The 57,671-nt window shown below is 71.3% G+C and carries 42 protein-coding genes, 1 other RNA gene and 1 pseudogene (1 of these 44 running past the window's edge); 21 read left to right on the top strand and 23 right to left on the bottom strand.

The genetic code is table 11. The annotated features are described in order from the left end of the window. Positions 1 to 171 precede the first annotated feature (171 nt). From IF78_RS0102175 to IF78_RS0102190, 4 genes are all read right to left on the bottom strand, one after another. A complete protein-coding gene (locus IF78_RS0102175) occupies positions 172 to 1,833 on the bottom strand; it encodes a glycosyltransferase family 2 protein (RefSeq protein ID WP_031478194.1) in 1,662 nt (553 codons plus the stop codon). Then, entirely contained in the window at positions 1,830 to 4,052 is a 2,223-nt protein-coding gene (locus tag IF78_RS0102180) for a CDP-glycerol glycerophosphotransferase family protein (protein WP_031478196.1), read from the bottom strand. Before IF78_RS0102180 ends, IF78_RS0102175 begins: the two co-directional genes overlap by 4 nt. A 198-nt stretch (positions 4,053 to 4,250) precedes the next feature. Then, a complete protein-coding gene (locus IF78_RS0102185; RefSeq protein WP_031478197.1) occupies positions 4,251 to 5,096 on the bottom strand; it encodes an ABC transporter ATP-binding protein in 846 nt (281 codons plus the stop codon). Continuing rightward, positions 5,089 to 6,006: an ABC transporter permease gene (locus IF78_RS0102190; RefSeq protein WP_031478199.1), complete on the bottom strand. Its 918-nt coding sequence runs from the start codon at positions 6,004 to 6,006 to the stop codon at positions 5,089 to 5,091. The genes IF78_RS0102185 and IF78_RS0102190 overlap by 8 nt, the downstream gene beginning before the upstream one ends. Positions 6,007 to 6,326: 320 nt before the next feature. Between IF78_RS0102190 and IF78_RS0102195 the strand changes: the two genes are divergently transcribed. Further along, positions 6,327 to 6,965, top strand: coding sequence for a TetR/AcrR family transcriptional regulator (locus IF78_RS0102195; protein WP_031478200.1), 639 nt, complete (start codon positions 6,327 to 6,329; stop codon positions 6,963 to 6,965). Positions 6,966 to 7,045: 80 nt separating this feature from the next. Here the strand turns inward: IF78_RS0102195 and IF78_RS0102200 are convergent, their stop codons facing one another. Further along, on the bottom strand, positions 7,046 to 7,999 hold the full coding sequence (locus tag IF78_RS0102200) for an ADP-ribosylglycohydrolase family protein (RefSeq protein WP_051827459.1): 954 nt from the start codon (positions 7,997 to 7,999) through the stop codon (positions 7,046 to 7,048). Between the two features lie 151 nt (positions 8,000 to 8,150). Between IF78_RS0102200 and IF78_RS0102205 the strand changes: the two genes are divergently transcribed. Further along, positions 8,151 to 8,471 (top strand): hypothetical protein, encoded by a 321-nt coding sequence (locus IF78_RS0102205; protein WP_031478204.1) that lies wholly within the window; start codon positions 8,151 to 8,153, stop codon positions 8,469 to 8,471. 19 nt (positions 8,472 to 8,490) lie between these two features. Here the strand turns inward: IF78_RS0102205 and galE are convergent, their stop codons facing one another. Continuing rightward, positions 8,491 to 9,471, bottom strand: a complete 981-nt coding sequence (gene galE, locus IF78_RS0102210; protein WP_031478206.1) for a UDP-glucose 4-epimerase GalE — start codon at positions 9,469 to 9,471, stop codon at positions 8,491 to 8,493. A gap of 228 nt (positions 9,472 to 9,699) precedes the next feature. After that, positions 9,700 to 11,004, bottom strand: coding sequence for a glycosyltransferase 87 family protein (locus IF78_RS0102215; RefSeq protein WP_051827460.1), 1,305 nt, complete (start codon positions 11,002 to 11,004; stop codon positions 9,700 to 9,702). Between the two features lie 170 nt (positions 11,005 to 11,174). Here IF78_RS0102215 and IF78_RS0102220 point away from each other — a divergent pair, with 170 nt between their 5' ends. Continuing rightward, positions 11,175 to 12,719, top strand: a complete 1,545-nt coding sequence (locus tag IF78_RS0102220; RefSeq protein WP_037639549.1) for a glycosyltransferase family 39 protein — start codon at positions 11,175 to 11,177, stop codon at positions 12,717 to 12,719. Here the strand turns inward: IF78_RS0102220 and IF78_RS0102225 are convergent. Further along, positions 12,646 to 13,140: a MarR family winged helix-turn-helix transcriptional regulator gene (locus IF78_RS0102225; protein WP_031478210.1), complete on the bottom strand. Its 495-nt coding sequence runs from the start codon at positions 13,138 to 13,140 to the stop codon at positions 12,646 to 12,648. The genes IF78_RS0102220 and IF78_RS0102225 overlap by 74 nt on opposite strands. Positions 13,141 to 13,262: 122 nt before the next feature. Between IF78_RS0102225 and IF78_RS0102230 the strand changes: the two genes are divergently transcribed. Further along, positions 13,263 to 13,676: an organic hydroperoxide resistance protein gene (locus tag IF78_RS0102230; protein ID WP_031478212.1), complete on the top strand. Its 414-nt coding sequence runs from the start codon at positions 13,263 to 13,265 to the stop codon at positions 13,674 to 13,676. Positions 13,677 to 13,693: 17 nt separating this feature from the next. On the opposite strand, the gene IF78_RS0102235 is transcribed toward IF78_RS0102230, so the two are convergent. The 8 genes from IF78_RS0102235 to IF78_RS0102270 all read right to left on the bottom strand — a co-directional run bounded on the left by IF78_RS0102235 (position 13,694) and on the right by IF78_RS0102270 (position 30,051). After that, positions 13,694 to 15,313, bottom strand: coding sequence for a hypothetical protein (locus IF78_RS0102235; RefSeq protein ID WP_051827461.1), 1,620 nt, complete (start codon positions 15,311 to 15,313; stop codon positions 13,694 to 13,696). Positions 15,314 to 15,358: 45 nt separating this feature from the next. Beyond that, positions 15,359 to 17,644, bottom strand: a complete 2,286-nt coding sequence (locus tag IF78_RS0102240) for a bifunctional glycosyltransferase/CDP-glycerol:glycerophosphate glycerophosphotransferase (RefSeq protein WP_031478216.1) — start codon at positions 17,642 to 17,644, stop codon at positions 15,359 to 15,361. Between the two features lies 1 nt (position 17,645). After that, a complete protein-coding gene (locus tag IF78_RS0102245; protein ID WP_031478217.1) occupies positions 17,646 to 19,844 on the bottom strand; it encodes a CDP-glycerol glycerophosphotransferase family protein in 2,199 nt (732 codons plus the stop codon). Positions 19,845 to 19,900: 56 nt separating this feature from the next. Continuing rightward, a complete protein-coding gene (locus IF78_RS0102250; protein WP_031478219.1) occupies positions 19,901 to 22,129 on the bottom strand; it encodes a bifunctional glycosyltransferase/CDP-glycerol:glycerophosphate glycerophosphotransferase in 2,229 nt (742 codons plus the stop codon). Positions 22,130 to 22,291: 162 nt separating this feature from the next. Continuing rightward, entirely contained in the window at positions 22,292 to 23,206 is a 915-nt protein-coding gene (locus tag IF78_RS0102255) for a carbohydrate ABC transporter permease (protein ID WP_031478220.1), read from the bottom strand. Between the two features lie 178 nt (positions 23,207 to 23,384). Next, positions 23,385 to 24,740, bottom strand: coding sequence for a carbohydrate ABC transporter permease (locus tag IF78_RS0102260; protein ID WP_234439749.1), 1,356 nt, complete (start codon positions 24,738 to 24,740; stop codon positions 23,385 to 23,387). A gap of 4 nt (positions 24,741 to 24,744) precedes the next feature. Then, complete coding sequence (locus IF78_RS0102265; RefSeq protein WP_031478224.1) at positions 24,745 to 26,127, bottom strand: ABC transporter substrate-binding protein; 1,383 nt, start codon at positions 26,125 to 26,127, stop codon at positions 24,745 to 24,747. A gap of 183 nt (positions 26,128 to 26,310) precedes the next feature. Next, positions 26,311 to 30,051 (bottom strand): FHA domain-containing protein, encoded by a 3,741-nt coding sequence (locus IF78_RS0102270; RefSeq protein WP_031478225.1) that lies wholly within the window; start codon positions 30,049 to 30,051, stop codon positions 26,311 to 26,313. 344 nt (positions 30,052 to 30,395) lie between these two features. Here IF78_RS0102270 and IF78_RS0102275 point away from each other — a divergent pair, with 344 nt between their 5' ends. The 4 genes from IF78_RS0102275 to IF78_RS0102290 all read left to right on the top strand — a co-directional run bounded on the left by IF78_RS0102275 (position 30,396) and on the right by IF78_RS0102290 (position 35,670). After that, on the top strand, positions 30,396 to 32,090 hold the full coding sequence (locus tag IF78_RS0102275) for a serine/threonine-protein kinase (RefSeq protein WP_031478227.1): 1,695 nt from the start codon (positions 30,396 to 30,398) through the stop codon (positions 32,088 to 32,090). 219 nt (positions 32,091 to 32,309) lie between these two features. After that, positions 32,310 to 33,551 carry a serine/threonine-protein kinase gene (locus tag IF78_RS0102280; protein ID WP_031478229.1) on the top strand — a complete coding sequence of 414 codons (1,242 nt, stop codon included), beginning with the start codon at positions 32,310 to 32,312 and terminating at the stop codon, positions 33,549 to 33,551. A gap of 96 nt (positions 33,552 to 33,647) precedes the next feature. Further along, positions 33,648 to 34,754, top strand: coding sequence for a peptide chain release factor 2 (prfB, locus tag IF78_RS0102285; RefSeq protein ID WP_031478230.1), 1,107 nt, complete (start codon positions 33,648 to 33,650; stop codon positions 34,752 to 34,754). Between the two features lie 292 nt (positions 34,755 to 35,046). Continuing rightward, positions 35,047 to 35,670: an LPXTG cell wall anchor domain-containing protein gene (locus IF78_RS0102290; protein ID WP_031478232.1), complete on the top strand. Its 624-nt coding sequence runs from the start codon at positions 35,047 to 35,049 to the stop codon at positions 35,668 to 35,670. A gap of 108 nt (positions 35,671 to 35,778) precedes the next feature. Here IF78_RS0102290 and IF78_RS0102295 read toward each other — a convergent pair whose 3' ends face one another. After that, positions 35,779 to 35,970: a hypothetical protein gene (locus tag IF78_RS0102295; protein ID WP_031478234.1), complete on the bottom strand. Its 192-nt coding sequence runs from the start codon at positions 35,968 to 35,970 to the stop codon at positions 35,779 to 35,781. 349 nt (positions 35,971 to 36,319) lie between these two features. On the opposite strand from IF78_RS0102295, the gene ftsE reads away from it, so the two are divergent. The 7 genes from ftsE (at position 36,320) to IF78_RS0102325 (ending at position 42,559) form a co-directional block, all read left to right on the top strand. Then, positions 36,320 to 37,009, top strand: a complete 690-nt coding sequence (gene ftsE / locus IF78_RS0102300) for a cell division ATP-binding protein FtsE (RefSeq protein WP_031478235.1) — start codon at positions 36,320 to 36,322, stop codon at positions 37,007 to 37,009. 34 nt (positions 37,010 to 37,043) lie between these two features. Next, positions 37,044 to 37,961, top strand: coding sequence for a permease-like cell division protein FtsX (gene ftsX, locus IF78_RS0102305; RefSeq protein ID WP_031478236.1), 918 nt, complete (start codon positions 37,044 to 37,046; stop codon positions 37,959 to 37,961). 67 nt (positions 37,962 to 38,028) lie between these two features. Further along, the gene (locus IF78_RS0102310; protein WP_031498005.1) at positions 38,029 to 39,195 is read left to right on the top strand and encodes a S41 family peptidase; all 1,167 of its coding nucleotides are present in this window, start codon (positions 38,029 to 38,031) and stop codon (positions 39,193 to 39,195) included. A gap of 59 nt (positions 39,196 to 39,254) precedes the next feature. After that, a complete protein-coding gene (smpB, locus tag IF78_RS0102315) occupies positions 39,255 to 39,794 on the top strand; it encodes an SsrA-binding protein SmpB (protein WP_031478240.1) in 540 nt (179 codons plus the stop codon). 92 nt (positions 39,795 to 39,886) lie between these two features. Next, positions 39,887 to 40,255, top strand: a transfer-messenger RNA (tmRNA) gene (gene ssrA / locus IF78_RS45370). A gap of 156 nt (positions 40,256 to 40,411) precedes the next feature. Further along, positions 40,412 to 41,446, top strand: a complete 1,035-nt coding sequence (locus IF78_RS0102320; RefSeq protein ID WP_031478242.1) for a DUF4232 domain-containing protein — start codon at positions 40,412 to 40,414, stop codon at positions 41,444 to 41,446. 105 nt (positions 41,447 to 41,551) lie between these two features. Then, complete coding sequence (locus tag IF78_RS0102325) at positions 41,552 to 42,559, top strand: extracellular catalytic domain type 1 short-chain-length polyhydroxyalkanoate depolymerase (protein WP_031478243.1); 1,008 nt, start codon at positions 41,552 to 41,554, stop codon at positions 42,557 to 42,559. A 214-nt stretch (positions 42,560 to 42,773) separates the two neighbouring features. Here IF78_RS0102325 and IF78_RS0102330 read toward each other — a convergent pair whose 3' ends face one another. The 3 genes from IF78_RS0102330 to yicI are packed head-to-tail and all read right to left on the bottom strand — an operon-like array spanning position 42,774 to position 46,396. Beyond that, complete coding sequence (locus IF78_RS0102330; RefSeq protein WP_031498007.1) at positions 42,774 to 43,082, bottom strand: hypothetical protein; 309 nt, start codon at positions 43,080 to 43,082, stop codon at positions 42,774 to 42,776. 51 nt (positions 43,083 to 43,133) lie between these two features. Beyond that, the gene (locus IF78_RS0102335) at positions 43,134 to 44,144 is read right to left on the bottom strand and encodes a LacI family DNA-binding transcriptional regulator (RefSeq protein ID WP_031478245.1); all 1,011 of its coding nucleotides are present in this window, start codon (positions 44,142 to 44,144) and stop codon (positions 43,134 to 43,136) included. Beyond that, positions 44,144 to 46,396: an alpha-xylosidase gene (gene yicI, locus IF78_RS0102340; RefSeq protein ID WP_031478247.1), complete on the bottom strand. Its 2,253-nt coding sequence runs from the start codon at positions 46,394 to 46,396 to the stop codon at positions 44,144 to 44,146. Before yicI ends, IF78_RS0102335 begins: the two co-directional genes overlap by 1 nt. A gap of 155 nt (positions 46,397 to 46,551) precedes the next feature. Here yicI and IF78_RS45615 point away from each other — a divergent pair. Next, positions 46,552 to 47,482: pseudogene (locus tag IF78_RS45615) on the top strand (cytochrome P450); the annotation flags it as partial. A gap of 121 nt (positions 47,483 to 47,603) precedes the next feature. Here the strand turns inward: IF78_RS45615 and IF78_RS0102350 are convergent. Then, positions 47,604 to 48,905: an MFS transporter gene (locus tag IF78_RS0102350; RefSeq protein WP_031478249.1), complete on the bottom strand. Its 1,302-nt coding sequence runs from the start codon at positions 48,903 to 48,905 to the stop codon at positions 47,604 to 47,606. Between the two features lie 83 nt (positions 48,906 to 48,988). Here IF78_RS0102350 and IF78_RS0102355 point away from each other — a divergent pair, with 83 nt between their 5' ends. The 4 genes from IF78_RS0102355 (at position 48,989) to IF78_RS0102370 (ending at position 55,139) form a co-directional block, all read left to right on the top strand. After that, complete coding sequence (locus tag IF78_RS0102355; RefSeq protein ID WP_031478251.1) at positions 48,989 to 49,963, top strand: LysR family transcriptional regulator; 975 nt, start codon at positions 48,989 to 48,991, stop codon at positions 49,961 to 49,963. A 299-nt stretch (positions 49,964 to 50,262) separates the two neighbouring features. Continuing rightward, positions 50,263 to 52,512 (top strand): transglycosylase domain-containing protein, encoded by a 2,250-nt coding sequence (locus tag IF78_RS0102360; RefSeq protein ID WP_199921363.1) that lies wholly within the window; start codon positions 50,263 to 50,265, stop codon positions 52,510 to 52,512. Positions 52,513 to 52,560: 48 nt separating this feature from the next. Beyond that, a complete protein-coding gene (locus IF78_RS0102365; protein WP_031478254.1) occupies positions 52,561 to 53,844 on the top strand; it encodes a polysaccharide deacetylase family protein in 1,284 nt (427 codons plus the stop codon). A gap of 116 nt (positions 53,845 to 53,960) precedes the next feature. Further along, positions 53,961 to 55,139, top strand: a complete 1,179-nt coding sequence (locus IF78_RS0102370; RefSeq protein WP_234439750.1) for an amidase domain-containing protein — start codon at positions 53,961 to 53,963, stop codon at positions 55,137 to 55,139. 62 nt (positions 55,140 to 55,201) lie between these two features. Here IF78_RS0102370 and IF78_RS50605 read toward each other — a convergent pair whose 3' ends face one another. Both IF78_RS50605 and IF78_RS49085 read right to left on the bottom strand, forming a co-directional pair. After that, entirely contained in the window at positions 55,202 to 56,017 is an 816-nt protein-coding gene (locus IF78_RS50605) for an FG-GAP repeat domain-containing protein (protein WP_199921364.1), read from the bottom strand. A gap of 385 nt (positions 56,018 to 56,402) precedes the next feature. Further along, positions 56,403 to 56,729, bottom strand: coding sequence for a hypothetical protein (locus IF78_RS49085; RefSeq protein WP_199921365.1), 327 nt, complete (start codon positions 56,727 to 56,729; stop codon positions 56,403 to 56,405). Between the two features lie 811 nt (positions 56,730 to 57,540). Here IF78_RS49085 and IF78_RS49405 point away from each other — a divergent pair. Continuing rightward, positions 57,541 to 57,671 carry the 5' portion of a hypothetical protein gene (locus tag IF78_RS49405; protein WP_234439751.1) on the top strand. It continues 106 nt past the right edge of the window, so 131 of the gene's 237 nt are visible here — the first part of the coding sequence; its start codon is at positions 57,541 to 57,543; the stop codon falls past the right edge of the window.

The following is a 57,671-nucleotide window of genomic DNA, read 5'->3' on the forward strand; positions in this document are numbered from 1 at the left end:
GTGCGGGATTCGGGGTTGCGCGTGGTGACTTGGGGGCCGGGTGGGCAGGTGCTGTACGAGGTGGTGCGGTGAGTCTGCGACGGTGCCTCGGGAGGGTTACTCCCCCAGAGGGGGCACCCCCAGACGGGCTGAGTGCAGGCCGGCGTTCCAGGAGTCCCGTGAAGTGAAGCCTCAGCGCAGCGCGCTCCGCACCAACCGCGCCGCTCTGCGCACCCTCGGCCCCGCCACTCGCCGTACCACCGGTCGTACCAGCCTCGCCGTCACGCCCACCGGCTCCCATCGCAGCTGGAGGCGGCCGGGGCCTCGGCCCTCGGGTTCGACGGTTACGCGGTGTGGGGCTGTGGCGGAGTGGTAGTCGATGCGGGTCGTCAGGGTGGGGAAGGTCAGGGGGGCCAGGAGTACGGCCGTGTGGCGCAGGCCCTGGTGTTCGAGGCGGAGGAGGGGGTGGCGGATGCCGGCAAAGCCGTGGTGGGGGATGGGAGCCGTGGTCAGGTCCAGGTGGACGTGGCCCTCGAAGACGCCGGGGTGGACGGGGGTCAGGCGGAACGGGGTGGTGAGGCGGCGTCGGCCGGGGGTGAGGAGGAGGCTTGCGCGCTGGGGGCCCACCGGGAGGCGCAGGCCGGGGTCGTAGGTCCGGATCGTCAGGTCGATCGAGGCGCCGGGGCCCCGTGTGAGTTCCGTGATCTCGTGGCGGAACTGGGCGCTTGGGAACGGGCGGGTGTCCAACTCCAGGTCGGCGACGTCCAGTTCGCGGCGGGACCAGGCGGTCGTCGGAACGCTGTCGCCCCAGTACGGGTTGCCCTCCGCGTCCCGGCTCACCCGCCTCGGTGCCACGGCACGGCCCAAGCCCCTCGCCGCCACTCGGGCCTCGGTGAAGCGGCGTTCGCGGATCAGTTGGAGGACCACCCGTTCCGTGCGGGGGAGGCGGGCGTAGGCATGGTGAGACAGGGCCTCCAGGTAGGGGATCATGATGTCCGCGAAGGAGTTCAGCCACTGCTCGTCGCGGTACGGCAGGTCCCCGGCGTACATCCGGAAGTCGTGCTTGAGGAACTTGTAGTCCTTGTCCTCGCGCAGCGCCCCGTGCCCGCTCTCGGCGAGGAAGCCGTCGATCAGGCGCTGGACCCGGACGCGGTCGCGGACGTTGCCGAGTCTGTCGCGCTGGTTGGAGATCGATGCCCCGCCCCCGGTCGCGTACGGCGCGATGTGCCAGCGGTACACCGGCTCCGGGATGATCGTGAACTCCTTGGCCAGACAGTACGCCTGCGCCGTGAACAGCTGGTCCTCGTAGTGGACGCCCTCGGGGAAGCGGAGGTCGTGGCGGTCCAGGAAGGCACGGGCGTACATCTTGCTCGTCGACAGGTGCTCGAAGAGCAGCCGGGGCTCGGACTCGATGCCGGCCACCGTGCGCCGCTCGGCGACCAGGTGCGGCATCCACCTCGTCCGGCGTCCGCCGTCCTCCCGGATCCGCACGACCGCACCCATCGCGAAGTCGATCTCCCGCTCCCGGTGGGCCGACAGGAGCAACTCCACCGCGTTGTCGGTGAGTTCGTCGTCGCTGTCCAGGAACATCACGTACGGGGCTCGGGCGATCTCCAGGGCGCGGTTGCGCGGGGCGCTGCAGCCGCCGCTGTTCTCCGGGAGGCGGAGGTTGAGGATGCGGGGGTCCTCGGACGCCAGTCTCCCCGCCACCTGCGGGGTCTCGTCCGTGGAGTGGTCGTCGCTGATGATGATCTCGATATTGCGGTGGGTCTGGCGGCGCACCGACTCCACGGCCCTGGGCAGCCGTGCCGCGTCGTTGTGGACGATGACCGTCACCGTCACGTCCGGCGTCATACCGCCTCCCGGGGGCTCGGCGCCGGCGTGCGTTCCTCCAGCGGGATCACCGGCGGCAGCGCGTCCTCGCCCTCGCCCAGGAACACGCGGCGTACGACCCGTTCGGCGGCGCGTCCGTCGTCGTACTCGCAAAAGCGCCGGCGGAAGGCGGCCCGCGCCTTCGTGGCGCCCTCGTCGTGCCAGGCCTCGGTGGTGAGGATCTCGGTCAGTTCCCGCTGGGTGCGGGCCACCTGGCCCGGCGGCTCGGACATCAGGTCGAAGTAGACGCCGCGGGTGGTGCGGTACGTCTCCCAGTCGTCGGCGTGGATGACGATCGGCCGGTCGAGGTTGGCGTAGTCGAACATGATGGACGAGTAGTCCGTGAGCAGCGCGTCCGCGGCCAGGGCGAGGTCCTCGACGGGGTCGTAGGACGAGACGTCGATGATCCGGCCCGTGCGGCGCAGCGCGGTCAGGGGGGACGGCGTGCCGTCGTAGAAGTAGTGGCCGCGGACGAGGAGGACCGTGTCCTCGCCCAGGTGCTCGGCGAGCGTGGCGAGGTCGAGGCGGGGGGTCCAGCCGGCCTCGTAGTCGCGGTGGGTGGGGGCGTAGAGGATCGCTCGGTGGGTCGGGGGGATGCCCAGGCGGTCGCGGATCGCGCGGATGTCGGCCGCCGTGGCCGAGTAGTAGACGTCGTTGCGCGGATAGCCGTAGTCGAGGGAGACGAAGCGGGACGGGTACGCGCGCTCCCACATCCGGGTGGAGTGGCTGTTCGCCGAGATGCTGTAGTCCCATTTGTCGGCACGGGCCAGCAGGGCCTGGAAGTCGAGGCTCTTGGCCGCCGCCGGGAACTCCATCTGGTCCACGCCCATGCGCTTCAGCGGAGTGCCGTGGTGGGTCTGGAGGTGGACCGCCTCCGGGCGCTTCACGACGGCGTTGGGGAAGTTGACGTTGTTGACCAGGTACTTCGCCGTGGCCAGCACCTCACGGTAGCGGCGGGTGCCGGGGAGTACATGGTCCGTGTGGGGCGGCAGGAGCGGGGCGTTGTCGGGGGTCACCACCCACACCGGGTGGATCTGGGGGGCCAGTTCGGTGAGCTTGGCCGCGATCGCCGCCGGGTTGCAGGCGACACCGCGGTTCCAGTACGCCGCGAAGACGGCCAGGTCGGGGTCTACCGGGCGGGACAGGGCCTTGCGGTAGTGGTGGTCACCGAGGGCGGCGGTGATGCGGCGCCCTCGGGTTCGTACGGCCGACTTGGTCGCGCGGCGGGCCCGGTTGACCGCCTGGAACGCGCGGTACCTGGTGTAGGCATTCTCTTCGAGGAGGGCTTGGCGGATGGCCTCGGCGTCGGTGGGGGGACGGTGCTCGGGCGGGCGGTGACGGACGGCCGCTGCGCCGGCTCGGCGGAAGAACTCCCTGGCGACCGGGTCCGGCATGGGTGCGCGGGCGAAGGTGCGCAGGCAGTCCTGGACCATCACGTCGTACAGGACGGAGTGAGTTGCGTGGCGGAGTGCGGGAGGCGCCGTGCCGCGGTTCTCGGTGATGAGGGTGAAGAGCGTCTCGTAGCGGTCGACCAGGGTGTAGTTGTCCTCGGGGGTGACCGGCGGGAGGCTCTCGGGGCGCAGCTCGTGGTGTTCGTACGCCACTTGGTTCAGGGCGGCGACGCGGTCGGCGAGGAGGAGGGCGGCGTAGGCCGCGAACGGCTCGTCCGGGGTGGTGAGCCGGCGTTCGTGCGCCTGCCAGAAGGGGGTGCGCAGCGCGCGGTTGCCCAGGAGGGGCGTGATGCGCAGGGCGGTGCGGGCGATGTCGTCGAGCAGGTGGGCGGCGCGGCCCGCGCGGGCCAGGAGGGGGCCGTCCTCGGCGGGGAGGCCGGAGGTGTCCCAGGTGGAGCGGACGTGGTCGAAGAGGAGGACGTCCACGTCGTCCGGCAGCTCCGCGGCACGCTCGGCCACCATGCGCGGGGCGCCGGCGGGCAGACCGTCCTTGGCGTGCACGAAGTGCAGCCAGCGGCCGGAGGCCCGGGCCGCCCCCGCCGACCGGGCGGCGGCGTCGTCCGTGCCGTCCGGCAGGGGCAGCACCAGTATCTCCGGGGCGTACGCCCGGGCCGTCTCCTGCGCCCAGGCGCCGACCGCGGCCACGATCACCTCGACGTCGGGGTGGGGGTGCGCGGCCAGGGAGGCGAGGAGTCCGGTCAGGCGGTCCTGGGTGTTCGGCCCGTGGACGATGACGCTGAGTTCGGGCATCGCGGGGACACTCCTTCACCTTCGTCATCGCTGTCGCTACGGGGCACCCTGCTCGGCCATAGTGGCACTAATGGGGCGAAAGGGTGACCCGGGAATGCGCCTCACGAGGGATGGGCGGAAGGGGCGTATGCGTCTCACGAGGACGGGCGGAACAGGCGTACCTGTCTCAGGAGGACGGGCAGAACAGGCGTATGCGTCTCACGAGGGAACCGGGGCGGGCGCGGGCTTCGGCTTGGGCTTCGGGGCCGGCTTGGCCGCCTTGTCGCCCGTGAACGCCTCGTACTCCTTCAGCACCTCGTCCGTCGGCCCGTCCATGCGCAGCTCGCCGCGCTCCAGCCACAGCACGCGGTCGCAGGTGTCGCGGATCGACTTGTTGTTGTGGCTGACCAGGAACACCGTGCCCGCGTGCTTGCGCAGCTCGCGGATCCGGGCCTCGGAACGCTTCTGGAAGGAACGGTCACCGGTCGCCAGCGCCTCGTCGATCAGCAGGACGTCGTGGTCCTTGGCGGCGGCGATGGAGAAGCGCAGGCGGGCCGCCATGCCGGAGGAGTACGTGCGCATGGGAAGGGTGATGAAGTCGCCCTTCTCGTTGATGCCGGAGAAGTCGACGATCTCCTGGTAGCGCTGCTTGACCTGCTCGCGGGACATGCCCATGGCGAGGCCGCCGAGGAAGACGTTGCGCTCGCCGGTGAGGTCGTTCATCAGCGCCGCGTTGACGCCGAGCAGGGAGGGCTGGCCGTCGGTGTAGATGTGGCCGTTCTCCACCGGGAGCAGGCCCGCGACCGCCTTGAGCAGCGTCGACTTGCCGGAGCCGTTGGTGCCGATGAGGCCGATCGCCTCACCCCGGTACGCCACGAAGGACACGTTCTTGACGGCGTGCACCTTGCGTACGCCCGCCGCCTTCTCGGCCTGCTTGCGGCGCAGGATGCGGTTGAGGGCGGCGGTCGCGGAGCCGCGGCCGGCGCCCGTGCCGTTGACGCGGTAGACGATGTCGACGCCGTCGGCGATGACGGTGGGGATGGTGTCGTTCGGGTTCTCAGCCACGGCCGTACGTCTCCTCAGCCTTCCAGAAGTAGATGAAGCCGCCGACGCCGGCCAGCAGGGCCCAGCCCGTCGCGATGGCCCACACGTGCGGCGGGAGCTGGCTCGCGTGGAAGCTGTCGATGAGGGCGAAGCGCATCAGGTCGATGTAGACGGCGGCCGGGTTGGCCTGCAGGGCCGCGGTCACCCAGCTCGGCAGGTCCTTGCCGCTCGTGATGTGGCTGATGCTGAACATCACGCCCGACGCGTACATCCAGGTCCGCAGCACGAACGGCATCAGCTGGGCGATGTCCGGCGTCTTCGCGCCCATGCGCGCCATGACCATCGCCACGCCCGCGTTGAACGTGAACTGCAGCACCAGCGCCGGGATCGCCAGCACCCAGGACGCGGCCACCGGGATGCCGAAGCAGAGCAGGATGACGACCAGGGCGGCCATCGAGAACAGCAGCTGCTGGAGCTGCTGCAGGGCGAAGGAGATCGGCAGCGCGGCCCGGGGGAAGTGCAGTGCCCGCACGAGGCCCAGGTTCCCGGAGATCGCGCGGGTGCCGGCCATGATCGAGCTCTGCGTGAACGTCCAGACGAACACGCCCGTCACCAGGAACGGGATGTAGTCCTGCACGCCATGGCTCGTCCCGAGCAGCAGGCCGAAGATGAAGTAGTACACCGCCGCGTTCAGCAACGGCGTCATCACCTGCCACACCTGGCCGAGCTTGGCCTGGCTGTACTGCGCCGTGAGCTTGGCCGTGGCGAACGCGGTGATGAAGTGGCGGCGGGCCCACAGCTGGCGGATGTACTCGGGCAGGGAGGGGCGTGCACCACTGACCGCGAGACCGTGACGGGCGGCGAGGGCCGCGAGGTCATGGGTTTCGGGTGGGGTCGGGGTGGTGGGCGGTGTGTGGAGGGCCTGGGTCACATCCGCTGCTTTCGTTCGGGGGCGGGGTGGGGGGCGGGGGTGAGGGAGGCGTTGGGTGGTTCCTTACGCTTCTCTTCACCTTTCCTTACGTCGGGACGGGACCGTATCGTCGCAACGTGAGCGTAGGTCGAATGGACGTCGGAACGCAACCGTTTCGTCGTGACGTGATCGATATAACGGTGGTGTGCGGACGAGGTCGTATCGTCGTGACGTCGGCGACGCGGCGACGGCCCCGGTGACGGAGGCGTGGCGCCGGGGGCATGACCGCAGGTAGGCGGGGGCGGCAACGTAGGGACGGGACCGTATCGTCGTAACGCCCTATGCTGGTTCGCATGACGACCAACGCCGACCAGCCCCGGACGAGTCCGCGCCGCCGGACCCCCGCCGGTGCGGCCGTACTGCGCGAGGACGTGACGGAGGCCATTCGGGCGGCCGTCTTCGAGGAACTGGCGGCCGTCGGCTACGCGCGGATGTCGATAGAGGGCATCGCGCGCCGCGCGGGCGTCGGCAAGACGGCGGTGTACCGGCGCTGGCGTTCCAAGCTGCACCTGGTGCTGGACGTGGTGTCGGCGGTCGCCGTGATGGGGCTGCCCGTCCCCGACGCCGGCTCGTTGGAAGGGGACCTGCGTCAGCTGTACCAGGTGACCGCGCGTGCCCTGCGTCACCCCTTGGCCTCGCAGATCCTCCCCGACCTCCAGGCCGAGGCGGCCCGCAGTCCCGAGATCGCCGAGGCCGTGCAGAAGGCGCTGCGGGACGGGCAGGCGAGCGTTGCCAGCGGGATCGTGATGGCCGCGGAGAAGCGCGGCGAGGTGCGTCCGGGCATCGACGAGGAGCTGGCCCTCGACCTGATCTCGGGCCCCCTGTACTGGCGCTCCGTGGTGATCCGCAGCGCCAAGCTGCCCAAGGGCTATCTGGACGCGTTGGCCCGTGCCACCGCCCATGCCCTCAAGGCGTTGTGAGTGGCTCTGTCGCCGCAGAGCGACAGCGGGCACCGCAGGGTCCTGGCCGTGCCGGCGTATCTGAACGACGCGCGGCGCGGCTAGCCGCTCAGCCGCCGCGCGAGTTCCGCCAACTCCCCCACGCGCAGCACCCGTTCACCGAACCCCGGCAACGGCACATGCAGGGCCGCCGTCCACCGTTCCGGCACGGCGGCGATGCCGTACACCGCGCCGGCCAGTCCGCCGGTCACGGCGGCGACCGTGTCCGTGTCGCCGCCGAGGTCGATCGCGGCGCGTACGGCGTCCTCGTAGGAGGATGTGCCGCGCAGGGCCCAGACGGCGGAGCCGAGGCAGGGCCATACGGCTCCATTGAACTCGGTGGCCTGGTCAGGGTGCCAGTTCGGGGCGAGGACGACGGCGTAGCGGTCGCGGTGGTCGGGGTGGACGGCCGTGAGAGTGTCCGGGACGGCGGCGAGCGGGTCGGCTCCGGACAGGGCGACCCGCACCAGCTCGTGGAAGACGGCGGTGCCTTCCCATGCGGCCCGGTCCCCGTGGGTGAGGGCGGCGAGCCGGCGGGCCGCGTCCATGGTGACCTCGCGGCCGTAGCGGGCGAAGTGGACGGCGGAGGTGGCCGCCCGCATCAACGCGCCGTTCCCCGCCGCCCGTTGGCTCACCTGGAAGTGCAGCGCGGCGGCAGTATCCCAGGGATCGCCGCTGCTCAGTACGGCTTCCGTCTGCAAGCCGATGTCCTTCGGCCCGGCCGCCGCCCATCGCTGGAACCGCCGGAAGACGTCCGGGAGTTCGAGCCCGTCGCACTCGACCAGTGACTCGCCGACGAGTACGGCCATCTGCGTGTCGTCAGTCGCCTCACCCGGCTCCCAGCCACCGCCTCCGCACATCCCTCCCTGTCCCGGCTCCGCAAAGCGCGCCGAGAAGGCGTTCTCGGGGCCGAACTCGAAGGGCGCGCCCAGGGCGTCCCCCACGGCGGAGCCGATGACGGCGCCGAGGGCGCGCTCGTTGCCGAGGTGACGCTCGGTGCGGAGGGGCTCGGTCATCCCGCGAGGCTACGTCACCACCCCGCCGCCCAAGCACCAACAGCTGCCATCCGAACCGCGCAGGCACCCCCGCCCGCGCCGCGGCGTTCCGCCGGCAAGCCATCGCGGGAAGCGGACCGCGAGCGCTCGGCGTTCGAGGTGACCCGTGCCGATGCGCGGCGCTTCGCGGATGCCGTCGTCGGCCGGAACAGCGGCCCGCCGCACGGGCGGCAGGACATCCAGCGGGCCTTGGTACTCGGTCGCCGGCGGGAAGGACGCCCTGCTGTGCGCGGTGCGCGCCAGCGAGGGGCGGACGTTCGCCGTGGTGCGGTTCTCCCGTACCTTTCGGCGCTCGCTGAGCATCCTGAGATCGGACCAGGCCATGGTGGGCCGCTGCTTCACGGTGGTGTTCGAGGGGACGGCGGCCGCCCAGGCCGAGGCGGAGGTCATCGCGCACGACGCCGACGAAGGCTGCTCGGCAGTGGCCCGGTGAGCGATGTGCGACGGAGAGCTCAGTTCCGCGCCGCCTTGGGGTGCGACCGCACCCACCCCGCCCACGCCGACGTGATCATGTCCTGTACGTCGTGCTTGGCCTTCCAGCCCAGTTCGGCGGCGATGCGGTCGGCGGAGGCGACGACGCGGGCCGGGTCGCCGGGGCGGCGGGGCGTCACGGTCGGGGGGCGGTCGTAGCCGGTGATGGCGTTGATCATGTCGATCATCTCGCGGACCGAAACGCCCTCTCCGCGGCCGATGTTGAACGTGAGGTCGCGGCCCGGCGAGGCCTGGAGCGCGCGGGCCGCGGCCACGTGGGCCTCGGCCAGGTCGACGACGTGGATGTAGTCGCGGACGCAGGTGCCGTCGGGGGTCGGGTAGTCGTCGCCGAAGATGCGCGGGGGCGCGTTCTCCGTGAGCTTCTCGAAGACCATGGGGATGAGGTTGAAGATCCCGGCGTCGGCGAGTTCGGGTGCGGCCGCGCCCGCCACGTTGAAGTAGCGCAGCGACGCCGTGGACAGGCCCGTCGCGCGGCCCGTCGCCCGGACCAGCCACTCGCCGGCCAGCTTCGTCTCGCCGTACGGCGACATCGGCACGCACGGCGTCTCCTCCACGACCAGATCCACGTCCGGCATGCCGTACACCGCCGCCGAGGAGGAGAAGACGAAGGACCGTACGCGTGCCGCGGTCACCGCTTCCAGGAGGACGCGCAGGCCCTCGACGTTCTCCCGGTAGTAGTGCAGGGGAAGGTCGACCGACTCGCCGACCTGCTTCTTCGCCGCGAGATGGATGACACCGGTGATGCGGTGCGCCAACAGCGCGCGGGCGACGCGCTCGCTGTCCAGGGTCGAGCCGACCACCAGCGGCACGCCGTCGGGCACGCGCTCGAGGATGCCGGTGGACAGGTCGTCGTACACCACGGCGTGCTCACCCGCCTGGGCCATCGCCCGTACGACGTGCGCTCCGATGTAACCGGCGCCGCCGGTGATCAGCCAGGTCATGTGCGGGCGTCTCCTCGTCAGTGGGCCTGTGGTGGTCCGTAGTGGGCCTGTGGTGGTCCGTGGTGGGTGTCGGTGACGTCGTCGGTGTCGGTGACCGTGGTCGGTGTCAGTGACAGTGAAGCAGGCGGTGAAGTCTTGCGCGGACTACTGACGTAACGCCGCGTAAACCGGAGGCCACGCGTTGTGCCGGTGCGTCGTCGCTGTCCGGAATGGTCGGTCAATCGCCCGTCAAGCGGGACTTGGGGCCCGTGCCGGGAGGCGGCGGGAGTCGAGGTCCGGTTCACTCGCGGGCTGCGGCACTTCGGGGCCGGGCGAGTCGGTCGAGCGCCACAGGCGGGTGAAGGCGAGGGCGGCGGCCGCGGCCAGGAGTCCGTTGCGCAGGAGCATCAGGGCGCAGCCGGTCCGGCTGCTCGCCATGACCTCGTGGTAGAGGACGGGATAGACGACGGCGCTGACCGCGGTCGCCGCGACGATCAGCGCGGCCACCGGGCGCTGGACGGTCCGCCGGGAGGTCAGGCACACGGCGGCCAGGCCCAGCAGCCAGATCATGTACTGCGGGCTGATCACCCTGCTCGTGACGGTGAAGAGCAGCACGGCGGCCAGCGCGGCGTCGTACGGGGTCGCCTCGGTCCAGCGCCCTGTCCTGGCCCGGAACCGCCACAGCAGCAGGGCCGCGAAGGCGAGGGCCGTGAGGGCGAGGGAGACCTGGGCGACGGCGGCCACGTACGGGCCGGTGAACTCCATCGCGCCGTACTGGTAGCGCACCGTGCCCGGCCACCCGGCATGGGTCGCCAGGCCGAGCACCGTGCCGCCGAGGGACTCGATCTGGACGCCTCGGCCGCCCTGTTGGGTCAGGAAGGCGAGGGAATCGTCGAACGACATCCCGAGCAGCAGCAGGGCCGCCGCTCCCGACACGGCGCCCCAGATCCAGGTGGAGCGCGACGCACTCCCCTTCGGCGTCCCGATGAGTACCAGCGCCGGCCACACCTTCACCAGCGCGCCCAACGCCGCGAGCGCACCGCACGCACGCGTGGAGCGCTGCAACGTCAACAGGGCGATGACGGCGAAGGCCGTGACCTGGATGTCGTAGCGGGCGAACGGGATGTGCAGCAGGAGCGGCAGGCCGCCTGTCCAGAGCGCGGCGCCGCGCAGGGTGCGGCCGGGCCGCGTGCCCGCGCGTGTGAGCGCGACGGTGATGGCCGCGTCCGTGAGCACGGTGAGGGCGACGAACGCCTGGAAGTACGTCAACCCGGGCAGCAGCGAGGGGGACAGCAGCACCGGTCCGGCGCCGGGAGGGTACTGCCACAGCGGGTCGTGCGCCGGGAAGGCGCCCTGGGAGAGGGTGCCGTACCAGTGTCCGTACAGGCCCCACACCTCGCGCGCCACCCCGCCGGCGCCCAGCAGGGGGAGGGAGTTGTGGGCGAGCAGCCACAGCATGGCGGCGCGGCTGAGCAGCCAGACGGCCGCCAGCGCGCGGACCGGGCGGATGTGGCGGATGGGGCTGATAAGGCCAATGAGGCGTGAGTGGTTCATCACGGCGGATCGTAAGCCGGATGAATGCGATATCGAAGGTGATACGCCGTCAATGAGTAGTAAGGGTCTGTTAATAGCACAAAATCGGTCCCGTGATGTGCGCCGAACAGGAACAGAGGAGGGGCAGCCGCGCGCCAGGCGCGGCCACCGTCATCGCCGTCTGTGTCCCCATGATCGTCATGCTCGGGATCGGGCTGTGGGGGGTCGACCGGGCGGGCATGTGGCGGGACGAGGGGGTGACGTTCCAAGTCGCCCGGCGGTCGGTGCCGGAGATCTGGCGGCTGCTACGGAGCGCGGACGCCGTGCACGGGCTGTACTACCTGCTCATGCACGCGGTGCTCGACGTACACACGGACCAGCCCGGCGAGGTCGTCCTCCGGCTGCCCTCGGTACTCGGCGCGACCGCGGCCGCGGGGCTGGTCGCGGCGCTGGGAGCGCGGCTGGTGCGGCCCAGGGTGGGGCTGTGGGCCGGATCGCTGTTCGCGGTGACGCCGATGGTCGGGCACTACGCACAGGAGGGGCGGTCGTACGCACTGGTGGCGGCCGGGGTGGCGGGGGCGACGTTGCTGCTGGTGCGGCGGGTGTGGTGGGCGTACGGCCTCGTCCTCGGGGCCGCCTGTCTGCTGCACGAGCTGGCCGTGCTGGTGGTGTGTGCGCACGCCGTGACCCTGGCGGCGGGCCGGGCGTCGAGGCGGGTGTGGTTCGGGTGGGCGCGCGCGGTCGTCGGTGCGGGGATCGTCCTGCTGCCGCTGGTGGCCGTGTCGTGGGTGCAGGCCGGGCAGGTGGAGTGGCTGCCGGTGCCGGGGTGGGGGGCCGGCGAACGCCTCCTGCGGGGGTTCGTCGCCGGGCCGTCGGGGGTGGTGTTCGGGGCGTGCGTGCTGCTGATGGCGGTGGGGCTGGGGACGGGGCGCGTCGCGGTGGTCGCCCTGCCGCTGCTGGTGGTTCCGCCGGGGCTGCTCATCGCCGTGTCGCAGGTGCGGCCCATCTACGACGACCGGTATGTGCTGTACGCGCTCGCGGGGGCGCCGTTGCTCGTGGCGGCGGGGGCGGACCGGGTGGCCGCGCTCCTGGCACGCGAGCACCTGGACGCCGCCCTTCGTGCCCGCAACCCCGCCCGCCCACTGCGCCGTCCTCTGATCCCCCTGATCCCCCTGGCCGGCACCCTCGCCATCGCCCTCGCCTTCCTCCACCACCTCCCCCTCCACCGCCAGGACCGTTCCCCGACGCACCGCCCCGACAACCTCGCCGCCACCTCCGCGTTCGCCGCCCGGCACCTGCGTCCCGGCGACCTGGTGCTGTACCTGCCGTCGATCGGGCGGCGCTCGGCGCTCGCGTATCCGGAGGGGTTCCGGCGGGCCCGGGACATCGCGTTGCGGCAGTCCGGGCCGAGGTCGGGGACGCTGTACGGCCGTGAGGTGGGCGCCGAGGAACTGCGGCGCAGGCTCGACTCGGTCGACCGGGTCTGGGTCGTCGCCGAGCCGTACGCCCTGAACTCCCCCTGGTATCCGCGCAACCCCACCGAGCGCGCCAAGCTCGACATCGTGGCCGAGGAGTTCCGGCCCCTGCCCACCGGGCGGCACGACGCTCCGCTACGGCTGTACGTCCGCCGCCACCCCACGCACCACGCCGCGGGCGCTCCGCCTACGCCCCCTGCTCCGCCGACTCCTCCAGCGCAGCCGTCTCCTCCAGCGCAGCCGCGTCCAGAGCAGCCGTGAGCTGGTCCAGCCGTGCGCGCAGCTCGCGGATCTCGTCCACGTCGAAGCCCGTCGCACCGGCGATCCGGCGCGGCACCTGCAGGGCCCGCTCGCGCAGGGCGGCGCCCTCCTCGGTCAGCCGCACCTCCACCGAGCGCTCGTCGCGCGCGCTGCGCTCCCGGCGTACCAGACCCGCCGCCTCCAGCCGCTTGAGCAGCGGTGACAGCGTGCCGGAGTCCAGGCGCAGGTGTTCGCCCAGCTTCTTCACGGGCAGGTCGCCGTGCTCCCACAGCACCAGCATCACCAGGTACTGCGGGTAGGTGAGCCCCAGGTCCTTCAGGACCACGCGGTAGACGCCGCCGAAGGCGCGCGACGCGGCGTTCAGGGAGAAGCAGATCTGCTGGTCGAGGCGGAGCCAGTCGGCCGTGGGCGTGGTCGTCATGCCTCAAGGGTAACTCGTGCCCATCATTTAGTTGTGTGCAATTGAATTGTGTGCTCTACTGGTCTTCGTGCGGCGGCCGCCAACGGAGCCGTCGCAACGGGACTTGAGAGGGATGGTTTTCCATGGACGCGCTCTACACCGCTGTCGCCACCGCCACCCACGGCCGCGAGGGCCGCGCCGTCACCAACGACGGCAAGATCGACCTCGCGCTGGCCATGCCGGTGGAGCTGGGCGGCAACGGCCAGGGCACGAACCCGGAGCAGCTGTTCGCCGCCGGTTACGCCGCCTGCTTCGGCAGCGCCCTCGGCCTCGTCGGCCGCCAGGCCAAGGTCGACGTCTCCGACGCCGCCGTCACCGCCGAGGTCGGCATAGGCAAGCAGGGCGAGGGCTTCGGCCTAAAGGTGACGCTGCGCGTCGAGCTGCCCGACACCCTCGACGAAGCGACCGGCCGCAAGCTGGTCGAGCAGGCCCACCAGGTCTGCCCCTACTCCAACGCCACCCGCGGCAACATCGACGTCGACCTCGTCATCGAGTAACCCACCCGAACCGTCGGTCACCCGATCCGCGCCAGCACCTCCCCCGTCGCCCGGCTCCAGGCCACCACCACCGCCTCCTCCGGCACCCGCTTCCACCGCGTCAGCAGCAGCCAGCGCGCGTGGTGGCGCCGGGCGACGGCCGTGCGCTCCGCCCGGTTCGACGTGGGGGAGAGGTAGGCGCGGACATCGGCGAGCCGGCGTTCCCGTTCCCGCTCGTCCAGGGCGGGGTCGGGCCAGATCGGCGCGGCGAGGTTCGGCCCGTACCCGGGCAGGGAGCGAGGGGCGAAGTGCCCGTCGGCGATGACCACTTCGCCCTTCCCGACATGCCGCGCCACCCAGGCGTACGACGGCCACAGCGACGGCTGCTCCAGCCCGAACGGATCCAGCGCACGCGGCACCACCGCCCCGCCCTGCACGGTCAGGAACCCGACACAGGCCCCGGTGGCCGCGGCCCCGCCCAGTACCCGGCGTGCCCTGCCCCACGGCCGGGGCGCCGCCAGCTCCACGGCCAGCGCGAACTGCGGCGGCACGAGGGTGAGCCCGAGAATCCTGCCGTAGGTGTAGTGGCCGCTGACCCAGCCGTACGACACGAGCAGGCAGTCGAGGGCGAACAGCAGCACCAGCGGATCCCGCCAGGAGCCCCGCCGCCACCGCAGCCACAGCGCCGGCAGCCCCAGCAGTGCCAGCCAGAACTGGCCGAAGAGCTGCTCGTACAGCCGCCGGTGCATCCGGTCCACGCTGTCGTTCCCGGCCAGCGCGAACACATCGAAGTACGGCCAGCACCCGGCGACCAGCACCGCCGCCCCCGCCGTCACCCCCCACCGCACGGCCACGGCGCCCGTCCGCCGACGCCACCCCCGCTGCCACCCGGCCACGAACGCCACCGCCCCCAGCAGCGCGGCCGCCGCCGTGATCGGATGGATCAGCAGGATCAGCCCGTACAGCGCCCCGAGCCCCGCATACCCGGCGACCGCCGGCAGCCCGCTCGGCCCGACGTACCGAACCTGCCCCTGCGTCCGCGCCGGTCCCTCCCCCCGGGCCCGCGCCCCCGTCAGCGCCCACGCCCAGAACGTCAGCCCGATGGCGAACGCCGAGGGATAGCCCAGGTTGCCCGTCATCGACAGCAGGCTCAGATACCCGCTCCACCAGGCCCGCTCGGTGCCCCACAGCAGTGTCATCGCCGCCAGCGCGAGCACCGGCGCCCACGGCCGTGGCGTGAGCACCCGCACGAAGCGGCCGACGCCGGTCAGCAGCACCAGCAGGTTCACCGGCCCGGCCAGCCGTACCACCTCCCAGCCGCCCATCCCGGTCAGCCGGGCGAAGACACCCTGCGCGACGGCGTACGGCGAGTAGTACGGGCTGCCCACGCCCGGCAGGTCCGCCATCGGATGGCGCGGGTGGAGGAGGTCCGCCTCGAGGCGTTCGACGACCGCCGCGTGCTGGCCCGCGTCGCAGCACAGCGGCACGGCCCAGTACGCCAGTGACATCACCAGGAAGAACACGAACCCGAAGACCTGGTACGGCGTGGGACGCCAGAGGCGGCCGCCGCGCAGCGCTGTGGAACCACGCACCGCCCTTCGGCCGAGAGTGCTGACGGCCGCCTTTCCGACATGGGAGGTCGAGTGGGTTCGGGGCATTTGCCGTATGTTCCCGATGTCCCCGGCCGGGTCAACGGCATTGCCTCACATCACCACATCGAGTGAGCCCGGCTGAGCCCGCCACCGCGGGGACCGGCGAGCGTCCGTCAGCGACCTCTCGCCCGCCGGAGCGGGCACCCTCGCCACGCCGACCGGCCCCTCCGGCATCCGCTCACCCAGCATCACCATGCGCACGACCCGCTCGGCGGCGTGTCCGTCGTCGAACTCGCAGAACCGCTCCCGGAATCCGGCCCGCGCCCGCGCCGACTCCCCGTCCCGCCACGTCCCGGACGCGAACAGCCACGCCAACTCCCGGTAGGAGCCCGACACATGGCCCGGCGCGTCGGCCGTGATGTCGAAGTAGGCGCCCCGGCTCGCCGCGTACGCCCCCCAGTCGTCGGCGTGGATCACGATCGGCCGGTCCAGGTTGGCGTAGTCGAACATCAGGGCCGAGTAGTCGGTGACCAGGACGTCGGCGGCGAGCATCACATCCTCGACGTGCGGCTCGTCCGTCGCGTCGATCAGTACGCCCCGCCGGTGCAGATCCGCCAGGCCCATCCCGCGTGCCGTGCCCTTCGCCAGCGACGGGTGCAGCCGTACGACGAGCGTGTGGCCGGTGCCCAGATCCTCGGCGAACCGGGCGAGATCGATCCGGTCGACATGGCCGTCCCGGCGGTAGTCGCGACGGGTCGGCGCGTACAGCACGACGGTGTTCCCGGCGGGGACACCGAGCCGGGCACGGGCCGCCTCACCGGCCCCGGGACCGGCGTTGACCAGCACGTCGTTGCGCGGGCTCCCGGTCCTGAGCGACGTGAAGTGACAGGGACAGGCCCGCTCCCACACCAGCTCCGAGTGCCGGTTGGCCACCAGGCTGTAGTCCCAGCGGTCGGCCCGCCACAGCATCTTCGGCACGTCGAAACCGTGCCGGGCGCCGGGCTTGGCCAGCAGGTCGGCCGCCATGTACTTGAGCGGGGTGCCCAGGTGGGTGTGGAGGTGGATGCTGCCGGGGCGCTTGGCCAGGGTGCCGGGCCAGTTGACGTTGTTCACCCAGTACGTGGCCCGCGCCATGACCTCGTGATAGCGCCGGGAGCCCGGCGTCACGAAGTCGATGCCGGGCGGCAGCGCCTCCACCGCGTCCTCCTGGACGACCCACACACCCCTGATGTGCGGGGCGATCTCGCGGGCCTTGGCGTGGATCGCCGCCGGATCGCCGAGCACTCCCCGGTGCGTGAACGCCGAGTAGACGGCCAGGTGCGGATCGAGCGGCAGCCTGGAGTGCGCCGTGTACCAGGTCCTCCGGGCCCGCTCCGAGGCCGCCTGTGTCACCCGCCGCTTGCCGTTCCCCGCCCTCCTGCGCAGGTCACGCAGACCGCGAGCCACGGCATACGACGCATACGGCGCCGACGCCGGCAGCCGCATCTCCTTGCCGCGCCAGCCGTCCGGCGGCGTGAAGCCCTCCGGGACGTGCCGGGCGTGGAAGGAGCGGATCTCACGGTAGAAGTCCCCGCGGTCCCTCGGCATCACCCGGTCGTCGCGCGCGAGCACGAACAGCATGTGATCCAGGGCCCGTTCGAACAGCAGCGGGCGCGCCCACGCCAGGTCCGGGCGCTCCTCGAGGAACGCGAACAGGCCCTCGTACTGCGCGAAGATGTCGAAGTGCCGCCGCCCCGGCGTCTTGGTGATCGCGCCCTGCCGGCGCTGCCGGTACTCGACCCCGATCCGCTCCAGGCAGGCGATGCGGTCGGCCAGCACCATCGAGCGGTAGGTGACGGGCGCGTCCTCGTACAGGCCCGGGGCGTAGCTCAGCTCGTGCTTCAGGAAGAAGTCGCGGCGGTACGCCTTGTTCCAGGCGACCAGGAACAGGTGGAGGTACTCGGGGCGCTCGCGGATGCTGAAGGTGCCGGTACCGGCCGCGGCCAGCAGGTCCGCCGCCGTGCTGCGGCCGCCGCGGCCCCACCAGTGGGTGCGTACATGGTCGAAGACCAGGATGTCCGGGTCCCGGTTCGCCTCCAGGCGTGCCGCCACGGCGGCCAGCAGGCCCGGGGTGTAGGAGTCGTCGCTGTCGAGGAAGAGGACGTAGTCGCCGCTCGCCTCCTCCAGACCGGCGTTGCGGGCCCGGCCGAGGCCGACGTTCTCCGGCAGGTGCAGCACGCGCACGCGTGCGTCGCGGTCGGCGTAGGCGTCCAGGATGGCGGGGCAGCCGTCGGGGGAGCGGTCGTCGACGGCGATCACCTCGAGGTCCGTGAACGACTGCCCGAGCACCGAGTCCAGGCACTCCCGCAGGAACCCCTGCACCTTGAAGACGGGGACGATGATGCTGAAGCGGGGCACGTCAGTTCCTCACGAGGGTCGTCGCGGCGGGGGCGGGGATGCGCTCGGCGAGCGGGATCACCGGCGGGATCGCCTCGGGCGGCTCGCCCAGCAGCACCCGGCGTACGACGCGTTCGGCGGCGCGTCCGTCGTCGAACTGGCAGAACCGCTCCCGGAAGGCGGCCCGCAGCGCCTTGGCCTCCGCGTCCGCGTAACTGCCGTCCCGGAAGACGGCCGCGAGCTCGCCCGGCGTCCGCGCCACCCGCCCCGGCGGCGACTCCATCAGGTCGAAGTAGACGCCCCGCAGCTCCCGGTAGACGTCCCAGTCGTCGGCGTACACGACGATCGGCCGGTCCAGGTTGGCGTAGTCGAACATGATCGACGAGTAGTCGGTGATCAGCGCGTCGGCGGCCAGACACACGTCCTCGGAGGAGTGGTGCGCCGTGACGTCGATGATCCGGCCGGTGCCGCGCGCGGTGCCCTGGTCGTAGAAGTAGTGGGCGCGCAGCAGCACGACGTACTCGTCCCCGATCTCCTCGCACAACTCCTCCAGATCGAGGCTCGTCTCGAAGCCGGTGGCGTGGTCGCGGTGCGTGGGCGCGTAGAGCAGGGCCTTCTTGCCCTCGGGGACGCCGAGTTCGCGCCGGACGCGGGCGACGTCGGCGGCGGTCGCCGTGTAGTAGACGTCGTTGCGCGGATAGCCGTACTCCAGCACCTCGTGCGCGCACGGGTACGCGCTCTCCCACATCTGAGTGGAGTGCCGGTTGGAGGTGACGTTGTAGTCCCAGCGGTCGACTCGGGCCAGCAGCTTGGCGATGCTGCCGGTCGCCGCGGCCACCACGGGGTACGTCGACTGGTCGGCGCCCATCTTCTTCAGCGGGGTGCCGTGCTGGGTCGACAGATGGACGCTGCCCCTGCGCTTGACCACCGCGTCCGCGAAGTTGGCGTTGTTGATCAGGTACTTGGCGCGGGCGAGCACGTCCCAGTACTTGCGGCTGCCGATGACCGCGTACTCCACGTCCTTCGGCAGCGTGTGCGCCTGGTCCGCCTCGACCAGGAACACCGAGCGCAGGTGCGGGGCCAGTTCGCGCGCCTTGGCGTGGATCGCGGCCGGGTTGCAGAGGTAGCCGCGGCCCCAGTACGCGCAGTACACGGCGAGGTTCTTGTCCAGGCGCCGGTGCAGCTGGAGCCGGTAGCGCAGCCGCGTGCCCAGCCCGCGCGGACGCGGCACCCCGGCCGCCGCCCGCGCCGCCTGGTTGGCCCAGCGCAGCGCCCGGAACGCCCCGTACGCCCCCGCCGCCAGCAGCCGGTGCTGCACACCCAGGCTGCCGCCAGGCACCCGGAACCCGGCGGGGCGGTGCCGCCGGTAGAGCCCGCTCGCCCGGCGGAAGAAGGCACGCCGCCCGCGCGGCAGCCGTCGCGGATGCGCGGCCGTCTTCAGTACGGCGTCGAAGAGCTGCTCGAACAGCGCCGCGAACCGCTCCCCGGACAGCCCCTGCCCGGCCGCCCGCGTCAGCACCAGCTCGGCCTGGTCCAGCAGCTCGAGGTGGTGCTCGCCCGGCAGGCCCAGCCGGCTGCCCTGCCGCCGCAGCAGATGCCGTACGACGACCTGGCGCAGCACCGCGACGCGCTCTGCGCTCAACGCGACCAGGCCGCCGAAGCCGACATCGGTGAAGTGGCCGTCAGGGAAGGCGAGTTGCTGCTCGGTGAGGAAGGCCCGGCGGTAGGCCGCGCTCCAGGCCGGCAGCTGGACGCCCGTCAGCTGCGGCGCCCGCTCCGGCGGGAAGACCCCGTCCGGAGCCCGGGCCAGCAGTGGCGCGGCCGGGTTGGTCGGCTCGCCCACCCACCACGGGGTCCGCTCGTGCTCGAAGTGCAGGACGTCCACGTCACCGGGCTCGCCCAGCCGCGCGGCCAGCGCCGCCAGCGCGCCCGGCACCAGCACGTCGTCACCGTCCAGGAACAGCAGCCACGCACCGATCGCCGCCCGCATCCCGGCGTTGCGCGCCCCGGCCCGCCCGGCCGCCGGCGGCGAGTGCACGGGCGCCACCCGGCAGTCGCGCCGGGCGTACTCGGCCGCGACGTCCGACGCCGGGCAGTCGGGGCCGTCGCAGACCGGGACCAGCTCGAAGTCGCCGAAGGACTGGGCGAGGACCGAGTCCAGCGCCAGGGACAGCCGGCCCGCGACCCCATGGGACGGAACGATGATGCTGAAGCGGGGCATACTGCTCTCTCCGTCGTGGTTCAGGCGGCCGGGTTCCTGAGGAGGCCGAGCCGGCCTCAGATGCGAACTCCTCTTCCGTGAGAACGGCGTTCAGCGGCTCTCGGGGACGGAATCGGGTGGCGATGGCCCAGTGGCACCCCGGGCGGGGCGCCGGTCTCGCCCAGCACCACATGGCGTACGACCCGCTCGGCGGCGCGTCCGTCGTCGTACGGGCAGAAGCGCGTCCGGAACGCCGCCCGCAGCTGGGCGGAGCGCGAGCCGCACCAGTGGCCGGTGGCGAAGATGTCGATCAGCTCGTCCTCAGTGCGCGACACCGCGCCCGGCGGGAAGGACCGCACGTCGAAGTAGGTGCCGCGGGCCGCCTCGTAGACCTCCTGGTCATCGGCGTGGATCACGATCGGCCGGTCCAGGCCGGCGTAGTCGAACATGATCGCCGAATAGTCGGTGACCAGGGCGTCCGAGGCGAGGCACAGCGACTCGACGCTCGGGTGGTCGGTGACGTCGATGACCTGGTCGCTGGTCGCGGTGAGCGGGCCGGCGTGGCGGGGGTGGGCGCGGGCCAGGATGATGTGGCGCGGGCCCAGGCGGCGGGTGACGCGGTGCAGGTCGAGGGGGCTGCGCTGGGTGCGGCGGTAGTCGCGGTGGGTGGGGGCGTAGAGGATCACGACGGCGCCCTCGGGGATGCCGAGGCACTCGCGGATCCGGGTCACGTCCGCCGAGGTCGCCTGCTGGAAGACGTCGTTGCGGGGACTGCCGTACTCCAGGGTCGTGTAGCCGCCCGGGTACACGCGCTCCCAGGTCAGGGTGGAGTGGCGGTTGGCGGACAGGACGTAGTCCCACTTGTCGACGTCGTCGACCAGCTCGTCGAAGTCCGTGTCACCCGAGGCCGCCGGGCGTTCGCGCAGATCCAGGCCCATGTGCTTGAGGGGGGTGCCCTGCCGGGTCTGCACGACGATCTGGCCCGGGCGCTTGACCAGGCGTCGGTCCAGCTCGGCGTTGTGGACGAGGTACTTGGAGCGGGCGAGGGCCGTCCAGTAGGCGGCCGTGCCGGGGCGCAGCCGGCGGGTGCCGGTCGGCACTACGGCGTGCTGCTCGGCCTCGGAGATCCAGGCCGTGCGGACACCCGGGGCGTGCGTGCGGAACGCCTGCTCCAGGGCGCCCGGGTTGCAGCCGTGGCCGCGGACGCCCTCGGCCGCGAAGACGGCGCGGTCGGCGCGCACGGGGAGGCAGCGCTGGACGCGGTAGTGCAGCCGCAGAAGGGCGGAACGCAGGCCCTTCAGCAGGCGGTTGGTGAGCTTGGCGGCACGGCGGGCCAGGGCCGCCGCCAGCTGCAGGGCGTGGTAGGTGCGGTGCAGGCCCAGCCGGACGAGGGCGTAGTGGACGCGGGTGCGCGCCGGGACGGGGGCGCCGGGGGCATGGTAACGGCGGTAGTACGTGCGGGCCTTGCGCAGGAAGGCGGCGCGGCTGCGGCGTGGGAGGCGGTCGCGGCGGGCGAACACCACGATCAGGTGGTCGACCATCCGACGGAACAACAGCGGGCGCCAGCGCGCCAGTTCGGGGTTCTGGTCGACGTACGCGAAGACCCGGTCGTACTGCTCGAAGATGTCGAAGTGCCGCGGGCTGACCGTGCCGAGGATGCCGCCCCGGCGGCGCTGCCGGTAGTGCACGCACACCCGGTCCAGCGTCGCGATCGACTCCGCCGTCATCAGGACCGGGTACGTCCACGGCGTGTCCTCGTAGTAGCCGGACGGGAAGGCGAAGCCCTCCTCCTCGACGAACTCCCGCCGGTACGCCTTGTTCCACGCGACCATCAGCAGCCGCAGCAGTCCCGGACGGTCCGCCAGCCGGAAGGGCGCGGGGCCGTCCTCGCTGAGCCGGTCGGCGGCCTGGTTGCGGATCGTCTCGCCGGTCCAGAAGGTGCGCGCGTAGTCGTAGACCAGGACGTCCGGGTCGCCGGTCTCCTTCAGCCGGTCGGCGACGGCGTGCAGGGCGTCGGGGGTGAGGGTGTCGTCGCTGTCCAGGAAGACCAGGTAGTCGCCGGTGGCCTCGGCCATACCGGCGTTGCGGGCGGGCCCCAGGCCCCGGTTCTCGGCGAGGTGCACGGGGCGTACGCGCGGGTCGCGGGCCGCGAACTCGTCGATGATGCCGCCGCACGCGTCCGGCGAGCAGTCGTCGACGGCGATCAGTTCGAGATCGGGATACGACTGCGAGAGCACCGATTCCAGGCACTCGTGCAGGTACGCCTGAACCTTGTACGCGGGGACAATGACACTGAACCTGGGCAAGGGACATCCACTGGGTCGGCCGGGGCGATGGGCGCTGTCGCCTTGCCGGGAACGGCCAATGGAGTGACTTGGTTACGCCTCCTGAGGCATACGGGGGACTTCGGATGAACGACAGGGGGCGGACCGGTGCCGGCCCGCCCCCCAAGCGTGTCGTGTGCGTGGCTACTTGACCGCGCCCGCCATCACGCCGGACACGAACTGCCGCTGGAACGCGAAGAACACGACCAGCGGGATCACCATGGAGATGAACGCGCCGGGTGCCAGGACGTCGATGTTGTTGCCGAACTGCCTTACCTGTGTCTGCAGCGCGACCGTGATCGGCTGACTCCCGGAGTCCGTGAAGATCAGCGCGACCAGCATGTCGTTCCACACCCACAGGAACTGGAAGATGCCGAGCGCGGCGATCGCCGGACCGCCGAGCGGCATCACGACCCGGAAGAACAGGCGCAGTTCACCGGCGCCGTCCAGCCGGGCCGCCTCCAGCAGCTCTCTCGGGATCTCCGCGAAGAAGTTCCGCAGCAGGAACACCGCGAACGGCAGGCCGAAGCCGACGTGGAAGAGGATCACGCCGATCAGCGAGCCGAAGATGCCGATGTTGCCGAACAGTTCGGCGATCGGGATCAGCGCCACCTGCACCGGCACCACCAACAGGCCGACCACGCCCAGGAACCACCAGTCGCGGCCCGGGAACTCCATCCACGCGAACGCGTATCCGGCGAGCGAGCCGATGATGACGACGAGGACCGTCGCCGGGACCGTGATCAGCACGGTGTTGAGGATCGAGTCGGTGATGTCGCTGTTGCTCAGGAGCTTGTCGTAGCTGTCGAAGGTGAGTTGGGAGGGCTTGCTGAAGACCTCCCACCAGCCGCTCGCGGTCATCTCCTCCGGCGGCCGCAGCGACGACAGCAGCAGCCCGATCGTCGGGACCAGCCAGAACAGCCCGACGACGATGAGGAACACCCGCACCAGCCCGCCGCTGACGAAGGAGGCGAGCCGGGCGCCGAGGGACTGCTCGTTCTTTACGACGGTGAGCGGCTCGGGTGCCGCCTTGGTGAGCCTGCCGGCGTCCGCACTCATCGCCGCCCCTCCCGCCGCAGCCTGCGAATGTTACTGCTCATTTCCGGGGGATAACCCCCGGACCCCCAGCAGAAATGCAGGTCGGCCACGACGACCGGCGCGGGCATCGCGGGGAAAGCCCGATGTGTGGCCACCGCCGCGCGGCCCCCGGCCCCCCAGTAGACGACCAGGTCCACGTTCATCGCCTGCCCTCCCGCCTGAGCCGACGGATGTTGAACCACATCACGGGAATCACCAAGAGCAGCAGGAACACGGAGATCGCGCTCGCGATGCCCGGCTGGTCCTCGGAGAAGCCCTTGCGGTACAGCTCCAGCGCGAGGACGTTCGCGTCGTCCTGGGAGGAGCCCGGGGCGATGATGAAGACCAGGTCGAAGATCTTCAGCACGTTGATCATCAGGGTGACGGTGACGACCGCGAGGACGGGTGCGAGGAGCGGCACCGTGACCTTGCGGAACACCTGCCACTCGTTGGCGCCGTCGACCCGCGCCGCCTCCAGCAGGTCGCGGGGGATGCCCGCGAGCCCGGCCGCGATCAGCACCATCGCGAAACCGGCCCACATCCAGATGTACGAGCCGATGATGGCCGGCGTGACCAGGGACGGGCCGAGCCAGTCCAGGCCGTTGTACGGCTCCTTGAAGTTGTCCGCGGGGAGCTTGAGACGGGCACCGTCCGCGGCGGCCGGCAGGGTGAACGTGCCGTCGTCGGCAGCCTTGGTGGAGGCCACCACCCTGCCGTCCTTGACGGCCTCGATCTTCATCCCGGCGTACCCCAGCTCGGACGCGTCGACGCCGCCGAGCGTGCCGACGCCCTTGCCGCGCGTGAAGTCCTGCCAGGTGGTGCCGGTGACCTTCCCCGGCTCCGCCTTCGCCTGTACGGCCTTCTCGGCGTCGTCCGGCATCTGGTCGGGGGCGACACCGACCAGGGGCAGGACGACCGGGGTGCCGGCGCTGACGGTGGCCTTGGTGACGAAACCGCCGCCCGGCGCCGCTTCGAGGGGCGACTCGCGCCCCGGGTGCGCCTTGGGGAACGCGGACGCCTGCGCGAAGGTGTCGTGGACGCCGACCCACACCGCGTTGGCGACGCCCTTGTCCGGGTCCTGGTCGTACACGAGCCGGAAGATGATGCCCGCCGCCAGCATCGAGATCGCCATCGGCATGAAGACGACCAGCTTGAACGCCGTGCCCCAGCGCACCCGCTCGGTCAGCACCGCGAAGATCAGACCGAGCGCGGTGGCGACCGTCGGGGCGAACACCACCCAGATGATGTTGTTCTTGAGGGCGGTGCGGATGCCGTCGTCCGTGAAGAGGGCCTCGTAGTTGTCGAGTCCGGCGAAGCCGTCGCCGGACTGGTCGTAGAAACTGCGGACGACCGAGTACCCGATCGGGTAGACCACGAGCGCGCCGAGCAGCACGAGGGCGGGCAGCAGGAAGAGCGCCGCCATGGCCTTGCGCGTGCCGGTCACACTCTTGCGCGACCTGGGTGCGGCAGGGGTCGGATTCTTCGGGCCGACCCCTGCCGCTTCCGCCGACGCCATGGCGTCAGTTTCCGTACGCCGCGGCGGCGTCGGCTTCCAGCTTGCGCTGCGTTCCCGCGATGTCCGACGGGTTCTTCAGGAAGTCCTGCAGCGCCTTCCACTCGCCCTTGCCGGGCGTGCCGCCGAAGGCCTGCGGGGCCTGGTCGGACATGTCGAAGCGGAAGTCGTCGCCGGAGTCGATCAGCGCCTTGGCGATCTTCCGCTGGACATCGTTCGGGTACGCCGAGTTGTCGACGTTCTTGTTCGGCGAGAGGTAGCCGCCCAGCTTGGCCTGGATGGTCGCCGCGTCCGGGGAGGCCAGGAAGGTGGCCAGGGCCTGCGCCGCCTTGGAGTCCTGCAGGATCACGGCCGCGTCACCGCCGGAGACGACCGGCGCGGCGTCACCCACGGCCGGGAACGGGAACACCTTCGCGTCGGTGCCCACCTCAGCCTTGGCCTGGACGATGTTGACCTGCGCGAAGTCGCCCTCGTAGACCATGCCGGCCTTCGGCTGGTCGCCGCCGGTGAAGGTCTGGGTGACGGAGGCCGGGAAGTCCGTCTGCAGCGCGCCGCTCGCACCGCCCGCCACATAGTCCTTCTTGCCCCACACCTGGGCGAGCGTGGTGAGCGCGTCCTTCACGGACGCGTCGGTCCACTTGATCTCGTGCCGCGCCAGCTGGTCGTACTTCTCGGGGCCCGCCTGGGAGAGGTAGATGTTCTCGAACCAGTCGGTGAGGGTCCAGCCCTCCGCGCCGCCGACGGAGAACGGGGTGACGCCGGAGTCGTACACGGTCTGCGCGGTGGTGAGAAGCTCGTCCCACGTCTTGGGCTCGGTGGCCCCCGCGTTCTCGAAGACCTTGGCGTTGTACCAGATCAGCGACTTGTTGGCGGCCTTGTAGTAGACGCCGTACTGCTTGTTGTCGACCTTGCCGATGTCCTGCCAGCCCTGCGAGTAGTTCTCCTGAAGCTCGTTGACCGCGTCCGCGCCCAGGGGCTTGGCCCACTTCTTCTCGACGGCCTGCTTGATGGCGCCCGGCTGCGGAAGCATCGCGATGTCCGGCGGCTGGCCGCCCGCGACCTTCGAGCCGAGGAAGTTGATGATCGGGTCCTGGGCGGGCACGAAGGTCACCTTGGCGCCCGTGCGCTTCTCGAACTCCGCGAGGACCTTCTTGAAGTTCTCCTGCTCGGCACCGGTCCATACGGCGGCGACCTCGAGGGATTCGCCGTTCAGCTTGGGAAGGGTGACGGTGTCGGCGGTCTCCTTACCCCCGGAACCGCCCTGTTCGCCGCCGCCGTTGTCGTCATCGCCGCCGCATGCCGTGAGCGAGAGCGCGAGGGTTCCCGCGAGTACGGCTGCCGCGGCCCTGGCGGCCCTGTTCGTCCGGTTCTTGCTGCTCGTGCTGCGCATCACTGCCCCGTTCTTCGTGCCTCGTCGAACGTTCGAGCGCTGTCCCGTGCGATCTGGTCTACGCCTTGGTATGGGGGGCGGCAAGACCGCCTCCGCTGTCAACCCGGGGATCGTGACGACCTCGTGACCAGGGACCGCGCACTCCTGCTATCGGCGTGAACGGCCTCGTCCTGAAGGCAACCGCTACAGCAGAGACGGAACCTCCACCGCGGATACCTCCCGCGCCGCCCTTTCCAACGCACTGGCCAGCAACGCCAGATCCGTGGGCCCGTTCCCCAACTCCCGCACCGGGCGCCGGGTCGGCGGGTCGCCCATCCGGTGCCACTCCAACGGCACGACCGTCGGCCGCAGCGTCGCCGTCCGTGGAATACGCCCCGTGACCCGCCCGCCCTGGAACGGCACCACTCTGCCGTCCGCCCAGGCCAACCACCCACGGCCCGGCGCCGGTTCGTCAGGACCTGCCGCGACCGCGTCCAGTGTCACCCGCAACGTCGCCAGGCGCGCCGGCTCCGACTCCGCCGTACGGCCTCCGATCCCCGCGGCCGCCACCAGATGCACCCCGAGCCGCGCGCCCTCGCGCGCCACGGCCTCCAGCGCCCGTATCACCGAGCCCGCCGCGGGCCGGCCCGGCGACCCGAGCGCGGGCGAGACCAGCGCGTCCAGGTCGTCCACGACCACCACGAGCCGAGGCAACGGCGGCACGGCCTCGGCCTGCCGACGCGCCGCCCCCGGCCGCAGCCGCAGCGTGGAGCTGGGCGGTGTGTCCAGGTCCCCGTTGAGGTCACCGCCCCCGCTGCCGGCCACCGCCCCCGCCCCACGGTGCGCGACCATCCGGCTCGACAGCTCACGGCCCGTGTGCCACTCGGTGAAGTCGGACCGCCCGAGGAGCTCCGCGCGGCGCTTCAGCTCGGCGCTGAGCGACTGGGCGAACTCCCGCATACGGACCGGATCGTTGGCGGTGAGGTGGGTGGTGACATGCGGGACGTCCGTACAGACCCGCAGCCCCTCGCCGTGCGCGCCGCCCGCGCTCACCGTGTCCCGGCCGTCCATCAGCACCACGCTCAACCGGTCCGGCCGCTCGGCCGCCGCGAGCGAGGCGACGACCGCCCGCAGCAGCTCCGTACGCCCGCTGCCGGGTGGCCCCTCGATCAGCAGGTGCGGGCCGTCGGCGCCGAGGTCCGCGCTGACCGGCCCGCGCGGCCCGGCCCCCAGCACGGCGCAGGCCCGCCCGCCGAGGGCCTCCGCGTCATCACCGGCGTCGGCCCACCGCGCCATGAGCGACGCCGGGGTGGCCCTGGCCAGCCCCAACTCGTCCAGCAGCCGCGCCGCCTGAGGCAACGGCACGGACACGCGCGCCTGCCGCTCCCCGACGGCGCCCTCGGTCCGCAACGGCGCCAGAGCCCGCGCGAACCGCTCCGCCCAGGCGAGCGAGACGGCGTCCACGGCGGCCACGGTGCCGTGCCCGACGGGACCGTGGGCGGGGATGTCGCTGGTTGGGCCGTGTGCATCTGGGCTGTGGCCGGCAACGCCGCCTTGGTCGGCAACTCCGCCTTGGCCGGCGGCACCCGTCCTGGCCGCGTCCGCCGCGCGCGGGGAAACCTCCGCCGAGCGGGGCAAGCCCTCCGCCTCGTGCCCGGCAGCCCCGGGCCTGCTTCCGTTCCCGCTTCCGTTCCCGCTTCCGTTCCCGTTCCCGGCACCGCCCCGCGCCACCCGCATCAGCCGCAGCGCCGTCGCCACATCGCCGCTGAGCAGCGCGACCGCACCGCACTCCCGGAACACCGGCGACACCGTGCAGGCCGCCTCGTAGGTCTCCGTCACCGGCGAAGCGGGCGACGCCGAAGCCGTCTCGGCCAGGCACACGACGTGGATCCCGGCCCGCGGCCCCTCCAGCGCCAGCCGTGCCACGGCCTCGCGCAGGTCGGCACCGCCGGGATCGCCGTCCACGACGACCACGCTGTACGGCCCCGCGAATCCGTCCGCCCCGTCGGCACGGTCGTCCTCCCGCGCCCACGAGGGCCGCCGAACGGCACGCTGAGCAGGCAACCGCGCACCCGCCCCACGAGCCGCCGAGCCACTCACCGCACCGGCAGACCCCGCACCGCCGGACCCCGCGCCGTCGTACCCGGCCCCGCCGGCCGTCTCCGCCGTCATGTCCCGCAGCCGCCGCAGCAACTCCTCCGTGCGAGCAGTCGCCTGTTCGCGGTCGTACGCCAGCAGCAGGCGGCAGTCCTGGCCGTGTCCGGGGCGGACCTGCGGGAGCCAGCCCAGCCAGGACCACTCGGCGGTGCGCTCCTCCAGGGGGCGGGAGCGGTCCGCGCTGATCAGCACCAGTTCCAGGGCGTCCGGCGAGTGCAGCGCGGCGAGTTGGGCGATCACCGCGCGGGCCAGCCCGGCGAGCCGCTCGCGAGGACCGGCCAGACCCAGCGCGCCGACCTCGCGCAGATCGGTGGTCACCGGTACCGCGGGAAGCAGCCCCGAGCCGTCGGGCGCCGCCCGGTCCGCCGTGCCGAGCCGTACCGTGAGCGCCTCCGGGTGGCCCGGTGCGCGCTCCCACAGCCGGGGCCCGGGACCCAGGGCCGTCAGCAGCAGGGACGCGGGGTCCGGCCAGGTCTCCGGCAGCCGGGGACCGCCGCTTACCGGGGAGGGGAGCTCGGTCGCCTCGGCTCGCTCGTCGTCGTGCGTCCCACGCCGTGCCGCCTCCGGCTCCCCGCGCCCGCCGGCCAGCCGCCGCGCCCACGCCGAGAGCCCGCCGCGCCTGCGCACGCCCGGCGGCACGTCGGTGCCCCGGAGCGGGGTGCCCTTACGGCTGCCGCTGCGGGCCGGGGTGCCGTCGCGGCTGCCGTCGCTCGCGGTGCCGGCGATGCCGTGAGCCGCGGTGTCCCCGCCGTGCGCCGGGATGCCGTCGCGGCCGTGGCCGCTCGCCGTGCCGTCGGCGCCGTGCCCACCGGCGTCCCCACCGAACTCGCCAGCGCCGAAGCCCGCGCCGTGCGTGTCGCCGCCGCGCGGTGCCGTGGGCGGCCGCCCGGCCCCGCCCTGCCGTTCGATCCGAGGTGCCCCGCCCTGGGGCGGCACGATGGGCGGCTCCACCGGACCGTGCTCCTGAGCCGCCGACCGGCCTGCCGAGGAACCGGACGCGTCGCCGCCGTCCGCCACGCGTGCGTGCGGCACCGCCGGGGCACCCGGCGCGGGCGCCGCCCGTCCGTCGCTCCCCGGGCGAGGGCCGACCGGGTCGTCCCCGGCGGGGACCCGCACATGCCCCTCCCCGTCCGGCTCCGTCCGCACCCGCGCCCCCGGCCCGCCGGCCGGGGTGAGCCGCAGGGCCGACTCGCCGATCCGCAGCAGAGCGCCCGGCGCGAAGCGCACCGGGCGGGTGGTCAGGCGGGCGCCGTCCAGCGTCGTGCCGTTCGTGGAGCCGAGGTCGGCGACCGAGACGCGGCCGTCGGCGGCGACCGTGACCGCGCAGTGCAGCCGGGAGACGTCCGGGTCGTCGAGCGGGACGTCGGCGTCGGCGGAGCGGCCGATGCGGATCTCGCCGCCGTGCAGCAGGTGGACCCCGCCCGCGTCCGGGCCGGCCACGACATGGAGCTGGGTCGGGGCGTCGTCCAGCTCGGGGTGGGGTTCGGGTGCCGCCGGGGCGCCCAGGGACAGCACCGCGCCGTCTATCAGCGGGGGTTCGCCGAGCGTGCTGCGCCGGTCGTCGAGCCGCTCCGCGCCCGCGTACAGCACGACGGGGCCTCCACTGCGCTCGGCTTCGCTAGCGCGGGAGGTGCCCCCGTCGCCGGACACCGCCGAGGCGAGCGCCGACGCCACCGTGGCCAGGGCCGTGCCCGCGGGGGCCGTGACCAGCACGTCGCAGCTCGCGGCGCGGCTCCGCGCCGGGGAGGGCGGAGCCAGCGGGTCTACGACGGTCAGCCGGATCTGCATCGGCGTCAGCGGTCCCTTCTGTGCGGGCGCGGACCCCCCACACGAGCACATCGGCCAGTACTCCACGCATCCTCGCACCTGCCACTGACAACGCGCCCCCCGCTCGAAGGCAAGTGATCTTGATTGGTCGGCTCTGCCCGCAAAAGTGCCTGACAAGTGCACTGCCGACGATCAGTTGAGATCGCTCACGTCTGGTTGCGGCAACCACGAGACAGAGCCGAGCGTCTTTCCTTCGAACATGTACGGGAAGCCATACGTAAGACGCACAGAATGACGACAAGCCGGTGCCCCGGGGGACGGCACTACAGTGGGTCGGAACGTAGGCAAGCAGCAGGGAGCGCGACGTGCGGCCGGTAGGCAGCAAGTACTTCCTCGAGGAGCCGCTCGGTCGCGGCGCCACGGGGACCGTCTGGCGAGCCCGCCAGCGGGAGACCGCGGGCGCCGAGGCAGCCGTGCAGGGGCAGCCCGGTGAGACCGTCGCGATCAAGGTCCTCAAGGAGGAGCTCGCCAGCGACGCGGACATCGTCATGCGGTTCCTGCGGGAGCGGTCCGTCCTGCTCCGGCTGACCCACCCCAACATCGTCCGGGTCCGTGACCTGGTCGTCGAGGGCGAGCTGCTGGCCCTCGTCATGGACCTCATCGACGGCCCGGACCTGCACCGCTACCTGCGCGAGAACGGCCCCTTCACTCCGGTCGCCGCGTCCCTGCTCACCGCGCAGATCGCCGACGCGCTGGCCGCCAGCCACGCCGACGGCGTCGTCCACCGCGACCTCAAGCCCGCCAACGTCCTGCTCCAGCAGAACGGCGGCCGGATGCACCCGCTGCTGACCGACTTCGGCATCGCCCGCCTCGCCGACTCCCCGGGCCTGACCCGCACCCACGAGTTCGTCGGCACGCCCGCGTACATCGCGCCCGAGTCCGCCGAGGGCCGCCCGCAGACCTCCGCCGTCGACATCTACGGCGCCGGCATCCTCCTCTACGAGCTGCTCACCGGCCGCCCCCCGTTCGGCGGCGGCTCCGCCCTTGAGGTCCTGCACCAGCACCTGAGCGCCGAGCCGCGCCGCCCGTCCACGGTCCCCGACCCGCTGTGGACGGTCATCGAACGCTGCCTGCGAAAGAACCCCGACGAACGGCCCAGCGCCGAGAACCTCGCCCGTGCCCTGCGCGTCGTCGCCGAGGGCGTCGGCGTGCACGCCAACTCGGCGCAGATCGCGGCGGCCGAGGGCGTCGCCGCGCTGCTCGCCCCCGATCCCTCGCCGGCCACCGTGCCGGGCTCGGCCGACCCCACCCAGGTGCTGCCGCACGGCGCGGACCCGGGCGCGTTCGACCCGAACGCCGCGACCAGCGTCCTGCCGCACACCGGCGCCCCCGGCCCGGCGGGCGCCGCCGACCCCACCACCGTGCTGCCGAACACGGGCGGTCCGGGCGGACACGGTGCCGCGGACCCGACGGCCGTCATGCCGCCGATGCCGCCGGGCCGGCCCGGTCAGCAAGGTCAGCCCGGGCCCGAGGACCCGCACCCCTGGCAGAACCAGCTGCGCGCGGCCCGGGATCGCAACGAGCAGACGCAGGTCCAGTACGTCGACCCCAACCAGGACCCGCTGCGCCGCCGCCCCCAGCGGCAGGTCGCCCGCCCACAGCAGCAGCCGCGCCCCCAGCAGCAGCGACCGCCGCAGGGCGGGCAGCAGGGGTACGGCTACCCGCAGCAGCAACAGCCCCAGCCGTACGCCCCGCCGCGCCGGCCGCAACAGCAGCCGCAGCGGTACGCCCCGCCGCCGGAGCCGCAGCGGCCGCAGCGCGAGCCGCGGCAGCCGCGTCAGCGCAGCGCCAACCCGATGCGGATCCCCGGCCTCGGCTGCCTCAAGGGATGCCTGTTCACCATCATCATCCTCGTCGTCGCGGGCTGGCTGGTCTGGGAACTGAGCCCGTTGCAGGAGTGGATCGGCACGGGCAAGGGCTACTGGGAGCAGCTCACCGACTGGTTCAGCACCGTGACCGGGTGGATCGGGGAGCTGGGCGGAGGCTCGGGCACCAGCTGAGCCGAGGCGGTGCCGGCTCGGCCAGTTTGGTTATTTGTCGACATCTGACGAATGATTTCCGCCTCCGCGGTGAAGGTTGGTTCGTCGAGCGCGTAGTTTTGTCGACCGGGGATCCCGGGTTTGTCGGCTGGGGGTCCGGAGGCCGCGCGGCGGTAGCCGCACATTCAACCGGTCCCCGGAGTGACGCAGCAGCGACAACACGCGTCGGTAGGAGCAGTCTTGGCACGGAAGATCGGCAGCCGGTACACCGCCAACCAGATCCTGGGGCGGGGCAGTGCCGGCACGGTGTGGCTGGGTGAGGGGCCCGAGGGGCCCGTCGCCATCAAGCTGCTGCGCGAGGATCTCGCCTCCGACCAGGAGCTCGTCGGCCGCTTCGTGCAGGAGCGGACGGCGCTGCTCGGGCTGGAGCACCCGAACGTGGTCTCCGTGCGCGACCTCGTCGTCGACGGCAATGACCTCGCGCTGGTCATGGACCTGGTCCGCGGCACGGATCTGCGCACCCGGCTCGACCGCGACCGGCGGCTCGCGCCCGAGGCGGCGGTGGCGATCGTCGCGGACGTCGCGGACGGGCTGGCGGCGGCGCACGCCGCCGGGGTCGTGCACCGGGACGTGAAGCCGGAGAACGTCCTGCTGGACATGCAGGGCCCGCTGGGCCCGGGCGGCTCGCACCCCGCCCTCCTGACGGACTTCGGTGTGGCGAAACTCATCGACTCACCGCGGCGTACCCGAGCGACGAAGATCATCGGAACCCCGGACTACCTGGCGCCGGAGATCGTGGAGGGGCTGCCACCGAGGGCGGCCGTCGACATCTACGCCCTCGCCACCGTCCTGTACGAGCTGCTGGCGGGCTTCACACCGTTCGGCGGCGGCCACCCGGGCGCGGTGCTCCGCCGCCACGTCACGGAGACGGTGGCCCCGCTGCCGGGCATCCCCGACGAACTGTGGCAGCTGATCGTGCAGTGCCTGGCGAAGGCGCCGGCCTCGCGGTTGCGGGCCTCGGAGCTGGGGGTACGGCTGCGGGAGCTGCTGCCGATGCTCGCCGGGATGCCTCCGCTGGACGTGGACGAGCCGGACGCGGAGCCCACGGAAGAGGAGGCTCCGGTCGCGGCGGAGGAAGCTCCGGCGGGGGAGCGGGTGCGGCGGCGGGGGGCGGTGCCCCTGGTGCCGGGTGCCAAGCCGGCCGACTCCAACCGGGACACGCATACGTCGATGAGGGTGCCGGGGCCCGATGAGCTGGCCGGGGGTGCGCGCGGTACCGCGCGGGTGCCGAGGCCGACGGGGGCGCCGCGGCCTGGTTCGGCGCGTCATCGGGCGACGGCGCGGCGGCGGCGGGTGGCGTTGGGGGCGGCGGCGGTGGCGCTGGTGGCCGCGGCGGGGGTGGGTGCGTGGCTGGCCACGTCGGACGACGACGCCGGTGCGACGCCCCAGGACACGAACAACACGGCCCCGGCAACGCCGTAGGCAGGGCCCTCGTGGCGGGTCGGCGGCGACGCCGGCCGTCCCGAGAGGCCACGGCACCCGGAGCTCCCCGCTCGGCGGAGCCGTTACGCTGGAGGCGTGGCAGTCGTCGATGTATCCGAAGAGCTCAAGTCCCTCTCCTCGACCATGGAGTCGATCGAGGCCGTTCTGGACCTCGACAAGCTGAGGGCAGACATCGCCGTGCTCGAGGAGCAGGCGGCCGCGCCGTCCCTGTGGGACAACCCGGACGAGGCGCAGAAGATCACCAGCAAGCTGTCCCACCTCCAGGCGGAGGTGCGGAAGGCCGAGGCCCTGCGCGGACGGATCGACGATCTCGCCGTGCTCTTCGAGATGGCCGAGGAGGAGGACGACCCGGACACCCGCGCCGAGGCCGAGTCCGAGCTCGCCGCCGTCAAGAAGGCGCTGGACGAGATGGAGGTCCGGACGCTGCTCAGCGGTGAGTACGACTCCCGCGAGGCGCTCGTCAACATCCGCGCCGAGGCCGGCGGCGTCGACGCCGCGGACTTCGCCGAGCGGCTGCAGCGCATGTACCTGCGCTGGGCGGAGCAGAAGGGCTACAAGACCGAGCTCATCGAGACGTCGTACGCCGAAGAGGCCGGCATCAAGTCGACCACCTTCGCCGTGCAGGCGCCGTACGCCTACGGCACCCTCTCCGTCGAGCAGGGCACCCACCGTCTCGTGCGCATCTCGCCCTTCGACAACCAGGGCCGTCGCCAGACCTCCTTCGCGGGCGTCGAGGTCCTCCCCGTCGTCGAGCAGTCCGACCACGTCGAGATCGACGAGAGTGAGCTGCGGATCGACGTGTACCGGTCCTCCGGGCCCGGCGGTCAGGGCGTCAACACCACCGACTCGGCCGTGAGGATCACCCACCTCCCCACCGGCATCGTCGTCTCCTGCCAGAACGAGCGGTCGCAGATCCAGAACAAGGCCACCGCGATGAACGTCCTCCAGGCCAAGCTGCTCGAGCGGCGTCGGCAGGAGGAACAGGCCAAGATGGACGCCCTGAAGGGCGACGGCGGCAACTCCTGGGGCAACCAGATGCGGTCGTACGTGCTGCACCCGTACCAGATGGTCAAGGACCTGCGCACCGACTTCGAAGTCGGCAACCCCGAGGCCGTGTTCAACGGTGAGATCCAGGGGTTCCTCGAGGCCGGAATTCGCTGGCGCAAGCAGCAAGAGAAGTAACTTTGTCGACAAGGCAACTGCCGTCATCCGGACGGCAGTTGCCTTGTCTGTGCCTGCATGTCTGGGTTTTACATCACACTCACAGTCTCCAACCCCCGCCATAACTCCCGTTTTTGGACATGGCGCACGCAAACGGCCTTGACGAGTCCTTGAAAAATGGGAAGGGTAAAGCGTGGCATGCGTATCTCTGGGGCGCATGTGAACCGGGGGGCTCAAGTTCAGCTACCTCCGTCGATCACGGCCCCCGAGCGCCCGCCTCCTTGACGATTCAGCTACTGGGGGTAGCAACCTAATGACTAAGAAGACGCGGATCCGTATCGCGCGCCTCGCGGCCGGCGCCGTGATCGCGGCCGGTGCCTCGCTGACCGCTGCGGGTGCCGCTTCTGCTGCCGAGAACGAGGGCGACGGCTGCCTGCTCGGCATCTGCCTCGGGGACGAGGACCCGACCGATCCGCCCACCGACCCGGTTCCGACGGACCCTGGCATCCCCACCGACATCCCGACGGACATCCCGACCGAGGACCCGATCCCGACGGAGGACCCGACGCTCGAGCCGACCGAGCCGACGGAGCCCACCGACGAGCCGACCACCGACCCGACCGACCCGGGTAACGGGAACGGCAATGGGAACGGCAACGGCAACAACGGCGGCGGTAACGACAACACCGACCCCGACGGCGGCACCTCCCCGCAGCAGGAGGGCTCCTCCGGCCTCGGCGACACCGGCTCGGACGACAACACCGGCACCGGCACCGGCACCAGCACGGCCGCCCAGGGCGGCGGCGAGGAGCTCGCCGAGACCGGTGCGGCCCAGACCACGTTCCTGCTGGTCGGCGCCGCCACGATGATCGCCGGCGGTATCGGCTTCCGCATCCTGCCGCGCCTCGTGGGCGGCCGCGGCGGTGCGGCTGCCTGACGGTAGCCGACCGTTCACGCTGTGTAACGTACGTCGTACGGCCGAGGGGCCCGGAGCGCGTTTCGCTCCGGGCCCCTCGGCATGTTCGTCTGCGGGGTGGTTCGCCCGCTACGCCGTCTGGTGGGCCAGCAGCGCCACCGCGGCGATCAGCACCGCCAGCAGGGCGATCAGCGTCATGGGGTTCAGACCCGCGAGCGGGTTCTCCTGCTGCAGCCGCTCACGGTTCGCCCGGCACACGGGGCAGCGGCCCTCACTCACGGGCGCGGCACAGTTCGCGCACACCAGCCGGTCGTACGTCATGCGCCACCCTCCTAGCGGTTTCCCTCCGGGGGTTCAACGGGTTTGGGCCCGAGAATGTTCCCCACCTCTACTGTGCCAGGTTCCTCCGGAAAGGGCTCGGGTGCTCTCGCAGGGGTGGTTTCCGTTGTCTCGCGGCTGCCGGCTGTGTGTGGCTCGTCGCGCCCACGCGGCGGAGCCGCATATCGATACAGCCCCGCGCCCCTTTCGGGGCGCTGTCCTCACCGTCCGTCAAAGAGCGAACCCCGTACAAAAGTGCACAAGGGGCGCGCAACCCTCCCGGTGACTGCGCCCTCGCCCCCGGTTCGCGTATGGTCACGCTCATCTACCCCCGGCGACCCGTGGTGCATCCGTGATCCGATTCGACAATGTCTCCAAGGTCTACCCCAAGCAGACCCGCCCCGCACTCAGGGATGTGTCCCTGGAAGTGGAGAAGGGCGAGTTCGTGTTCCTCGTGGGGTCCTCCGGCTCCGGAAAGTCCACCTTCCTGCGGCTGATCCTCCGCGAGGAGCGGTGCAGTCACGGGCAGGTGCACGTCCTGGGCAAGGACCTCGCACGCGTCTCCAACTGGAAGGTGCCCCAGATCCGGCGCCAGCTCGGGACGGTGTTCCAGGACTTCCGGCTCCTGCCGAACAAGACGGTCGCCGAGAACGTCGCCTTCGCCCAGGAGGTCATCGGCAAGTCGCGCGGCGAGATCCGCAAGTCCGTGCCGCAGGTGCTCGACCTCGTCGGGCTCGGCGGCAAGGAGGACCGGATGCCCGGCGAGCTCTCCGGCGGTGAGCAGCAGCGCGTGGCCATCGCGCGGGCCTTCGTCAACCGGCCCAAGCTGCTCATCTGCGACGAGCCCACCGGCAACCTCGACCCGCAGACCTCCGTCGGCATCATGAAGCTGCTCGACCGGATCAACCGGACGGGCACCACCGTGGTGATGGCCACGCACGACCAGAACATCGTGGACCAGATGCGCAAGCGCGTCATCGAGCTGGAGCAGGGCCGCCTCGTCCGCGACCAGGCGCGCGGCGTCTACGGCTACCAGCACTGACCGCCCCGTCCACGGAAAGGCTCAACCAGTCGCCATGCGCGCCCAGTTCGTACTGTCCGAGATCGGTGTCGGTCTCCGCCGCAATCTGACGATGACGTTCGCCGTCGTCGTCTCCGTCGCCCTGTCGCTCGCCCTGTTCGGCGGGTCGCTCCTGATGAGCGACCAGGTCAGCACCATGAAGGGCTACTGGTACGACAAGGTCAACGTCTCCGTCTTCCTCTGCAACAAGAGCGACGCCGAGTCCGACCCCAACTGCGCCAAGGGCGCGGTCACCGATGACCAGAAGAACGAGATCCTCGCCGACCTGAAGAAGATGTCGGTCGTCGAGAAGGTGACGTACGAGTCGCAGGACGAGGCGTACAAGCACTACAAGGAGCAGTTCGGCGACTCCCCGCTGGCCGCCTCGCTCACGCCGGACCAGCTGCAGGAGTCGTACCGGATCAAGCTGAAGAACCCGGAGAAATACCAGGTCGTGGCCACCGCCTTCAACGGGCGGGACGGCGTGCAGTCCGTGCAGGACCAGAAGGGCATCCTGGACAACCTCTTCAAGCTGCTCAACGGCATGAACTGGGCGGCACGCGCGGTGATGGCGCTGATGCTCGTCGTCGCGCTGATGCTGATCGTCAACACGGTGCGCGTGTCGGCGTTCAGCCGTCGGCGGGAGACCGGGATCATGCGGCTGGTCGGTGCCTCGGGCTTCTACATCCAGGCGCCGTTCATCATGGAGGCCGCGGTCGCCGGGCTCATCGGCGGGACGGTCGCCTGTGCCTTCCTGGTGATCGCCCGGTACTTCCTCATCGACCACGGACTGGCCCTGGCCGACCAGCTGACACTGGTCAACTTCATCGGCTGGGACGCCGTACTGACCAAGCTTCCGCTCATCCTCGCGACGAGCCTGCTGATGCCGGCGTTGGCGGCTTTCTTCGCGTTGCGCAAGTACCTGAAGGTGTGACCAACGCCAAGGGGGCCGTACGGGCAACGGACCGTACGGCCCCTTGCGTTGTCCTAGACTCACCGGCATGTCAGGTCGTGACCTGTTCTGTCAGCCCCGCCGCTTCGGCCGCGGGGCCGCCCTGACATTGGTCTTCGCCAGTGTTCTCGTCGCCGGTGCCGCGACCGGCTCCCTGCCCGGCCCCGACCGGAAGTCGCCGGAGGGCCCGACCCGTTCGGACGCCTCCGCCGTCCGGCACGAGGACATCGCCGAGGCGGCCGCCGAGGCCATGGCCGCCGGCAAGTCCCCCATGGAGGCCGCCGAGCGCGCGGTCAGCCGCAGCGGGGACCGCTGGGGCGCCGTCTACTCCGAGGGTGAGTACGAGGAGTTCGAGGAGGCCCTCGACGGCGAGTACACCGGCGTCGGGCTGTGGGCGCGCCGCGAGCGGGACGGCCGTATCGAGGTGACCAAGGTGCGGCCGGGGTCGCCCGCGGCCGCCGCCGGAGTCCGTGCGGGCGACCGGCTGCGCAGCGTCGACGGCGCGAAGGTCGACGGACGTCCGGTCACCGAGGTCGTCTCCTTACTGCGCGGCGACGCGACGGACGCGCCCGCCGGTACGCCCGTGAAGGTGGGGCTGGAGCGCGGCACGCGCGCGTGGGACCTCACTCTGCGCCGGGCCGTCCTGTCCACAGACTCGGTCACCGTTCGAGAACTCGCCGGCGGTGTCACCGTGATCCGGATCGCCTCCTTCACCAAGGGCTCGGGCGACGCGGTCCGCTCCGCCGTACGGCAGTCCCCGGCCGGGATCGGCATCGTCCTCGACCTGCGGGGCAACTCCGGCGGCCTGGTCACCGAGGCCGTCACCGCCGCCTCCGCCTTCCTCGACGGCGGCCTCGTCGCCACGTACGACGTCGACGGCGACCAGCGCGCCCTGCACGCCGAACCCGGCGGCGACACGGCCAGACCGCTGGTCGCGCTCGTCGACGGCGGCACCATGAGCGCGGCCGAGCTGCTCACCGGCGCTCTGCAGGACCGCGGCCGCGCGGTCGTCGTGGGCACCCGCACCTTCGGCAAGGGCTCGGTCCAGATGCCGAGCCGCCTCCCCGACGGCTCCGTCGCCGAGCTGACCGTCGGCCACTACCGCACCCCGTCCGGCCGGGCCGTCGACGGTACCGGGATCACACCCGACCTGGAGGCGGACCAGGGCGTCCTGGAGCGGGCCGAAACGGTCCTCAGCGGCCTCGGCGAGTCGTAAATCCGCTTTCCGCTCACCCCGTCCGTAGTGCGAAAATGGACGGCACTATGAGCAAGGGAATGTACGTACCCAAGGAGTCCCAGCCCAAGCAGGGCGGGACCGCCGCCAAGGCCAGGGACGGCGAGAAGGGCGGCAAGCGCAAGATCGTCGCCCAGAACAAGAAGGCCCGGCACGACTACGCGATCATCGACACCTTTGAGGCCGGCCTGGTCCTCATGGGCACCGAGGTCAAGTCGCTGCGCGAGGGCCGGACGTCGCTGACCGACGGCTTCGTCCAGATCGACGGGGGCGAGGCCTGGCTGCACAACGCCCACATCCCGGAGTATCACCAGGGCAGCTGGACCAACCACTCCGCGCGCCGCAAGCGCAAGCTGCTCCTGCATCGCGAGGAGATCGACAAGCTGGAGGCCAAGGCCCAGGAGACGGGTCACACGATCGTGCCCCTCGCCCTGTACTTCAAGGACGGTCGCGCGAAGGCCGAGATCGCTCTCGCGCGAGGCAAGAAGGAGTACGACAAGCGCCAGACCCTGCGGGAGAAGCAGGACCGGCGGGAGTCGGACCGGGCGATCGCGGCGGCGCGCAGGCGCCAGCGCGGCTAGCAGCGGGAATACGGTGGCATCGGCGTGCGTTGGTCACGTACGATGGCAGCAACACCGGCCAGGGGCTGGTGTGCGCATTGAAAACAAAACATGGGGATGATCGGTTTCGACAGCGGCTGTTGAAGCAGGGGAAGCGTGTCGAGGAAGCGGCAATGATCTCGTAAACCATATGTCGCAAAAAATAATCGCCAACACCAAGCGCGATTCCTTCGCCCTCGCTGCCTAAGTAGCGACTTGCGAAGTGTCAGCCCGGGGCTGTTCCCGACCCGGATCCTGGCATCAGCTAGGGAACTAAACCTTGATCCCGGTCACGGGGTGAAGAGGGAAACCAAACAGTGACTGGGCCCGTCGGCGACTTGTTCGCGTGATCGCCGGGGCCGAGAAAATCGCAGCGAACTGCACACGGAGAAGCCCTGATTCTGCACCGTTGGACGCGGGTTCGATTCCCGCCATCTCCACTCATCCCATGTGGGCAAAGGCCCCGCCGCCTCCGGGCAGCGGGGCCTTTGTCATGCGGGTAGGGCGCCCTTGCCGACAGAGTGATCTGTGACACCACTGTGACCGGAGGTGTGGGTTCCACCACAGCCTGTCGGGTCGGTGCTTGGTGAGGTGGGCGGATGCCTACCAGCCTGCGCACCGTGCCCGCCGTCCTCGCCGGGATCCTGCTGCTCGCCGCCTGTGGGTCCGAGAGCGCCGCGCCGGTCGGTGACTGGCGGGTCCGTGCCGAGACGTTGTGCCCGTCGGACTTCGCGCAGTACGGCAGCCTTCCGTCGCAGTACGGCAGCCTGCAGCCGGTCACCGGATCGTCCGACGGCAGCCGCACCTCCGGTACGCCGACACCGCTTCCGCTGCCCTCTGCCGACGCGGCGGCCGAGAGCGACGTGAAGGTCACCGCGCTGTATGCCTGGGGGAGCGACAGCGGCTGTGAGTCGGATTTCTCCGCCGACTTCGAGGTCACCAACAGCGGTACGGAGAAGGCCACGTATACCGTCACCCTCGGGTTCGTGTCGTCGTCCGGAACCATCGCCGGCCATGTGGAGCGGACCGTCGTGTCCGTCGGGCCGGGGCGCACCGTGAAGGGGACCGCCGGCTTCGGGCAGTCGGTCGGCGACGCGCCCGACATCTCGAACGTCAAGGTGGAGAGGGTACGCAGCGTTCCCGCCGACGAGGCGTCCTCCGCCTCGGGACCCTGCCCCGCCTCCGGGCTGCACGTCTACGCGGACGAAGGGGACGCCGCCATGGGCCTGCGCGTCCTAGGCCTGCATCTCGTCAACTGCGGGACCCGGCCCTATGAGCTCAACGGCTACCCGGAACTCGAGATCCTCGACGAGGACCACGACAGCGTCGACAGCGTGCGGATCCTCCACGGGACCGACCGGATCAGCACCGGCATCGGTGGCACGGGCAGCCCGCAGCGCGTCGTCCTGCGCCCGGGCGAGGCCGCGCAGGCGTCACTGGCCTGGCGGAACACCACCCAGTTCGGCGAACCGGTGAACGCACCGTACCTGCGCGTGCGAGCCAAGCAGGGGGCACGCCCCGTGATGGTGGTGCCGGAACTGGACCTGGGGACGACGGGGAAGCTCGGCGTCGGGCCGTGGGAGCGGGACGAGACGTACCGGGATCCCACGGCGGCCGCTACTCCGCGCCCGTGATCGGTTCCGTACGGCCGACACTTGGTGAACCACCATGGCGGGCACGTCCGTTGTGTTGTCCGACTCCATATCGACGGGTCGTTCACGCTTCTACGGTCCGTCCCCATGACACAGACCAGAGCCGCAAGCCGTCGTATCCCCGTGCGGGCACCTGCCCGTGTACCTGTCCTGGCGACCCTTCTCGTCGCCCTGATCGCCGCCGTCCTCACCCCGGGCCGAGCCGCCGCCGCCTCGCTCCAGGAAGTCACCGGCTTCGGCACCAACCCCGGTGCCCTGCGCATGTTCCGGTACGTCCCCGACGGGCTGCCCGCCGGCCGGCCCGTGGTCGTCGCGCTGCACGGCTGTACGCAGAACGCGTCCGGCTACGGCACCGGCAGCGGATGGACGCAGCTCGCCGACCGCTGGGGCTTCTCCGTCGTCCTCCCGCAGCAGCAGACCGCCAACAACGCCTCGTCCTGCTTCAACTGGTTCCAGAGCGGGGACATTGCGCGCGGCCAGGGCGAGGCCGCGTCCGTCGCGCAGATGGTCGACCGGCAGCTCGCCGACGTCTCCGGTGACGCCTCGCGTGTGTATGTCACCGGGCTGTCGGCCGGGGGCGGGATGACCGCCGTGATGATGGCCGCGTACCCGGAGAAGTTCGCGGCGGGCGGGATCGTCGCGGGACTGCCGTACGGGTGTGCGCAGGCCGCCGGGTCGCCGTATGTGTGCATGTACGTCGGCGCCACGCAGTCCCCGAAGCAGTGGGGCGACCGGGTGCGCGCCGCCCGGCCGGGGTACGCCGGGCCTTGGCCCACGCTGGTCGCCTTCCAGGGGACGGCCGACCACACCGTGAAGCCGGTCAACATGACCGACCTGATGCGGCAGTGGACCGATGTGCGGGGCGCCGATCAGGTCGCCGATGTGAGCGACAGCGTTGCCGGGTACCCCCATCAGGTCTTCAAGGACGCGGGCGGGCGTGCCGTCGTGGAGACGTACAGCGTCACCGGGATGGGGCACGGGCAGCCCGTCGATCCGGGGAGTGGGAGTGAGCAGTGCGGGAGTGCCGGGGCGTATCTGCTCGATGTGGGGGTGTGTGGCGCTTATCGGATGGGGTGGGCTTGGGGGTTGGGCTGAGGGCCTTGGTCAGCCTTGTGGCTCAGCAGGTAGCCGGATGTCCCCACAGGGTTTGGGGGCGTCCGACAGGCTCCTGCTGAGCTTGGGTCACCGTCCGGTTGCACGGCCCGGGCGGGGACCCTCCCAGTTCCCAGGTACAGCACAACGGCCCCCCACTCGGCACCCAAGACCACCGACCGTTCACTCACCCCGTCACCCCGCGACCGGCACCGCATCAAGGTGACTCAACCGCACCGGAAACGCGTCCGACATCCGGCTCCAGCCCTCGCCCCCGAAGTGCACCGAGCAACTCGACCGGGTTCCAGGTGGCGCCGTAGAGCCTCGCGGCCCCGTACACGGGGAGCATCAGCCAACTCCGGAGCGTCCGGCGCTCGGAGCGCAGCGCGCGCGGGCGGCGGAAGTAGCCGGGCCTCGGTGCTCGCAAGGCCAGGGCGACCCCGTGGTCGGCGCGCAGCAGCTCGCCTGCCGGTACCAGCGCCCTCGCCCGCTCGACCGTCTCCCGGCCACGGTCCGTTCCGCTCACCCGTATCGTGCCTCGCTGTTCTGATCCCCGTCCGTGCAGGTCAACGGCTGCTCACTCCGCCGTCCGCCGCGCCGTACCGGCCCGTTGCGTCATCGTAGGCGGCAGCAACGTCGCCTCCGGTACGGCCTTCCCGTCCAGCTTCCGCATCAGCAACTCCACGGCCTGCGAACCGACTTCCGAGGACGGCAACGCGATCGAGGTGACCGGTACGCGCAGGGACTCGGCGACTTCGTCGGGGCAGATCGCGGTGATCGACAGATCGGTCGGCACCCGGAGACCGAGCTCCTCGAAGGCGTCGATCAGCGGCTCCAGGACGGCCTCGTTGTGGATCACGACACCCGTCAGCGCCGGCTGCTCCCGCAGCAGTTGCTCGGCGACCGCGCGGGCGGCGACCGGTGACGCCTCGCAGGGGTGCACGGCGGACGACAGCCGGTTGCGGTCCGCGGCGGCCGTGAAGCCCTGCACGACCCGCTGGGCGAAGGCCGTCCGCCGTACGTACACCTCCGGCGGCGACCCCACCAGCGCCACCACCCGGTGCCCGAGCCGCGCCAGATGCTCCACGCAGGCTTCGCCCGCCGCCTTGAAGTCGAGGTCGACGCAGGTCAGTCCGTCGGAGTCGGCGGGGAAGCCGATCAGCACCGACGGGCGGTCCAGGTGCCGTAACAGCGGCAGCCGGGGGTCGTGCAGCTGGACGTCCATCACGATCAGCGCGTCCACCAGCCCCGTGTCCACGACCCGTCGCAGCCCCTCCTCGCCCTCCTCCTGGGTCAGCAGCAGCACGTCATGGCCGTACCGTCGCGCCGTCGTCACCACGGACACCGCGAACCGCATCACCACCGGCACATCGATGCCGGCCCGCAACGGCACCACCAGCGCCAGCACGTCGGACCTGCGGCCGGCTAGCGCGCGGGCGCCGGCGTGCGGGTGGTAGCCGAGCAGGCGGACGGACTCCTCGACGCGGCGCCGGGTCTCCTCGGAGATCGGGCGCTTGCCGCTCAGCGCGTACGACACCGTGCTGGGGGAGACCCCGGCGTGCCGGGCCACATCAGTGATCTTCACCATCAGCCCAGCTCCAGGGAGAGGAAGCCGCATCCCGCCCGGGCCCGCGCCTCGCGCTCGCCGGCCGCCAGACCCCAGGGCGCGGACGGGGCACCGCAGGAGGCCCGCAGCGTGTCCCCTTCCCGTACGACCGTGAAGGCCACCTCCCCGACCCGCACCGTCACCTGCGCGCCCCGCACCGGCCCGAACGCCCGCAGCGTGACGCCGTCGGCATGGTCGTAGTCGGGCCGGTCGTCCACCGCGCCCACCGGGATCACCGCCCCCGGCCGCACCAGCAGCGGCACGCTTGTGAAGCCGTGCTTCTCGCGCACCCAGCGCGGGCCGGTCACCGTCTCCCCGCTGAGGTAGTGGGTCCAGGTGCCCTCGGGGACGTAGTACGCCACGTCCCCCTCGTCGCTGAACACGGGCGCCACCAGCAGGTCCGGGCCGAGCATGTACTGCCGCTCCAGATGTACGCAGCCGGGGTCGTCCGGGAACTCCAGCACCATCGCCCGCATCATCGGCACGCCCTCGGTGTGGGCGGTGCGGGCGACTTCGTAGAGATAGGGCATCAGGCTCAGCTTCAGGCGGATGAAATGGCGGGCCACGTCCACCGCCTCCTCGTCGAACAGCCACGGGACCCGGTACGACGACGACCCGTGCAGGCGGCTGTGCGAGGACAGCAGGCCGAACGCCAGCCAGCGCTTGAACAACGCGGGCGACGGGGTGCCTTCGAAGCCGCCGATGTCATGGCTCCAGTAGCCGAAACCCGACAGGCCGAGCGAGAGCCCTCCGCGCAGCGACTCCGCCATCGACTCGTACGTCGCCTCGCAGTCGCCACCCCAGTGCACCGGGAACTTCTGGCTGCCCGTCGTCGCCGAGCGGGCGAAGACCACCGCCTCCTCCTCGCCCCGGTGCTTGCGCAGCACGTCGAAGACGGTGCGGTTGTAGAGGTAGGTGTAGTAGTTGTGCATCCGCTCCGGGTCGGAGCCGTCGGACCACCGCACGTCGACCGGCACCCGCTCGCCGAAGTCCGTCTTGAAGCAGTCCACGCCCTGCGCGAGCAGCGCCTCCAGCTTCCCGGCGTACCACTCGCGGGCGGCGGGGGAGGTGAAGTCGACCAGCGCCATGCCCGGTTGCCACAGGTCCCACTGCCAGACACTGCCGTCCGGCCGCTTCAGCAGGTGCCCGAGCGCCTTGCCCTCGGCGAAGAGCGGCGAGCGCTGGGCTATGTAGGGGTTGATCCAGACACAGACCCGCAGGTCCTTCGCCTTGAGCCGGGCCAGCATCCCCTCCGGGTCCGGGAACACCCGCGGATCCCACTGGAAGTCGCACCAGTTGAACTCGCGCATCCAGAAGCAGTCGAAGTGGAAGACGGACAGGGGGAGTTCGCGCTCGCGCATGCCGTCCACGAAGGACGTCACCGTCTCCTCGTCGTACGACGTCGTGAAGGACGTCGACAGCCACAGGCCGAAGGACCAGGCGGGCGGCAGCGCCGGGCGGCCGGTCAGGGCCGTGTACTTGCGGAGGATGTCCTTCGGGGTCGGGCCGTGGATGACGTAGTACGTCAGCTCCTGTGCCTCCGCGCTGAACTGCACCCTCGACACGACCTCCGAGGCGACCTCGAAGGAGACCTTGCCCGGGGAGTCGACGAAGACGCCGTAGCCCGCGTCCGTCAGGAAGAAGGGCACGTTCTTGTACGCCTGCTCGCTGCACGTTCCGCCGTCGGCCTGCCAGATGTCGACGACCTGGCCGTTCCTGACCAGGGGGCCGAAGCGCTCGCCGAGGCCGTAGACGGACGTGCCGACCCGGAGGACCAGCTGTTCGCGCAGGTAGTGCGTGCCGGTCGAGTCCCGCATGATGCCCATGCTCTTGTGCCCGCTGGAGGTGAGGATGCGGCCGCCGGCGAGGAACTCGACCTGCCAGGGGCCGGTGCGGGCGACCCGGACCGACAGCGCGCCGGAGGTGAGGGTCGCGTGCTCGTCGTCGTAGGAGATCTGCGGGGCTGTCTCGTCGGAGTCGGCGAGCTCGAACTCGGGGCCGCGGGGCTGCTCGCCCGCGAAGTGGGTCAGGGTGAGGCCGATGACGTCGGGCATCGGAGTGTGGGCGTTGATCGTCATGACCGGTCCCGTCATCAGGTCGCCGCGCGAGCGGATGGGCCGGGTCGGCGCGTGGATCTCCAGCGCGCCGTCCTGCTCGGTGACGTCGAGGACTTCGGCCGGATGGGCCGCGGTGACGCCCTCGCGCAGCAGCCAGTAGCCGTCGGTGAACTTCATGTGGGGGTCCTTACGTGACTGCGTCCACGATGATGCCGCGCTGCGATCGTCGAATCGATTCGACGGATGATGTCGAAGCGCTTCGATTGCTCGCTTGCCGAAGGTATGTGCGGGCTGAGGGTGCGTCAATGTCCCGTGCGGGAATGGGGGGAGCCATGACGATGACGACTACGGCCGCACGGGCGCCGATCGTGACGGGGAGCCCGTTGCTCGGCTCGATGAGCGATCTGCTGAACGACCCCCTCGCCGCCAACCCCCGCAAGGACAACGTCTTCTACGAGGAACTGCGCCAGTCGGTCGGCAACGGACTGCTCACCAGCCAGGACGACACCTACCTGCGGCAACGGCGGCTGGTGCAGCCGCTGTTCACCCGGCGCCGAGCGACGTCATCGAACTCGTCGGTGAGATGCACCGGTTCGCCCTGCACGTCGTCGGCCGCATCTTGTTCGGTACGGACGTGGAGAAGGCGTTCGAGGTGATCGAGCGCACTCTGCCCCCGCTCCAGGAGTACTCCCTCAAGCGCGGCTTCTCCCCGGGTCAAGGCGCCGCGCACCTGGCCCACCCCCGCCAACCGCCGCGCCGGACGCCTCCAGGCGGAGCTGCGCGCGCTGTGCGACGGGATCATCGACAGCCGCCGGGACCGGGACGACCGGGACGACCTGGTCACCCTCCTCGTGCACGCAGAGAACGCCGAGGACGGCAGCCTGGACGCCGACGAACTCCGCGAGCAGGTGCTGATCTTCCTCCTGCCCGGTCACGAGACGACGGCCACGGGCCCCCACCGTGGCCGACATGGAGGAGCTGCCGTATCTGACGATGGTGCTGAAGGAGGCCATGCGGCTGTATCCCTCCGCGCCCGTGATCGGCCGCCGCTCGGTCGCCGACACGGAGGTGGACGGTGTACGGATACCGGCCGGTGCCGACATCCTGGTCAGCCCCTGGGTCACTCAGCGCCATCCCGAGCGCTTCGACCCCTCCCGCTTCACCCCCGAGGCCGAGGCGGGCCGCCCGGGCTACGCCTGGTTCCCCTTCGGCGGAGGGCCGCGCGCCTGCATAGGGCAGCACCTGTCGATGCTGGAGTCGGTGCGGGGCGCTCCGCGAGGCTCAGCGGTTGGGGGTGCCGCGAGGGTTGTTTGTTGTCTGCAGCGCCGTTGTGGTTGGTCGCGCCCGCGCGGCGGAGCCGCATATTGATTCAGCCCCGCGCCCCTCAGGGCGTTGCTGCGAGCGCGATGAGCAGTGCTGATGCCGCCGCCGCGACCGGTACGCCGTATGCCACCGTCGGGGACAAGTGTTCCACCACCCACCCTCCGGACGCGCTGCCGCACGCGATGCCGCCGAGCAGGGCGGTCACGGCGAGGGTCATGCCCTCGTTGAGGCGGCCGTCCGGGGTGCGCTGCTGCACCAGGGCCATGTTGGTGATCATGGTCGGGGCGGTGGCCATGCCGGAGACCAGCAGCGCGGTGGCCAGCAGCGGGAGCGAGCCGGTGAGGGACGCGGCGAGCAGGGGCAGCGTCAGCAGGGCGGTCATCGCCGCTATGCACCAGGGGTAGCGGTGCTCGGCCGGGCCGGACAGCCTGAGCCGGCCGTACCAGAGGCCCGCCGCACAGGACCCCGCCGCCTGGAGCGCGAGCACCGCGCCCGCCGCCGTGCGGTGGCCCTCCGCGTCAGCGAACGCGATCGTGACGACCTCCATCGAGCCGAACACCGCGCCCATGGCGAGGCAGACGGCCAGCAGCGGGGGCATGCCGGGGGCGCGCAAGGGAGACTTCGAGGTCTTTGCAGCCGTGTGGCCTTGCGGCGGCGGTTCCGTCGACCGCTGGGCCGCGAAGACCAGCACCCCCGTCACCAGGAGCACCACCGCGACCAGCGTCCCCGCCTCCGGGAAGAACGTCCCGCACAGGAAGGCCGCCAGCACCGGCCCCAGCATGAAGCACAGCTCGTCGGCGGCCTGTTCGAACGAGTTCGCGGTGTGCAGGGACTCGGCGTCGCCCTTCAGCAGGTGCGCCCAGCGGGCGCGGGACATGCCGCCGGTGTTGGGAGTCGTCGCGGTGGCGGCGTACGTGGCGAAGAGGGTCCAGGCGGGGGCGTCGTAGCGCACGCACAGCAGCAGCGCGAGGCTGCCCAGCGCCGCGAGGAGCGTGGCGGGTACGGCGACCCGCGCCTGGCCGTACCGGTCGACGAGCCGCGCGGTCCAGGGCGCGACCAGCGCGGTCGCCGCGAGGCCGGTCGCGGTGACGGCGCCGGCGAGGGCGTACGACCCGCGCGCCCCGGCGATCATCACGACCGCGCTCACGCTGAACATGCCCATGGGCAGGCGGGCGATGAGGTTCCCGGCGGTGAAGGCGCGGGCGCCGCGGTGGGCGAAGAGCCGGCGGTACGGGCCGGGTGGGCGGTTCCTTTTCCGGGCGCCGAAGTCGACTGCGACGAGGGTGTCGGAGGTGACGGTGAGCAGAGGAGGGGCCGGGGTGTTCGTGGCCTTTGTGGCTTTCGGGTAGGGGTGTTGCGGCATGGATCCAGCGTCGCCCGCGGTGGATCAAGGCGTCCAACACCTGCTCTGCGCGGATTCACGCACCCGCGTTGTAAGTTCACGACATGCCCGCGCCCGCTCACCTCGATCCCCGCCTCCTGCGGGCCTTCCTCGCCGTGGCCCAGGAGCTGCACTTCACCCGGGCCGCGGCCCGGCTGTACGTCGCCCAGCAGGCGCTCAGCCGGGACGTACGGCGGCTGGAGCGGGAGCTGGGCGCCGAGCTGTTCGTGCGGACGACCCGGCAGGTGACGCTGACGGCCGACGGTGAGCGGCTGGTGCCGTACGCCCGCCATGCCCTGCAGGCCCAGGATGACCTGCTGACCGCCTTCGGCCGGGCCCGCCCCCTGCTGGTGGACCTGAACTCGCCGGGCATGGCCACCGGCCGCAGGGTCCTGCACCGGGCCCGCGAACTCGCCCCCGAGCTGGAGCTGATGGCCCGCTACGAGAGCGGCCTGACGGGTGCGGCCGGCGAGCTGGTCGCCGGGCGGCTGGACGCCTCCTTCGGAAGGTTCGCGGGGCTGGACCCGGCGCTGCGGGCGGGCCTCGACCACCAGCCGGTCCGCTACGAGCCGATGGCGATCCTGCTGCCCGAGGGGCATCCGCTGGCGGAACGGGAACGTGTCCCGCTGTCCGCGCTGGCCGGCGAGACCGTGTACGCCGGTGCGGGCAACCCCCGTACCCCGGAGTGGACCGACCTCGCGCACCGGCTGTTCGACGGGCGGGGCATCGAGGTCGCCGCGCCCGCTCCGCTCGCCGTCGGTGCCGAGGAGTTCCAGCGGATCATGGCCAAGACGCGGACACCCGTGCTCGCCGTCATCGAATTTCCGGCCATGCCGGGGGCGGTGCTGCGCCCGTTGACCGATCCCGTGCCCCTGTCGCCGGTCTCGCTGGTGTGGCGAAAGGGCTTGGCGCATCCCGCGTTGGACGCCCTTCGCCGGGCGGCGGCCCGGATCGCGGCCGAGGAGGGGTGGCTGCGGCGGCCGGCCGATGGATGGATTCCGGCCATCGATTCGGCCGCGATGACGGGCGCGGCGAGTTGAAGCGCTTCGCCCCAGGAAATAGCGAGTGAGGGCTGAGAAGGGCTGAGAAAGGCGCCAATGGATTTATGCCAATTGGCGAAGCGATTCGATGGTGAGTATCGACACCAACGTGCGGTGAGATGTCCCTTATTGGCGGTTACGCTCCATTATTTCCCGCCATTGCCTGTGGAGGGAATGTGAAGGGCGCTGGTAATTTATAGGCGCACCGAACTGCGGGACCGGCGGTCGGTCGAAAGGCGAAGGGGGATGCGGTGGCGCCGAGGGGGCGTGGGGAGGGGTCTCAGGAGCCGGACGTCACTATGCAGTTGAAAGTGCCGGACTCATTCAAGGCCGATGAGACGGTGCAGTTGCGGGTGCCCGCGCAACGCATATCCGACGATCCCGAGCAGGACACCAAAAGCGAATCAACAATATCCGACACAGCTTCTCCCGAGGTTGCGGGGGCATCGGATCGAATACGTGGCGACAATACGGCCGATCAGCCGCATGGCCGTAGAAATCGGAACCCTCGTAAAGCCCCCCGCCCGCCCCTCGCCCCCCGCCTGGTCGCAGCCCTCCGCCTGGCGCCCCTGCTGGCCGTCCTCGCCCCGCTGATCGCGCGGCTCACGCCGTACGTCCGCCGGATGCGGCCGCAGTACCCCCGGCCCGGACGTACCGGCTGGCGCCGGTGGGTGCCCTCCTGGCGGCAGTCGGTCGGCGCGTCGCTCGTCGGAGTCGGGCTCAGCGGCCTCTTCCTCGCCGTCGCCTACGCGGCCACCGACATCCCGGACAACCTCAACTCGTACGCCACCCAGCAGGACAACGTGTACTTCTGGGCCGACGGGACGCCCATGGCCCGCACCGGCTGGGTGCAGCGGCAGGCGATGCCGCTGGAGGACATTCCCGAGGACGTCCGCTGGGCGGTCCTCGCCGCGGAGAACGCGAGCTTCTACAGCGACCCCGGCGTCTCCTTCAAGGGCATCACCCGCGCCCTGTTCCGCACGCTCGGCCAGGGTGACACCCAGGGCGGCTCGACCATCACCCAGCAGTACGTCAAGAACGTCTACCTGAACCAGGACCAGACGGTCAGCCGCAAGTTCACCGAGGCCATGATGGCCCTCAAGCTCGACAACCGGATGAGCAAGGACGAGATCCTCGAGGCTTACCTCAACACCAGCTGGTTCGGCCGCGGCACCTACGGCATCCAGCGCGCCGCCCAGGCCTACTACGGCAAGGACGTGAGCAAGCTCAACGCCAGCGAGGCAGCCTTCCTGGCCGCCCTGCTCAAGGGCGCCGGCCTGTACGACCCCACCCTGAGCGGCGCCAACCGCGACCGGGCCGTGGAGCGCTGGTCCTGGACCCTCGACCGGATGGTCGCCATCGGCAAGCTCTCGCAGGCCGAGCGGGCGACGTACAAGACGTTCCCCGAGCCGCTGAAGCGCAACCCGCTGTACGACACCGGTGAGCAGAGCGACTACCTGGTCGAACTCGCCTCCCAGTACGCCAAGAAGGCCGCGAAGATCTCCGACAAGGAATTCGACCTCGGCGGCTACCAGATCTACACGACCTTCGACAAGAAGCGGGAGGACAAGCTCACCGACGTCGTCACCAAGGCGCGCAAGGAAGCGCTGAAGGACCAGCCGAAGATCGCGAAGACCGCGCACTACGGGGCGGCCTCCGTGGCCCCGGACGGCCGGATCCTCGCCGTCTACGGCGGACCCGACCACCGTGAGCAGGGCTACAACGAGTCCAACGCCACCACCGTCCCGGCCGGTTCTGCCTTCACGCCGTTCGTGTACGCGGCCGGCCTGGAGCACGGAGTCCGCAAGACCCGCGACGGGCAGGCGACCCCGGTGACCGGGGACTCCCTCTACGACGGCGACGACGACGTGCCGGTGACCACGCCGGAGGGGCCGTACTGGGACCGCAGCGGCCGCAAGGTGGCCGCCAGCAACGACGGGGACAGGTCCTACGGGCAGATCTCCCTGCACCGGGCGATGGAGCTGTCCGTGAACACGCCGTTCATGCAGCTCGGCATGGACACCGGCCTGGACCGGGTGCGCTCCACCGCCGAGGCCTCGGGGCTGCTGCCCTCCTCCATCGGGGCCCAGGTGCCCGCGCTGTCGATGGGCAGCTCCACACCCAGCGCCATCCGCATGGCCAGCGGCTACTCCACGTTCGCCGCGGCCGGCAAGCACACCGAGCCGTACTCGGTGCGCCGCATCACCCACAACGGCACCGCGGTACCCCTCGACCTGCCCGGTCCGCGCCGGGCGGTCGGCGCCGACGTGGCCGAGGAGGTCACCTCCGCGCTGACCGATGCCTTCCGCACCGCCCACCCCGACGGCGCACCCGCCACCGCGAAGGTGGCCGGGAAGCCCGGGACCACGCCGAACGACACCGCCGCCTGGTACGTCGGTACCTACGAGTCCGTCTCCACGGCGGTCGTCGTCTACCGCATCGACCTCGCCAAGAGCCTTGAGCCACTGCCCCTGAAGGGCATCGCCGGCAGCGGCGACGACAGCGTCCCCTACGGCATCTGGTCCGGTGCCGTGACTCCCGTCGGCTGACCACCGACCCGACAGCACCGTCCCCACCGCTTGAAGAAAGAGCCGCACATGAAGCAACCCTCGGGGCGCCGCCGCAAGTCCCGGGCACCGCGCCGCACCGATGCCCTCCGCCCGGGGTTCCTGACCGTGGCGGCGCTTCTCGTCGTCGCCTCGCTGACGGCGGGCTACCTGGTGCTGAACCGTACGGACAACACCGCGCCGACCGCGTCCTCGGGGGGACGCAAGAAGGCGGCGGAGGCGGACGCCAAGCAGCCGCAATGGGACGGCAGAACCAAGGTCCTCGGGGACGGCTCCACCTCCTACACCGGCCCGCAGAAGGGCCAGTTGAAACCGGAGCCGCTGAAGCCGGGCCAGAAGCCGCCCCAGTTCGTCGTCTTCTCCTGGGACGGCGCCCTGCAGGGCGACGACCAGCTCTTCTCGCACTACCGGGAAGTGGCCGAGAAGTACGACGCCCACATGACGTTCTTCCTCACCGGGATCTACCTCCTCCCCAAGGACAAGAAGACGCTGTACGACCCGCCCCAGCACGACAAGGGCGCCGCGGCGATCAGCTACCCCACCGACGAGCACATCCGCACCACGCTGGAGCAGCTCGGCAAGGCCTGGGAGGACGGGAACGAGATCGGCACCCACTTCAACGGGCACTTCTGCGGCGAGAAGGGCGGCGGCGACTGGAGCGTCGCGGAGTGGAAGAGCGAGATCGACCAGTTCAACTCGTTCGTGGCGAAGTGGAAGACCAACACCGGCTACACCGACCTGCCCCCGCTGCCCTTCGACGTCACCAAGGAGGTCGTCGGCGGTCGCGCCCCCTGCCTCGAGGGCCAGAAGAACCTGCTGAAGGCCGCCGCGGACCACGGCTACCGCTACGACGCCAGCTCCGCGGGCGACTTCCAGATATGGCCCGTCAAGAAGAACGGCATCTGGGACTTCCCGCTGCAGATGCTCCCGTACGAGGGCGGCAAGTACCAGGGCCTGTCCATGGACTTCAACTTCCTCTACAACCAGTCCGACGGCGAGACCGAGGGCGACCCGGCGCTGTACCCCCAGTGGGAGGAGGAGACCTTCAACACCTACATGGCCGGGTTCAACCGTGTGTACTACGGAAGCCGGGCGCCCCTGTTCATCGGCAACCACTTCGAGAACTGGAACGGCGGCATCTACATGCGGGCCGTGGACCGGGCCATCGAGAGCGTGTGCACCAAGAAGGACGTCAAGTGCGTGTCCTTCAAGGAGCTGGCCGACTGGATGGACGTGCAGAAACCGGCGACCCTCGAGCGGCTGCGCACCCTCGACCCGGCCCAGTCCCCGGACTGGTCGACCGTCGTGCAGTGACGTTCCCATAACGTCCTTGGCTCACAGGCGCATCCATCTTCACAGCAGCCACACATGCCATGCAAAGATGCGCTTCCCCGGCCATCCGTCCGCCGGGGGCAAGAGGGGAATCACCAGTGAAGTCAAGGAAACTGAGCCGCACTCGGCGCCGCGCCACCATACTCGGGGCGGCCGCCGCCTCGGTCGTCGCCGGAGCGGCGATGCTGCCCAACTGGAACGCGGGCGCGTCCGTGGTCGACGACCCCACGGTGGACGCCAGGACCAAGGCGACCTTCCAGCGCCTGGCGGACGCGGTCTTCACCGACCGTACGGAGGCCCTGGTCGACGGCGGCCAGGGGGACCGGGACAAGCCGCTGACCGACGGCTTCTCCGGGGACGTCAGCCTGTCCTCCGGCCTGGCCCGCAGCGAGGACGCCGCACGGTCCGCGCTGAACCGGCGCGGGGACATGCTCGCGGAGCTGGGCGAGACGTACAGCACGGGCAGCACCACCGTCACGCTGGACGCCACGCAGGTGAAGGGCCGCAAGGCCAAGGTCGCGGTCACCGAGACCACGACCCTCACCTATGAGCAGGCCCGCGCCGGCGCACCGCGGACCACGGGCTTCCAGGCGCACCACGAGCTGACGTTCAGCGCCGACCGGTACGGAAACTGGCGGCTGACCGCAATCCGCGCGACCGACGAGGGCGAACTCGCGGTCAACCAGACGGCCAGGCCCGCCGCCGAACCCATGACCGCGAGGGCCGGCAGCACGACGCCCTCGGCACCCAAGGCGTCGACGTCGTACCCCGGCCCGGCCAACCCGAAGAACTTCTCCGCGAGCGGCCTGGACTACTCGGCGATGGCCGTCTACGCGAAGCAGTACTGGTCCACCTACAACCCGGCCTACCCCGACTTCAACGGCCAGGGCGCGGGCGGCGACTGCACCAACTTCGTCAGCCAGGCCCTGAAGGCGGGCGGCTGGAAGCACGTCCCCGGCTATGTGTACGACTACACCAGGTGGTTCGGGAACGCCGACATCCAGTCGCACTCGTTCGTCGGCGTCAACGAGTGGTCCTGGTTCGCCCAGAACTCGAAGCGGACGACCAGCCTCGCCAACGTCTACCAGATGGACGTCGGCGATGTGCTCCAGATCGACTTCGACAGGGACGGCTCGAAGGACCACACCATGATCGTCACATCCCGCAGCCGGGGCGTGCCGTATCTGACGTACCACTCCACCAACACCTACAGCAGGTCGGTGGCGAGCATCGTGGCGTCGTACCCGACCGCGTCGTATTACGCGTACCGGACCTGATCCGGTCGGGTTCGGAATCCCTCCCTGGCCGCCGGTGTCGTAACTGGCGGCCAGGGACTGTGTCACCCGATGGCGATGCGTGTCTTCCAGTAATTCGCCGGGGCGATGATCTCGGTGCCGGACCCCGGCACGACCGCGCTCGGGCCGCCCGCGTAGAAGCGCACCGATCCGTCGGACCGCACACCCCAGATGTCGGGGGTGGTACCCGCGTCGCCGTCCGTGTCGGGGGTGCCCATCAACAGCGGGAAGCTGCTGACCGCCCAGCCCGCGGCGCCGTACTCGCTGTCCTCGCCCCCGGCCGAACTTCCGGCATTGCCCAGGGAGGCGAGGCTGACTCCGCCTCCGGAGGCGGCTATGCCCTTGCGGAGCTGGAGCTTGCCCGACGTGTCGGACCGGTAGAGAAGGTCGGTGACACCGTCGCCGCTGATGTCCAGCGCCGTAACGATGTCCCGGCTGGTCCAGCCCGAGGCCCACAGCTTGGTCGCCTGGTCGATGGTCCCTCCGTGGTAGCCGGTGAAGACCCACAACTCGTCGCCGATGGTGGCGAAGAAGTCGGTCCGGCCGTCTCCGCCGGCCAGGGCCTGGCCGCCGTCGCCGACAACCCCCGCCGTCGGGCGAGCAGCCGACGCTCGTGCCGAGTGTCGGCGGGCTACCGGTCCCGGGCGTGAGCGGGGCTCAACATGGCACTGCCGGGAGCCAATTGGGGGCGTGAGCACCTGCGCGTCGCACAGCAAGTTGTCGCCGACGACCGTCCTACGGCCGGATCGCAGGCACAGGGCTGACCAGGGGGCCAACCCTTCACGTCCGTCACCGGGCTCACCGAGGACGGTGGCCAGCGTCGCCCCCGGCGGGGAGCGAAGCTCCCAGCGCCCCACCATCGGCCGATCCCGCCCACGGACGTGCGTCGAGCCTTGAGCGACCACCGACTCAGGATCCGTCGACGGCTGGTGACCGAGCTGACCAGAACCTGCCTTCCGGCGCAGCAAGCCGTCCCGGCGGACGCGCTGATATAGCAGGACGAAGTGCCTGCCGGCGTTCCCCGCCCCGGCGGACGGCCCCCTGCCCGTACCCGACCCCATCCCAGGCAGGCCACCGGCCCAAGATCCCGCCAGCACCTGCGAGGACTGGCGCACGCACGTTCGGAGATCGACTCCGTGGGGTGAAGCCCGGTGTCAGCGCGGGGCAGCCCCGTATGCTGGCCTCGGCAGCCGCATCCCGTCCCGTGGAAGTCCTGATGAGCCCACCCGACGCGGAGTACTCCGGCTACCCACCGCTTCGGCCCCGCGTTTCGGTCGAGGAGCTGCTGGCCGCGAAGAACACCCAGCCGATCCGGTCCCTGGACGATCTCGCGCCGACACCTTCGAGTCGGACGAGGAACTGGAGGAGTTCCTGGCATTCACGTACGCCGAGCGCCACCGCGACGTCGCCTGAGCCGCCGCCATGCAACCCGTCATCCTCGACACCGACGTCGCCTCGCTGTCCCACAAGCGCAAGCTCACCGGCCCGCTCGCAACCCGGCTGATCGGCCGCAAGCCGCTGATCACCTTCGTGACCTTCGGTGAACTGACCAAGTGGACCGAGATCCGCCACTGGGGCACCCGCAGCCGACAGGAACTCGCCGACTGGCTCTCCGGCATCCCGATCCTGCCTGGCGACGAAGCCGTCGCCGCGAGCTGGGGCCGCCTGTCAGCCGCAGGCATCCAGCGCGGACGCCCACGCCCGATCAACGCATGTGGATCGCGGCCTGTGCCCTCACCTACGACCTGCCGCTGGCCACTCTCAACCTCAAGGACTACGAGGACTTCCGAGCCCACCACGGTCTGCGCATCCTCGGCGCGGAGTAGCCGCTCGCCGCAGGCGCAGCCGGACCCGGCTCACAAACGAGGCAGCGGCCCGTGACCAGGCTGACCAGAAACTGGCTGCTGGCTCGTTGGGCTGGATATCCCAACGAGCTATCCAGGGGAACAGGGTCGGCCAGGGGGCTGGCTCTCCGCGCGAATCACCAGCTCGCCGCCGAGTAGTAGCTGGCGTCGCCTCCAGCGGGGAGCGAAAATCCCGGCCCCCCTCCGAGCGGCGACCCCGTCCCGCCCCGCCCCCCGCACTGCCAGACTGGCAGACGCACGAACCTTGCCGCACGCCAGCCGCCTCGGAGGCCTACCGCCGAGCCGCCGCGAGGCCCCAGCCCTGCCTGATTGGTCAAGACCATTGACGGCAGTAGTGACGGCAACAACCAGCCGAGCGGGTGCAGGCCGCGCTCGGAGCCGCCGAGGGCGCCCTTGCGCGGCTGGCCGATGCGCGGGCGACGGTGGCCGATGTCCTGGCTGATGCCCCCGGCGAAGGCGCCGGGTCCGCTCGCGGTGCGGTGGCGGCTCGATGGTGCCGCACTGGGCCGGGGGTGGGTGTGGAGGTGCTCGCGCCCGAGTACCAGCGGATCCTCGCGGTCCTCGCGTTGCCGGAGGCGTCCGACGGGCTGCGGGTGAAGCCGATCGTGGTGCGGCTGGGCTGGGAGACGACGCCGGCCCGGGTCGAGGG

It is taken from the genome of Streptomyces bicolor (assembly GCF_000719285.1).
GTDB classification, from domain to species: Bacteria; Actinomycetota; Actinomycetes; order Streptomycetales; family Streptomycetaceae; genus Streptomyces; species Streptomyces bicolor.

Coding starts and splice junctions, on each gene's coding strand:
- IF78_RS0102230 (WP_031478212.1), top strand. CDS start 13,263: ATGGACGCGCTCTACACCGCTGTCGCCACCGCCACCCACGGCCGCGAG.
- IF78_RS0102235 (WP_051827461.1), bottom strand. CDS start 15,313: ATGCCCCGAACCCACTCGACCTCCCATGTCGGAAAGGCGGCCGTCAGC.
- smpB (WP_031478240.1), top strand. CDS start 39,255: ATGTACGTACCCAAGGAGTCCCAGCCCAAGCAGGGCGGGACCGCCGCC.
- IF78_RS50605 (WP_199921364.1), bottom strand. CDS start 56,017: ATGGTGGGGCGCTGGGAGCTTCGCTCCCCGCCGGGGGCGACGCTGGCC.
- IF78_RS0102270 (WP_031478225.1), bottom strand. CDS start 30,051: ATGCAGATCCGGCTGACCGTCGTAGACCCGCTGGCTCCGCCCTCCCCG.
- IF78_RS0102225 (WP_031478210.1), bottom strand. CDS start 13,140: ATGACGACCACGCCCACGGCCGACTGGCTCCGCCTCGACCAGCAGATC.
- ftsX (WP_031478236.1), top strand. CDS start 37,044: ATGCGCGCCCAGTTCGTACTGTCCGAGATCGGTGTCGGTCTCCGCCGC.
- IF78_RS0102310 (WP_031498005.1), top strand. CDS start 38,029: ATGTCAGGTCGTGACCTGTTCTGTCAGCCCCGCCGCTTCGGCCGCGGG.
- IF78_RS0102220 (WP_037639549.1), top strand. CDS start 11,175: ATGATCGTCATGCTCGGGATCGGGCTGTGGGGGGTCGACCGGGCGGGC.
- IF78_RS0102200 (WP_051827459.1), bottom strand. CDS start 7,999: ATGACCGAGCCCCTCCGCACCGAGCGTCACCTCGGCAACGAGCGCGCC.
- IF78_RS0102355 (WP_031478251.1), top strand. CDS start 48,989: ATGCCCGCGCCCGCTCACCTCGATCCCCGCCTCCTGCGGGCCTTCCTC.
- IF78_RS0102195 (WP_031478200.1), top strand. CDS start 6,327: ATGCTGGTTCGCATGACGACCAACGCCGACCAGCCCCGGACGAGTCCG.
- IF78_RS0102260 (WP_234439749.1), bottom strand. CDS start 24,740: ATGGCGTCGGCGGAAGCGGCAGGGGTCGGCCCGAAGAATCCGACCCCT.
- IF78_RS0102245 (WP_031478217.1), bottom strand. CDS start 19,844: ATGCCCCGCTTCAGCATCATCGTTCCGTCCCATGGGGTCGCGGGCCGG.
- IF78_RS0102290 (WP_031478232.1), top strand. CDS start 35,047: ATGACTAAGAAGACGCGGATCCGTATCGCGCGCCTCGCGGCCGGCGCC.
- IF78_RS0102295 (WP_031478234.1), bottom strand. CDS start 35,970: ATGACGTACGACCGGCTGGTGTGCGCGAACTGTGCCGCGCCCGTGAGT.
- IF78_RS0102215 (WP_051827460.1), bottom strand. CDS start 11,004: ATGAACCACTCACGCCTCATTGGCCTTATCAGCCCCATCCGCCACATC.
- IF78_RS0102180 (WP_031478196.1), bottom strand. CDS start 4,052: ATGCCCGAACTCAGCGTCATCGTCCACGGGCCGAACACCCAGGACCGC.
- IF78_RS0102265 (WP_031478224.1), bottom strand. CDS start 26,127: ATGCGCAGCACGAGCAGCAAGAACCGGACGAACAGGGCCGCCAGGGCC.
- IF78_RS0102255 (WP_031478220.1), bottom strand. CDS start 23,206: ATGAGTGCGGACGCCGGCAGGCTCACCAAGGCGGCACCCGAGCCGCTC.
- IF78_RS0102360 (WP_199921363.1), top strand. CDS start 50,263: ATGCAGTTGAAAGTGCCGGACTCATTCAAGGCCGATGAGACGGTGCAG.
- IF78_RS0102205 (WP_031478204.1), top strand. CDS start 8,151: ATGCGCGGCGCTTCGCGGATGCCGTCGTCGGCCGGAACAGCGGCCCGC.
- IF78_RS0102325 (WP_031478243.1), top strand. CDS start 41,552: ATGACACAGACCAGAGCCGCAAGCCGTCGTATCCCCGTGCGGGCACCT.
- IF78_RS0102320 (WP_031478242.1), top strand. CDS start 40,412: ATGCCTACCAGCCTGCGCACCGTGCCCGCCGTCCTCGCCGGGATCCTG.
- yicI (WP_031478247.1), bottom strand. CDS start 46,396: ATGAAGTTCACCGACGGCTACTGGCTGCTGCGCGAGGGCGTCACCGCG.
- IF78_RS0102365 (WP_031478254.1), top strand. CDS start 52,561: ATGAAGCAACCCTCGGGGCGCCGCCGCAAGTCCCGGGCACCGCGCCGC.
- IF78_RS0102350 (WP_031478249.1), bottom strand. CDS start 48,905: ATGCCGCAACACCCCTACCCGAAAGCCACAAAGGCCACGAACACCCCG.
- IF78_RS0102335 (WP_031478245.1), bottom strand. CDS start 44,144: ATGGTGAAGATCACTGATGTGGCCCGGCACGCCGGGGTCTCCCCCAGC.
- galE (WP_031478206.1), bottom strand. CDS start 9,471: ATGACCTGGCTGATCACCGGCGGCGCCGGTTACATCGGAGCGCACGTC.
- IF78_RS0102175 (WP_031478194.1), bottom strand. CDS start 1,833: ATGACGCCGGACGTGACGGTGACGGTCATCGTCCACAACGACGCGGCA.